The sequence below is a fragment of the Pantoea sp. PNA 03-3 genome, assembly GCF_003201175.1.
GTDB classification, from domain to species: Bacteria; Pseudomonadota; Gammaproteobacteria; order Enterobacterales; family Enterobacteriaceae; genus Pantoea; species Pantoea stewartii.
On record NZ_QICO01000012.1, the window covers coordinates 1 to 57,671 of the forward strand.

Here is a 57,671-nt window from a genome sequence, read left to right on the forward strand (position 1 = left end):
ATCCCTGAATAACCTGACACCGGAAGAGTACCGGCTGATGACTGAAACCCCGGAACTCTCAAAAAGTGCGTGGAACTAAAACGGGTGTGCTTACATACATATCACTTAAAACCATTCACCACCTAAGCGGATTAATTTATTGAACAAAAATTAAAAGTGAACAATGTGAACACTTTTTCCTAAAATCATCTGTTTTTGGATTTTAGGCTGGCTGTTAGTCATCCTAGCAAACCCGTTTCGGGGTATGAGATCCAATAATTGGTACACGTTTAGGTACACCGAACAAAGTTGAATTAGATAAAAACACCTAAATACATTAGCTTGCGAGATTTATTCAGATTCCGCCAGCGCCTGCGGGCTTTTTTGTCCCCTCCTGTGCCTTTGAAACCCGCATTCAAAACTTACCGGTTCCAGAGAAGCATGGTCATTTATTGCAGGTATCCGATATTGACTGACTTAATGGTCCATGCGTCATGGTAGACCTCAATGCATTACGGGAAAACCATTTCCCATTTTTATAACACTATTATGCTAAGCCAGCTTATTTCACAAAACAGAATCAAATATTTCACATAATCAAACTTATTATTGATCCAAGTCATTTTTCGCAACCTCTTAACAATTATATAAATTAACAAGAACATCTTTTACCTTTCGTAAATATCATCCAAAACGTAAAAAAAGATAATATTAAAAAGAAACTTACAGGCAGGGAATTATTCAGAAATCCAATCAGCAAAAGAAGAAATTCTTCGTCTTAAATCTTTATATATCAAAGGCCTGTCTCACATAAAAAGCAACTACCCTTTCCCGCTTCCAGATCATTCCCGCCGATCCTGAACCATTAAAATTCCCACGCAATTACCCTGCGCATTTATTTCACCGCCAACTGATAATGATTATTGATTTGATTCCCATTTATATATCACCTTATGCTGTTTATCAGCCCGTAAATATCTTCAGGACAAACAACCGTTAAAGGATTAACCGTTATGACGTCGTTAACCCCTCTCGCCCGTCGTATCAAAACCAGTCTGTTCATTCCCGTTTTTGGCATAGCTTCACCTGCGTTTGCTGAGCCGGAGATCATTGATCCCGATGAAGAGGTGATGGTGGTGACGGCTTCAGCTGTCGAACAGCGTCTGAAAGATGCCCCGGCATCAATCTCGGTGATTACCGCCGAACAGTTAGCAAAGGACGTTGGTAAATCGGCTACCGATCTTGCGGATGTGCTGGAACGTGTCGCGGGCGTATCCAAAGCCATCGGAACAGATGTGGGCTCAGGTATTCAACTGCGCGGTATGCCAGCGGCGTATACGCTGTTGCTGGTTGATGGCAAACGCATGAGCTCCAGCAACGGCATCAAAAGCACGCAGCAAAACTATTTCGACGATATCAACTGGATCCCCGTTGATGCCATTGAACGTATCGAAGTGGTGCGGGGACCGATGTCCGCGCTCTATGGCTCGGATGCGATGGGCGGCGTGGTGAATATCATCACGAAGAAAAACAGTGATGTCTGGCACGGTACCTTAACCGCAGGCACGCGCCAGCCGCAGGACGATAAGCGGGGAAGTACCCAGACCTGGACAGGTAGCGTTGGCGGCCCACTGGGGAAAGGGTTTGACCTGCGTCTGAATGGTTCGTGGAATAAGCGCCAGGCGGATAAAAGCGACACCGGCGCACTGCGCTGGGGAAGCGGTCAGGAGGGACGCAAGAATGAAAATTACGGTGCCGAACTGGGCTGGGATATTACCCGCCAGCATCGGCTGACGATCTCTACGCAGCAGGGAACCGAAGAAGGTCTTCCCGGCGTCGCCAGTAACGGCAGTGAAATTAATCTGCGCGGGGCCAGTAAGCTTGAGCGTGAAAACTATGCGCTGGATTACCGCGGCATTTTTGCATTTGGCACGGCGAAGCTAAGCGCTTATCAAAATAAATTTAAAAACTGGGTGTCGGACGTACCGGTTATCGCCAACGGCGCGGTGACGGGCAGCGAGGACAGCACGTTGTGGAATAAAGAATCCATTATTGAAGGCGATTTCAACCTGCCCTTCGAACTCGGTTTGCCCCAAAACCTGACCGTGGGCGCGCAATGGAAAAAAGAAGAGCTGCATAACCCGCGCTCGCTGGGCGTGACAGCCGACGCGGCCGATACCTTTGGTAAACATACTGGCGAAGCGAAAAGCACCGGCATCTTCATCGAAAACCAGATTGACCTGCGGGACGATCTCGCCCTGACGCTGGGCCTGCGCCGGGATAATACCGATTACGGCAACCGGACCACGCCACGCGCCTATCTTGTCTGGCAAGCCACGGACGCTCTGACGTTGAAAGGCGGCTATTCCGAAGGCTTTAAGGCGCCCAGTGTACGTCAGGCCAGCAAAGGCTTTATCGAAACCTCCCGCGGTGCCGGCTGTAATGGCTATGCCGATTACCAGGGCGGGAGCTGTTATACCCTGGGGAATGACGCGCTGAAGCCTGAATTGTCGCAGAACTGGGAAGTGGGCGCCCTGTACGATTATGCGGGATGGGGCGTGGGCTTAACCTTCTTTGACAGCCGCTTTCAGGACAAAATTGCTTCCGCACCGGTGGGCTATATTCCGGGCGATGCGTCCGGTAGCTACTGGCTGAAGCGCGTCAATCTGGATACCGCCCGCACGCAGGGCGTGGAAGGCAGCCTGACGGTGCCTCTGATTACGGAAGAGAAAGGCCCCTGGCTGAAAAGCCTGACCCTGAATAACACTTTCACGCGCATGATCAAAGCGGAAGACACACTGGGCGTCATGTTGGTGACCACACCAAAACTCGCCACCTGGTCCTCGCTGGACTGGTAGGTCAATGAGGCGATCAGTCTGTCGATGACCGCCAAATACTACGGAAAAATGCTGGGGTTGAATAACCGCGCGGATCAGGCCGCACGCGGCAATACCGCAACTGCACGTATCCGCCAGGCCTATATGATTTATGGCCTGTCCGGGCAGTACCGGGCGACCAGGCATCTGAAATTCAACATGGGCGTCGATAACCTTTTCGATAAAAATCCGGTGTCCGCGCAACCCTCAGCCGGTACCACCAGCGGCAATAATTATTACGTTCCCGGACGAACGCTGTACGCCTCCGTGACGGCTTCGTTCTGATAACACTGAGGGTCCGCTCGCCCTGCTGAACATACCACGTACCCAGGGCGGAAAGCGGATGGTCAGCCCGACAACCGGGCACACTTTTACGGACAATGACAACGTACAAGGAGAAGGTATGCGTTTTTCCCGTCTGGCAGGTTTACTGGCTCTCGCCTGCTTACTGAGCGCGCCGTTGGCGTCGGCCAGCGACGCCCCCAGCGTCCAGCTGTCGCATTTTCAGGGCACAACAGCCATTCCTCTGCATCCCCAACGTGTGGTGATCTTAAACCCGGTAACGCTGGACAGTGCCGATGCGTTAGGAATTCATCCGCTGGGCGTGCCCCGGACCGCGATAAGCTATCCGGCCCATCTGGCGCGCTACAACAGTGATGAGTACCTCAATGCGGGCACGTTATTTGAGCCTGACTATGAGGCCCTGAGCCACGCCAGGCCGGATCTGATTCTGGCCGGCGGCAGAGCCCTGGCGGCCTATAACAAACTCAGCGACATTGCGCCGACCGTATCGCTGGATATCGATCCCAATGATGTTTTAAACAGCCTGCGTCAGCGAACCACGCAACTGGGCGAAATCATGGGTAAACAGGCGCAGGCGAGCACCGTTCTGGCCAGATTTGATGCGCAGGTTGCTGACCTTCGCCGCCAGGCGGCTCAGGCAGGCACGGCCATGATGCTGATGGTCAACGGCGGTAAACTCAGTGCTTACACACCGCATTCCCGCTTTGGTTTTATTTTTGATGTCCTGCAGTTCAGACCGGCCATCGCCCTGCCGACCGCCAGTAAACACGGAAACGCCATTTCGCCCGAACTCATCATGCAGGCCAATCCGGACTGGCTGTTCGTTCTGGATCGCGACAGCGCCATCGGCAGCAAGGCGGGCGTTTCTGCCCGGCAGGTACTGGATAATCCGCTGGTGCGCCGCACCACGGCATGGAAAAAACAGCAGATAATCTGGCTGGATTCGGCCTCGTTGTACCTCGCTGGCGGGATCCAGAGTTACAGCCTGATGATGGAGCAGATCAGGCAGGCACTCAGCACAGCCGGCGTCCGCCCAGAATGAAGTCCGTGGCCTTTAGCTTTAGCCTGATCCTGCTGGGGGCGCTGATGATGCTCAGTGTGATGACGGGCGTCACGCAGCTGTCACTGATGGGCGTGTGGCGCGATGCCGACATGCGGGAGATTATGTGGGTGAGTCGCGTGCCGCGCACGGTCGCGCTGGTGCTGGCTGGCAGCGCCATGAGCGTTGCAGGGCAAATCATGCAAATGCTGACGCAAAACCGTTTTGTCGAGCCCTCTGTCGTGGGCACGACACAGTCCGCCGGTCTGGGCTTACTGCTGGTCATGCTGTTTTATCCCGCCGCGCCCGTCATAGTCAAAATGGGCATTGCCGCCCTGTTCGCCCTGGCCGGTACCCTGCTGTTTATGCTGTTAATCGCCCCTGTTCGTCAGAAAAGCGCCCTTATTGTGCCGCTGACCGGCATCATGTTGGGGGCCGTTTTCAGTTCGGTCACCACCTTTCTGGCGATGCAGTTTGACCTGCTGCAGGCGCTGGGCAGTTGGGAATCGGGGGATTTTTCCAGCGTGATGCAGGGGCGCTATGAACTGCTGTGGCTAGTAGGGATGATCGCCCTGCTCGCTGGCCTGCTTGCCGACCGCTTCACGGTCGCCGGTTTAGGGCATGACTTTTCCGTAAACGTCGGACTGAACTACCGTCGTGTTCAGCTCACGGGCATGGCGATGATTGCGCTCATCAGCGGCGTGGTTATCGTGGTCGTCGGGGTCCTGCCGTTCCTGGGGTTAATCGTGCCGAATATTGTCAGCCTGCTGTCTGGCGATAACCTGCGACGCACCGTGCACTGGGTCGCGCTGACGGGGGCTATGCTGGTAGTAAGCTGCGATATCCTGGGGCGGCTTATCGTGCAGCCGTTCGAGATCCCGGTCAGTACGTTGCTCGGCGTACTGGGCGCGGCGGTGTTTCTGCTGCTGATTATGAAGGGGAAACGCCATGGCCGTTGAGTGTTCGCTGCCGTCTCGCGTGCTGAACAGGATGCGCTCCCCTGCCGGACGGCTGTGTTTGCTGACCGTCATCGCGATTGCGCTCTGCACGCTGTTTCTGACCCTTAACCTGCAGGGCAATATCGGCTATCTCCTGAAACACCGCGGGCAGATTTTACTGACTATGGTGCTGGTTGCGTTTGCCTCGGGTATCAGCACGCTGCTTTTCCAGACCATCACGCAAAACCGCATTCTTACGCCGTCGATCATGGGGCTGGAGTCGCTGTTTATTTTACTTCAGACGCTGATGGTCTTTTTTATTCACCTGTCGCCGTTGAGCCAGACCGGCCCTGTGGTGCAGTTTCTGGGTGAAACGGCGCTTCTGATGCTGTTTGCCACGCTGCTTTACCGCTGGTTATTTAACCGCAGCGGGCTGGAACTCCAGCGCGTCTTACTGGCAGGCCTGGTGCTCGGCACGCTGTTCCGCAGTCTGTCCGGACTGATGCAACGCCTGCTATCACCGGGAGAATTTGCCGTTTTACAGAGCCGGATGTTTGCCACCTTTACCCGCGCCGACAGCGACGTCCTGCTGTTGTCAGGCAGCGTCATTGCTGTTGTGACGGTAATCATCTGGCGCATGCGCCATCGCCTTGACGTGCTGGCGCTGGGCAGCGATACCGCTACCGCACTCGGCGTGCCCGTTCAGCGCTACGTGACCGGTCTGTTGCTGCTCATCTCCCTGCTGGTAGCGATCTCAACCGCGCTGGTGGGGCCAATGACGTTTCTGGGCTTGTTGATCGTGAATCTGGCCTGGCCCGCCATGGGCTCATGGCGTCATCGCGAGATGCTGCCTGCTGTGATACTCATCGGCATGATTACGCTGACCGGCGGACAGCTCATTCTGGAGCGACTGCTGGACAGGGCAGGCACGCTGTCCGTCATCATTGAATGTGTTGGCGGTGGACTCTTTCTTTATCTGGTGCTTAAAAAGGTGGCAACGTGATTGAAGTGGTGAATGTGAATAAGCGCTACGGCACGCTTTCTGTTCTCAATAATATCAATGAAACCCTGCCCGCGTCGGGCATCACTGCCATCATTGGTCCTAACGGTGCCGGAAAATCCTCTCTGCTGTCGGTGATGAGCCGACTGCTGACGCCGGACAGCGGTGAAATCAGAATCGATTCGCTGGTGGTGAACGAGGCGCACACTGAACAGCTGGCGAAAGTGCTGTCGGTGCTACGGCAGGAGAATCATTTTACCCATCGGCTGACGGTGTACGATCTGGTCAGTTTTGGCCGCTATCCCTGGTCAAAAGGACGGATAACGGAAGCGGACAGACACCATATTGAGCAGGCGCTGTATTTTCTGGATTTGTTGCCGCTGGCACAGCGTTATCTGGATGAGTTGTCCGGCGGGCAGCGGCAGCGGGCCTTTATGGCGATGGTGCTGTGCCAGGATACGCAGTACGTTCTGTTAGATGAACCGCTAAATAATCTGGATATGAAACACAGCGTGACCATAATGCAGCAATTGCGACGAGCGGCGGATGAACTGCACAAATCCATCATTCTGGTCATTCATGATATCAATTTCGCCTCCGCCTATTCCGACTACATCATTGCCATGAAAAACGGCGCCGTTTTTATGCGCGGTACGCCAGCCGACATCATGCAGCCGGACGTGCTGACGCGGCTGTTTGAGATTCCGGTGGCGATTGAAACGGTGGCGGAACAGCGGATAGCGATCTATTACCGCTAACCTGACTCACGCTTTCGTGGTGCGGAAGCGGAGCCGTGGACGTCGCCGCGCGGTCCGCTTTATCACTGGCCGATTGCAGGCAAACGGAGAAACGCGGATGCGCCCGGCTCAGCAGTAGAATACATGCCGGAGTTCTGCCTGCTTACCGGGGCGGAGGACGGCAGCACATGCCTGCCCTGCTCAGCCGCCGAACGGTTCTTGACCCAACCGCGCGGCACTGCCCGCTATTTACCCCAGTAAACCCCATCGCAAAACGGCTTTCTGGCCCCTAACTGAGCCGACAATCTGGCGGCACTTTCCCGCATCAGGTCACCCAGCCCTGCCGCTTTGCGGTCCAGGGTTAAGCGTGATGACGGACCGGTCAGCGCCAGGGCGGCCGTTAATTTATCCCCTTCGCCAAACACCGGGATGGCAAAGGCGGCAGTGTGCGGATCGCGCGCGCCCGACGTATAGAGCGGTAAGTCCGGTGTCTCAGCAAACAGGGGTTCGCCCATTCCCCAGTAACGCAGCACCTGGCTAATCGCCGAGTTATCCAGAGGATAAAGCGAGCCCGGCAGTCGCGTATGGCGCAGGCCATCCGACGATTCCGCACGGAAGACGCAAAGACGCTGACCGTTATCAATCACATACCAGCTGGCGCTTTCATGGGTGGCCGAAGCCAGCGCCTGTAGCTCGGGCTGGACCACGCTGGCCAGATGAAACGACTGTTCGTAGAGCTTGCCCAGATACAGCAGTCTTGGTCCCAGGGTATAAATCCCGTTATCCCGTCTGACTACATAACTCATGCGTTCCAGCGAATTCATCAGGCGATAAACGGTGGTTTTGTGGTAGCCCGAGAGCTGCGACAGCGCCGTCAGGGACAGGCTTTCTTCGCCTGGCTTAAAACAATCCAGCAATGCCAGCGCCTTCTCTACCGCATTAACCCCTTCGTTTCCCATTTCGCTTCTCCTGATTTTTGCTGGCACTGAGTGTACCTGAAACTGTGAGTCACATCTTATTTACATCACAAACAAGCTCGCAACACTGGCGCGAGCGTCAGTGTCACCGATATAGTAATTTCATTATGTACAACACAGTTTTACTCAGTAAAACATCAAACCTGTGAGGTGACCCATGTCCGCGAACGAAAAACCGATGATCAACCGCGACGTTACGCGAGTCAGTCATGATTATGTCAGACGTGCCGCTGAATTTCAGGCCGCGATTCTTGCGGATGTCGCGGGCAGACGAGGCACGCTCCATGGCCGCGTTAAGCCACTGGGTGCGCATATGAAAGTGGCCGGACCGGCGGTGACGGTGGAAGTGCGTTCAGGTGATAACCTGGCGATCCATGCTGCGCTGGCGGTGGCCAAACCCGGCGATGTCATCGTAGTAGACGGTAAAGGCGATATCAGTTGTGCGCTGCTAGGCGAAATCATGGCGACCCAGGCAGAAGCGTCCGGCATTGCCGGCATTATCATCGATGGCGCGGTCAGGGATGCGGATGCACTGAGCAACCACACCTATCCGATTTTCGCCGCTGGCCTGAATCCATGTGGCCCGACCAAGCTGATTCCCGGTCGTGTGAATTACCCGGTTTCTGCGGCCGGTGCGACGATCAACGCGGGCGATCTGGTGGTCGGTGATATCGATGGTGTGGTGGTCGTCCCACGTGACGAGGTCGAATTGGTGCTGGAACTCGCGGCGAAAAAGCTGGATATGGAAACCCGCCGTATTGCGGCAATCAAAGCCGGAGACAAAAGACCGACCTGGCTGAACGGTGCCCTGCGTGCAGCAGGCATGTTAGCGGAAGGGGAGGAACTCTGATGCGCAAACAGAATACTGTCATTATTACCGGCGCTGACATCGCCCCCGCCGCGCTTGCGATGCTGAACGATTATGAAGTGGTGTTTGCGGGCACCAGGCCAACCGAAGACGATCTGGTCGCGCTGTGCCAGCAGTATAATCCCGTCGGAATCGTGGTGCGCTATGGAAAAATTAACGCCCGCATCATGGACGCCGCGCCTGCGCTGCGCGTGATCTCTAAACATGGCAGCGGCATTGACGTTATTGATCAAGCCGCGGCGGCCGAACGAAACATCAGCGTTCAGTCTGCGCCGGGTGCCAACGCGGCGGCGGTGGCTGAACATACCTGGGCAATGATTCTGGCCTGCACCAAATCCCTGATTCCGCTGAATCGCCGGATGCGTGAAGGACACTGGGACAAATCCAGCCACAAGTCCCTTGAACTGGAAGGCCGGACGCTCGGGCTCGTGGGCCTCGGCGCGATTGGCGGCCGGGTGGCCGATATTGGCCGCGTGTTTGGTATGCAGGTTATTGCTTACGATCCCTGGGCGAAAACGCTGCCCGCGGGCTGTGAGCAGGTGGACGACTTAGCCACGCTGTATGCGCGCGCGGATATTGTGTCGCTGCACTGTCCGCTGACCGCGCAAAACAGCCAGATGATTAATGACCAGGCGCTGGCACAGTTCAAACCCGGTGCCGTGCTGGTGAATACCGCACGCGGTGGACTGATTGATGACGATGCTCTGGTGCGTGCGCTCAGGAGCGGCAGGCTCAGTTGGGCGGCGCTGGACAGCTTTACTGTGGAGCCGCTGACCGCGCCCAACCTCTGGCAGACGGTAGAAAACGTCATTATTACCCCGCACATCGGCGGCGTGAGCGATAACTCTTACGTGAAAATGGGGACGGCTTCCGTGACCAATCTGCTGAAGATCTTAGCGCAGAAGGAAGCGACGGTATGATGTGCCTGACTACACCGGAGATCAGGCAGACCACGGTATTTACCCGGCTGCCCGATCGTTTCCGCCAACCTGACAGCCACAATGCCTGGGCGGCCGCTAATCGCGGCGGCCAGCTGACCGATTCGTTTCTGGAAGGGCCGGTCTGGCATCCCTCGGGTTGCCTGTACCTGACCGATATTCCGTATGGCCGCATATTCCGTGTCGATATGGCGGGCAACTGGGAGCTCGTGGTGCAGTACGACGGCGAACCCAACGGCATGAAACTGACCGATCCCGATACGCTTCTGATCACGGATTACCGTCACGGCCTGATGAAGCTGTGCCTCAAGGAGAACACGATCGCGCCGTGGCTCTCGCGCCGTAACAGCGAAAGTTTTCGCGGCGTGAACGATCTTACCCCTGACAGCCGGGGCAATCTTTATTTCACCGATCAGGGGCAAACGGGGCTGCACGATCCGTCCGGACGCGTTTACCGGCTCAGCCAGGACGGGCAACTGTCCGTTCTGCTGGATAACTGCCCGAGCCCAAACGGCCTGGTGCTGTCACCCGACGAGAAGGTGCTGTATGTCGCCATGACACGCGGCAATGCGATCTGGCGCGTACCGCTTCAGCGTGACGGATCGGTCAGCAAAGTCGGCCAGTTCTTTACCTCGCACGGGCCAAGCGGTCCTGATGGTATCGCCGTCAACGCGCAGGGCGAACTGCTGATTGCTAACCCGGGGCTGGGCCGCGTCTGGCTGTTAAACGATCTGGCAGAGCCGATTGAGATTCTGACCAGCCCGGTCGGACGATCCACCACCAACCTCTGTTTTGGCGGCGATCAGCGCCGGCAGTTATTTATCACCGAATCTGTCAGCGGCAGCATTCTTACCTGCTCAATGCAAACGCCAGGCCACCCGCTGCCCTTTCTTTCCACTGCTTTTCTCTGAGAATAACTCTGCGTTGACGCAACGCAGCGGAGACAACCATGAATCTGCACTCAACGCCTTCCCGCTCAATGACGGAGCAGGATGACGTGCCCGTGTCCCATGACGGCATGACTCAAACGGATTTTGAACAAAGTGAAGTCGCGGCAGGTAAAGCCTTTCGCCGGATCCTGCCTTTTATTTTTATCTGCTACGTGGTCAGTTATCTGGATCGCACGAATGTCAGCTTTGCCGCGCTGGGCATGAACGCGGATTTAGGGATTACAGCAGAGCAGTTTGGCTTTGGCGCGGGCATGTTCTTTATCGGGTATTTCCTTTTCGAAGTGCCCAGTAATCTGATCATGCAAAAAGTAGGTGCCCGCATCTGGATCGCCCGTATTATGATTTCGTGGGGGCTGATCTCCATGGCCACCGCCTTCGTCACCGGTCCCGTCAGCTTTGCCTTTGCCCGTTTCTGCCTGGGCGTGGCGGAAGCGGGCTTCACCCCGGGCATTTACCTGTTTTTTACCTACTGGTTCCCCGGCAGCTGGCGCGCCAAAATCACGGCCGCCTTTCTGGTCGGCATTCCCGTGGCGAATATTATCGGTGCGCCGTTATCCGGCATGTTGATGCAAATTACCGGACACGACACTATCCGCAACTGGCAGTGGCTGTTGCTGCTGGAAGGCTTTCCGGCGGTAATACTTGGTGTCATGTGCCTGTTCTTTTTACATGACCGTCCGACCAAAGCGGGCTGGCTAAGCGAGGCGGAAAAAGCGTTGCTGAGCAGGCGGCTGGCGAATGAACAGAAAAAGATCGAACAGGCACACGGTTCCAGCCTGCGGGATGCAATGCGTAATCCCCTGCTCTACCTTCTGGCTTTTATTAACTTTTGCGGCATTGTCGGCTCAATTGGCGTAGGTTTGTGGATGCCGCAGATTATCAAACAGCTTGGCGTCAGCCACACCGCGACGGGTTTTCTGACCGCGTTGCCCTATATCTGTGGCGCCTTCAGCATGCTGTTTTGGGCACAGCGCGCGAATGCTTCCCGCCACCGTATTCGCTGGATCAGCGCGGCGCTGGTGATCGCCGCCGTGGCGTTAGGCTGCAGCGCCCTCATTGATGAACCCGTCCTCAAAATGCTTGCGCTGTGTTTCACTGTGAGCGGCATCCTGGCATTTCAGGCATCATTCTGGGCGCTGCCTTCCGGTTTTTTGACAGGGAGCGCGGCGGCGGGTGGACTGGCGATGATTGTCTCGATTGGTAATCTGGGCGGCTTCGTGGGTCCTTCGCTTATTGGCTATGTGCGCCAGACCAGCGGTGGCTTTATGTGGGCGCTACTGGCGGTTTCGGCGGTGCTGCTGCTGGGAGCTTTCTGCGTAGCGTCCGTCAAGGATCCTTACCGTCACACCTGACCGGACAAAACGACCACGCCGCCGACATTCAGGGTGGCGTGATGTCGCCTCGGATTATGGCCTCAGTTAACTAATCCCGACGCACGATCTGAATGGACACAAAGCCACGCCAATATCAGAGGCGGCGTGGTTTTATCCCCCACGGCTTCATTTCTCCGTTATCCTCCTTCCTGCCGCCGTTCCTGCGCATGCAGACTGTTTTTCCACGCCGTTGTCTTTCCCACCGCAACAACGTTCGCGTTCGTCTGCTGATCGCGGCCCGGTGTTTCCGATAACCGATACCGGTTTCCGGGAAGTATCCCATCACGATGGCAGGCGAGCACATGGAGCAGAGCAGGCTGAAATGGTATACAGGCGTTCTTGCCGCATCAGAGCGCTCGGCCTGCCCGATAAGGATGGCAGAACCGAACCCGGCACCGCTCCTTCCCGGCATTCCTGCGGTTCGCCTCACCTTCACTTTTCTCCGGTATAAAAAAAAGCGCCCGGAGGCGCTTCAGTGATTTCAGCGATGCGACTTATTTGCTGACGGTCGACAGGCTGTGATCCGCTTCGATTCTGGTCGCGCTTTTGCGGCCCATGATCAGCACTGCGATACCGCCCGCCCCGCAGAGCACGGCCAGCGGAACCATGGCCAGCGCATGACTGCCCGTCTGCTCGTTGATGATCCCGTACACGTTAACCATCAGGCCGCCGCCAATCAGGTTCGCCATGGCACCGATAGCCGCCAGGCCCGCCGCTGCGGTGCTGGACGACAGCCAGCCGGAAGCCAGTGCCCAGAACGGCCCTTTCATGGAGTACGCGCCAATCAGCACCAGCGACAGAATGACCACGCTGCCCGCCAGCGACTGCGTCAGGAAAGCCGACAGTAGCCCACCCGCAATAAGGAACAGCGTCAGCGCCGTGTGCCAGCGACGTTCGCCCGTACGGTCGGAACTGCGGCCCCAGACGATCATCAACACGGACGCCAGGCCGTAAGGAATGGCGTTCACCAGACCGGTCGTAAAGTTGTCGAGTCCGAACGACTTGAGTAATTGTGGCGACCAGACGCTGAGCGTGGAACCTGCCGCCGAGGCACCGGCATAAATTAAGGCCATCACCCAGATGTGCTTGTGTCGCAGTAACTGCCACAGCGAGATATGACCGATCACCTTACGTTTCGCATTCTCGTCCGCCAACGTTGTGCTGAGCCAGTTGCGCTGTGCTTCCGTCAGCCAGGTCGCGTTTTCCGGGCGGTTGCTTAACAGGAAAAAGGCGGCTATTCCTAAAAGGATGGCCGGGAAGCCTTCTAAAATAAACAGCCAGTGCCAGCCACGTAAGCCAAACCAGCCATCCAGTGACAGGATGGCCCCGGAGATCGGTGAGCCGATAAAGTTTGCTGCCGGGATAGCCACCATAAAGGTCGCAATGACGCGGGCGCGGTATTTACCGGGGATCCAGTAGGTCAGGTAGAGGATCACGCCAGGGAAAAAGCCCGCCTCCGCCGCGCCCAGTAAAAAGCGCAGGAAATAAAGCATCCCGGCACTGGAGACAAAGGCCGTGCAGACCGACACGATGCCCCACGTCACCATAATGCGCGATATCCAGATCTTCGCCCCGATCTTTTGCATCGCCAGATTGCTGGGCACTTCAAACAGAAAATATCCCACAAAAAACAGGCTGCTCGCCAGACCGAACACCGCTTTGGTCAGCCCGAGATCTTCATTCATCTGCAGGGCCGCCATTCCGATATTGCCCCGGTCAATGATAGCGATCAGATAACAGACAATCAGAAACGGCAGAATGCGCCATATAACACGCTTTACCGTCTGCTGCTCTATATCGGAGGTTATGGCCACATTGGGTCTCTTTTCAGACATGGTGTTCCTCACAGAAGGTTCATGGTTTTACATCTGGGTAAACTTCATGTTTTACTCTGTAAAACTATGGTGTACAAAGTACACTCATTATCTGGCGAAACTTTTTCCTGTGCTGGCAAATGTTATGAGGTTGTGTGACTTGTCACAAAAAGGGATCAGTTTGCCGTGGGATATGTGACGCAGCCGGAGCTTTTCCCGCTTCCCCCGCGTCCCCGGGACATGGCGCATTGAGCAGAATCGCAGAAAGCCCGCAGGTACAAACGCCAGGAAAAGCGGAGCCGTGCGATAAAAGCAGCACGGTGCCCTGCGGTGCTGACAATACTGAAAAGCAGTATGCCGTTTACCGGACTGCATATGTGATGCGGCTTCGTTGTTCCCCTCTTCGACAAAATTAGCGTCGCCGCAGGTTATTTTGAAAAAGTCATTTAAAAGCCATAATACTGAAATATATTTTTAGCGGTAACAAACGCGTGCAAAATGATAATAGATATTGCAGACATAATGTCGTACTGATAATTAAAGGGCAAAAAGGATGGAGTTAATATGAAATATATTTTCTGTGCGGCTGCCGTTTTTGTCCTGACCAGTTTTACCTCACAGGCGGCGATGAACAAAGTCGTTGACGAGAAGCGCCCACCCAACACCGTTAAAACAGTAAAAATTGCTTTCACTGGCGCGATAACGCAGAACAAAATTATGGCCCTGTCCGCCGCCATTGACGAAATTGCGCAAAACTACAAAGCCGCTACGGAGATACAGCTTTATCTCACCAGCCCCGGCGGTGATGTTGATGCCGGGAAAATGGGCTATCAGATAGTGAAGGACTCACCCATTCCGGTGACCACCGTGAATATGTCCTCCGTCGAATCCTCAGCAACCTTAATTTATTGTGGCGCAAAGAAACGGCTAACCATGGACGATTCGATTTTTTTATTACATGCGCCCACGATTCATGATGCTCAGGACAGAAATTTTTCAGAAAATATGCTGGTTGAAAAAAATGAATTTAGCAGCCGATTCCGCAATATTATTAAAAATATTTATCACACCTGTACCAACCTGACGGATGATCAAATCGACAAAATTACCTACAGCGAAGACAACCATATGCTGCTGGATAATCAACACGCACTGGCTGTCGGCATTGCGACAGGCGGGCTCAGCCATTTTATGCCCGCTGACGCGGCCTATTATATTCACGACAATAATTAATCCTGCGCAGGCCGCGATGCCTGATGAAGGTTCTGGTTTCAGCCCTCATCAGGCACCGTTTCTACGGACACACCAGCCTTACTGCGCGTGACTCACCATTCCACACAGATCTTGCCGAAATGCGAACCGCTCTGCTGCCAGGCAAAGGCCTCGGCGAGGTCCTGATAACGGAAGAGGCGATCAACGACGGGCTTCTGATTCATCCCTTCCAGCGCGTTCACGTAATCGATCTGATCCTGTCGGCTGGCAACGATCACCCCTTTGATGGTGACCTGCTTCGCCAGGACAGACAAAATGGACAGCCGGGCTTCATCGCCGGAAATGATGCCGATTTGGGTAATGTGGCCGCCCACTTTGATCGCTTTCAGCGACTCACCCAGCGTGGCAGGTCCGCCCACTTCCACCACCTGATCCACGCCCACGCCGCCGGTCAGTTCCAGCACCTTCTTCCCCCACTCTGGCGTCGTGCGATAGTTAATGGTTTCGTCTGCGCCCAGCTGTCGGGCGCGCGCCAGTTTCTCATCCGAAGAGGAGGTGGCAATCACTTTCGCGCCCATGGCCTTAGCGATTTGTAAGGCAGCGATAGATACACCGCCGGTGCCCTGCACCAGCACAGTATCATTAGCCTGAAGATTGCCTTCGGTCACCAGTGCTCGCCAGGCGGTCAGGCCAGCTGTCGTAATGGTGGCTGACTCAGCGTGCGTCCAGCCTTTTGGCGCATGGGTAAAGGCGCTCTGCGCCCGCACAATGTATTCACTGGCCATGCCATCAATGCCGTCGCCCGGCGTGTGGGCAAAGCCGCCGACGTCCGCGGTGGGTTTGCCGGACAGCCAGACGGGGAAGAATGTCGACACGACGTGATCACCTGCGCGAAAATCGGTCACGCCCTCGCCCACGGCTTCCACCACGCCCGCGCCGTCGGACAGCAGTATGCGGCCATCTTCGGTGGGAAATTGTCCGGTCGCGACGACCAGGTCATGGAAATTCAGTGAGCTGGCCTTGATGGCGACCCGGATTTCGCCTTTTCCCGGCTGTCCCGGATCGGCTCGGTCTGACAGGTGGATGTTCTGCAGTCCGCCAGGGGCTTTCAGGGTCATTGCTTTCATTACGTTCTCCGTTGCCTGATGTGTTTTCTTAAGACATGTTGCTTAACATAGTCCACAGGGAGATTTTGTAAAATGTCGTCATCAGGAAGCGGATCGCGGCAAACAGAATACGCTCAGGCCTGCGCGATGGTACGGTGACCGGGCTAAAGGCGTGACCATCATCACCGTGGTTAACGTCGCAGCGCTGTCAACGCGCGCCTCCGTTTCCCGCTAAACGGCCGTAAAGGGCACGCTCGCGCCTTGCAAAACGGGCACTGCGAAGCAGAGCACCCCGCGCGTCGTTCATTGTACGGGTGAGCATGTTAAAGGGCGCTTGTTGGCGCCCCGCCTCGCGTTAAACCGTGCTGTCTACCACCGCATACATTTGCTCAAAGAGTTGTGCATAGTGGCTGGCGTCATCCTCAATGGCCTCCTCAACCCCTAACGTGTTGTAGAGGAAATGGACGTCCACATCGCGGATCGCCAGATAAGCCGAAACGCCCAAAAGATGATCGGTGATGTTTTTCTCCCAGCCATATTTAATAAATGACCGATGGGAGCCGCCCGCCAGCGCCAGCCAGCGCACCGTTTTTGCCGTTAACCGGTTTTGCTCACCATAGGCCAGGCCATAATTCCATACGCGCTCAAGATAGCCTTTCAACATGGCCGGAAAGCTGTACCACCACACCGGGAAGACAAAGAAGATAATGTCCTGATTGTCCAGTTCAGCAAACAGGCGGTGGACCTCTGGCGAATAGCGCTTATCCGGGTTGCCCCACTCCGGTTCATCCTCGACACGTAACACCGGATCAAAATCGCTGCGATACAAATCCAGTTCAGTAACATGGGCGCCGCGCGCCTCTGCGCGCTGGCGCAGGCTGTGGACCATCTGCGCGGTTAACGAATTCCTGCGCGGATGCGACCAGACGATATAGACATGTTGTTTCATCGTTCACCTCATTTTTGTGCTGACGAAAGCACCTTACGCTCGCGACATTGCTGTGGGAATCGTATGATTTGAGACGGGTTAATGAGGGATTTTCATCAATGAAACTGAACGTCTATGACTTCGCGACTTTTATTGCCGTTGCCCGGCACAACAGTTTTCGCGCCGCGGGAGATGAACTCGGACTGTCGCCATCGGCAGTCAGCCACGCGATTAAGCAACTGGAGCAGCGGCTGAAAATTCGCCTGTTTAACCGTACCACGCGCAGCGTGTCACTCACCGAAGCCGGCGCCCGTATGTTTGAACGTTTACGCCCCGCTTTCGATGAAATCAACATGGTGCTGGATGAAGCCAACTGCTATCGCCAGACGCCGATGGGCGTGCTGAAAATCAATGCCTCGCGCCTTGCCTCACGTCTGGTGCTGATTCCGCTGGTCACCGGGTTTAGCCAGCGCTATCCGGATATTCGTGTGGAAATCACGACAGAAGACAGGCTGGTCGATATTGTGAAAGAGGGTTTTGATGCGGGCATTCGCCTGAGCAGTACGCTGGAAAAAGACATGATTGCCCTGCCGGTAGGGCCAAAAGTCAAACTGGTGGTCGCGGCCAGTCCCGATTATTTTGCCCGTCATCCTCGTCCCACGCATCCACGCGAAATCGACGTGCACCCGTGCGTCATGTTTCGTCATCGCAGTGGCCGGATTTATCAGTGGGAATTCAACGGACCGGACGGCCAGTTTGCGCTTCTTCCCGGCGGAAATATTATCCTTGACGACATGGATTCACAGTTAGATGCCGTACTGCAGGGGGCGGGGCTCGGCTATCTCTATTACGAGCAGGTGAAAGATCATCTGGCAAACGGCAGTCTGATCTCGGTACTGGAGGACTGGTTACCGGAACGGCCCAGCCTGCAGTTTTATTACCCTAATCGCCAGTATATGTCTTCGGCATTGCGGACGTTTATTGACTATATCAAAGCGGCACCGTTGTCGACGTTCAGCCGCTGATCTCATACGCTTTTAGCTTACGCCACAAGGTGGTCGCACTGATCCCCAGCATTTCCGCCGCCTGGGTTTTATCACCCTGGCATTTTGCCATCACGTCAATAATTAGCCGGCGCTCCTGTTTTTTCAGAAGATCGGTTTCAGCGTCTATGCACGCAAAAGAGGATGATTCATACACCACGTTATTGAGTACCTGCTCATCCTCAAGCAAGGAGATCACGGTCGATTTATCGACCGTACCGCCCTGATGAAATACCGCCAGTCTGCACACGACCGATTGCAGTTCTCGTATATTCCCCGGCCAGTGATAACGGTTTAAATACGCCAGCGCATCCGGCGAAAAGACCCTGTCTTTTCCCTGCTGGTGAAGTAAATGCCGGATAAGAGGTTCAACGTCACCTTTACGTTCAGTCAGCGCGGGAAGCCGGAGTGTGAGGATATTGATACGGTAATAAAGATCCTGACGAAAAGCGCCCATGGTTATCTGCGCCTTCAAATCTTTATTACTTGCTGTTATGAGTCGAAAATCCGCCGCAATCAGCCCATCACCGCCCACGCGAACAAACTGTTTTTCCTGTAGCACACGCAGTAATTTGACCTGTACGTTGAGTGGGGCCTCGCTGATTTCATCAATAAATACGGTGCCCTTCATCGCCATCTCAAAGATACCGGGTTTGCCCCCTTTCCGGGCCTGGGTAAATGCCCCGTCAGCATAACCAAACAGTTCACTTTCAAGCAGACTTTCAGGAATCGCCGCGCAGTTAATCGCAATGAACGGGCTGTGGCTTCGGGTGCTGTGCTGGTGAATGCTTTGAGCAAACAATTCTTTACCCGTACCGGTATCACCTAAAATATGGACAGGTGCATCATGGCTGGCACAACGCTTTGCTTTTTCGATCGCTGACTTAATACTGGCTGACTCACCAACAATATCATCAAAGGTGTAACGGGTATAAAAAGCACGCTGTTTTCGCTTTTTACTGACCGTGTTTCGCCACGGGGCTTGCGATTGCAGACAGCCGGTCACGATTGAATAGCTCTCCTGCCGCTTACAGTAATGCTTTATCGCGACAGAAATGCGTTCCCCGTCAAGTTCAAGGGTCATATCGCTGACGTCAGACTCGTCAATAATGGCGTTGTATACGTCTTTGAATTCTTCTTTTTTGTATATTTTCTCCCCGACGCGGCACTGAAAAAGCGCTTTTCCTTTGCTGTTTATTGTGACGACAGTCCCCATCGGGTCGAGACACATAATGCCTTCCCGTGACTGATTTATCGCGGACTGACTTATCTCCAGCTTCAGATTTTCCTGGTTAATATATTTTAACAGGCTGAAGGCCTCGTTGATGGCCTGTTCAATAGAGATATTATCGGTATCCCCCATTACAACCTTCAGACCATATTTTTTGGCCATTTCAGCAACGGTCAGACCGCCAATCACGACCTGATAATTATTTTCCGCAAGGCTTTTGACGACATTATCGATATCGTAATGATTATAGACCTGACAGATCTTGAAATTATCATGAGTCATATGTTGATAATGCTTAAGCGCGTGGCAAAACTGGGGAAAGCCGACCGCAGCAATCTTCTGTGACTTGATTTTTGCTTCCTGAAGAATACGGTTCACGCCTTGAAAATCATGTGCAATTTCGACCACCGGGATGGCCAGGCTGCTGCGCAGTAAGGCAGCGGTACCGCCACGACTGATGATGATTCTGGTGCCGGCGCGAATCATTTCATTCGCTTTATCCAGCACATCTGAATAGCCTATTTCGTAGACGGGTAATTCTAGCTGTTTTTCAAACAGCACATTAGAGATACGCTGAGTAATGGTTTTTGAAACAGAGAAAATGACAATTTCATTGAACTTCATTAACAGTCCGATTATATCGATAACGCGCTGAACAAGTATAAAGATAACGTCTGCCCCTATATTGACAGACGTCATGTGCAGGCACGTAAAAGCTACCTGGCGTTAATATTCCAGGACTGAGCGAACGGATAAGGCGTGATTAAACATGCAGACGGCGATAGCAGATCTGCCCACGACTGATGGTTAAGCAGTTATCAATATAGCGATCGCCTTGTAACTGATTGCCCCTCGTGTCTTCGAAAATGGTTTTTGCCTGACGTATTTTAACCACGGCGATGTCGGCAAATGCCCCCGGTGTGAGCGTTCCGATCTGGCCCTGCATTTTCATTAGCCTGGCAGGGGTGCTGGTGACCGCTTTTACGATATCAAACAGTGACATACCCATATTCAGGTATTTTGACATGACATGAAGCAGACTGTAGACCTTATTCGTACGCAGGCTGTTACGCTGCGTTAAGTCCGTGCTGATAATATCGGGATAAAATCCCTGCGCCATCGCATGACGGGCAATATTAAAATCAAAATGCGCCACGCCATTTGAACAGTCAAAGATGACGCCTTTCCGCTGGGCTGCCTGAATCGACGGGTACACTTCGCCCTGCTCATTAAGGATGGTGTGACCCGTTCCGTGAAAGCAGTGCGCGTATATATCACCCGGGTTGAAATGCGGGATGAGTTCGTCCGCCTGGCGTTGGGAATCCGTGACGTGCACGCATAACGAGGTATTCAGCTCACGTGCCAGCGCAACGGTGGTCAGAAAAGGATCGCTGCTGTAGGGTTTGCCTTTCGCAATATCCTGACTGTAGCGCAGCTTCAGGCCCAGAATATTGTCTGCATTTTTGCTGACAACCTGCTTTATTTTTTCCCGATTAAAATTGGCCGGGTTCGTGTTTTCCAGATATCCCGTCGGCCCACCACCCAGCGTAGACAGGCCTACATTTACTACATTTAAGTAACTTTTTATCCTTACCGTAGCCGTGTTGATCACACTGTTACGGAACAATCCATAATTGACCCAACCGCTACTACCAGCGTCAACCACGCTGGTTACGCCATTGGGCAAACAAATGATGTCTGGATTCACGCTTATAGCCGTTCCGCCATGAAAAACATGAGTATGAAAGTCAATTAAACCGGGAAGGACAATACAGCCTGCGGCATCAATTTCAGTTTCAGCTTCAATGCCGTCAACCTGGGTAAGATCAACGATAACATCCCCCATAATGCCCACGTCCCGCTGAATATAATTCTGGCCGTGGCCGTCTATCGTCAGGCCATTTTTGATACGAAGATCCAGTTTCATGTTTATCCTCCGATCAGATACCGATGAATTTCCAGTAAGGAATGCCGAGCAGGAAATAAACAATGACGTTAAACAGCACAATCATTGTGCCCAACAGCCAGAAGGTTTTTTGCGGCACATAGCCACTGGAGAAGGTAAAAACCCCCGCTCCGTTACCGTAATGCGTGAGGAGAGCACCGTAGCCTGCTGAAAACGCCAACGACAATGCAACGTACATTGGATTGGCCTGCGTCGTCATGCCGAGGGTAAACAACACGGGATAAAAAGAGACGACAAACGCACTGTTTGAGACAAAGAAATAACGTACGGCAAGACTGATAAAAATCAGCACACCAATTGCGCTAAATTCATTGAGATGAGAAAGATCCAGGTAGTTTTTAATCACCCCCACCAGGAAAACGTAGAACCCGCCTTTTGACAGCGCGACAGCACATCCATAGAACGCGCCGTACCAGACAAACGTTTGCCAGGCCGCTTTTTCACTGACCACATGTTCCCAGCTCAGCACTTTAAATAACAACAAGCAGGCAAGGAATGCAAAGCCAACCGGAATAAAAGGAATACCCGTTACTGAGCCGGTCATCCATCCCAAAACGCCCAGAATAAAAAACACGATCAGTAGTTTCTCTTCGCGCTTCACCGGCCCGAGTTCACGCAGTCCCTGTTCAGCGATCTCATTGACGTTATCAATTTTTTTCAGTTCAGGCGCATAAACTTTATAAAGTATCCAGGGACACAGCAGCAGAACTAATCCGGCCGGAATAATGGCCGCCTTAAACCAGGTCATCCAGTCCAGATCGACCTTCATAATTTCGTTAGCCAGTGACACGGTGATAGCGTTGGTGGCCATACCGGTTAAAAACAAGCTGGATGTTCCCATTGATACGACATACATCAGAATCGTCAGGTAGGAACCAATCCGGCGGCTACCTTCGTCAGGTTTTGAGCCCAACGCTTCAGCAATGTTGCGGAAAATGGGATAGACGATACCGCCAGAGCGCGACATATTCGAGCCGGTGGCCGGAGCCAGCACGGTGTCCGTAACCATCATCAGATAACCCAGCGTCAGAGTATTTCTGCCGTAGCGTTTCAGTAAGATGTAGGCGATACGTTTACCCAGTCCGGTAATAACGAATGCCTTACAAATAATAAAGGCGCTGATAATAAACCAGACCATGGCCGTGCCATAACCTGCAAACAGAATATGAGGATCGATAAAAACAGATGCGATACCGAGGATAATGAGCATAATAATCGCATCCGTAAAAGGCCGAAATACCAGCCCGCATAACATCGCCAGATAAATACCGACCATATGCCAGGTCGTGGCGGAAATCTCGTCAGGGTTAGGCAAGATCCAGAATAAAACCGGGAAAAACACGATCAATAAGATTTTTAAAGAGAACATATATTTTTACCTTTGCTTATCACCACGAGAGCATGACTCCCGTGGTTTGAGCGAATGGATATTATATTGGTCGACTAACGAAATACGTCGTTAATAAATTCAACGCCCTTTTCTTCCAGTGATTTGGTGACCCATTCACGATTTGCCGTGCCGTTTTTTGCGGCTTCAACTTTGCTCGCATCGAATGCTGCATACGCTTTAGCTTTTTCGAGTAAGGGTTCTGCATCATGCAAAGGAACAACAATTACGCCATCCGCATCACCAATAATGAGATCGCCAGGGCACACGGCTACGCCACCCACCGCAACAGGTGTATTCACTTCGCCAGGACCTTCTTTAAACGGACCGGCCGGATTTGCCCCTGTGGCAAAAAGGGGAAAATCCAACTGTGACAAAGCATCAATATCGCGGATGGGACCATCCAGCACGATGCCAGCGATCTTCTTGCAGTGATGCGCGTAAGCCACCATGATTTCGCCCATCAGGGCTCGCGAACGGTCACCTTCATTAGATACGACAATAACGTCATTCTCCGTCGCCATATCCAGTGCGGCATGCAACATCAGGTTGTCGCCCGCGCGCGCTTTCACCGTAATGGCATAACCCGCCATAACCGGTTTTTGAGGGGAAGAAATCCGCCTGATACCGTTGCCCAACACCGCAATACGATTCATGGTATCGGCGATATTCGCAGCGGGAAGTTGCGCGTATTCCTTGAGTAAATCAGGCTTACCTGCAGGACGTTTTAAATAAATACGATTTCCAATAGTCATTTTATTATTCTCCAAAGCCAGGAACGGGCCAGGTTGGTTTTTTACCCGACAGCACCTCATCAATCCCTATGGCGGTATGAAGTGAGGCTCTGTCGGTGGCTTCTTTCGTTGCGGCGCCGATATGAGGGCCAATAACAACATTGCTGAGTGAAAAAATCGGATCGCTGGCGTCGAAGGGCTCTTTCTTCAAGACGTCCAGACCTGCGCCGGCAATAAGGTGGTGACTGAGGGCGTGATACAGCGCTTTTTCATCGACGAGTTTGCCGCGCGCAGTATTAATGAAGTAAGACGTCGGTTTCATCATGGCAAATTGCTTTTCTCCGACGAAATTCTGGGTCTCTGCCGTTGTCGGGCAATGCAAAGAGACAACGTCGCTTTCGCTGAAAATGCGGTCAATATCATCTGTACGTTCAACGCCGTCTGGCATTTGTTCCTGCGTCTTATAGGGATCGTATGCAATCACTTTCATATTAAAACCCCGTAAGGCTTTAACAGCGACGCGCGAGCCAATATTGCCTACACCAATTAATCCCAGCGTTTTGCCATCCAGTTCCACTTTGGGCGTGCGCAATTTTGCCCAGTAGTAATCCTCAAGCATTTTCTCTTCAACCAACCTGAAATTGCGGGAACAGTGCAGCATGTAAAAAATAGCCAGTTCGGCCACGGACATGCTGTTCGCCACCGGCGCATTCAGCACCACAACACCGTGACGTTTCGCGGCCTCAAGATCGACAGTATCGTAGCCCGCGCCGTGTCGTGCGACGACTTTGAGTTTTTTCGCGGCGTTGAATACACGTTCAGACATTTTTGAAAGCCGGACGATGATGCCATCACAGTCGGGAATATCACGAATAATGTCGTCCTCTTCCATGCCAGAGCCCGTAATTAATTCATAGCCCCGACTCTCCAGATACGCTCTCCCTTCCGCCATAATTTCCTGTGGGAGTAAAATTTTATAAGCCATGCCATTATCTCCAGTGTTATACGCGACAACGTTATTGTTTGCAGACGCCGTGCCAGACCCGATAAAAAAACAGAAGAAATAATGCAATCGCCTGAGAAGAAAGGATTTAATTTATTTTGCAGTAAAAGAAGGCAAAGGGATAAAAGTGAAATCCGTCACGAAATAAAAAAATGAGAATTTCAAAAAGAAAACCCATTTCGGATAGTGAGTTCATTTTGAAATGCGAGATGTGAATACGTTAACAGCGAATTAAACATCAACACCGCATCATCTATGAACACCTGATGCATCGACGCAGACTTCTTATTACTGCAATCCGTACAGGTATGATAAAAACGCGCTTTAATTACGCGTGCCTTTCTAAGGCGACACCTAAAAAAATGAATACGCTTAGCAACCTGCTCCATTTTTGTGCTGGCAGGCTAATACAGAAAACGATCAGGCCCGATGTTTTAACCGATGCTGCAGCAGCATCAGGAGGCTTGATGGGCATTTTTAAGGAATCTTTATTACAGCGTTAGTGTCATCTGCAAAATACCTCTCTCTTGACGCTATGCACGCTGCCTTTCACTCAAATTTTAATAATATAATTCGATACAGCTTTAACTATTACTTAAGATATGCCTCTGTAATTAACATGCTAGTTACGAATTCTGATCGATACAAAAAATGACATAAACCATCACAGCGACACCCATAAAAATTCAAACAAAAAGTAAAAATAAGAAGCAGTAACAACAAACACCGCCAAGGTAAAAATATATACAAAAACATTCAAAATAAATATCACAATAAAATCAAACAGCATAATAAAGTGATAACAAATAACCACTGATTACTGGATCGGGATCATATAAACAAAAACAAACAAGATCTTACGGAAACTTATTATTGAATTTACACTGCATTCTATTTTAAAAATAACGCGCCATTTAAGCGCACCATGCTTTTCAATTGCTCTGGTCGAGATAAAACATAATTAAAAGGATTTCTTTAATGAAACTTAACTTAGTTGCAGTGGCCGTTACCACCTTATTCGCCGCAGGCGTAACAAATGCTGCGGAAGTTTATAACAAAGACGGTAATAAAATTGATCTTTACGGTAAAATGCAGGGGCTGCACTATTTCACCAGTGATAACGACGGACGTGGGGATAACTCCTATGCCCGTCTCGGAGTAAAAGGTGAAACACAGATTACTAACCAACTGACTGGATTTGGTCAGTGGGAATACAATATGCAGGCGAACCGTGATGAAAGGTCTGAAAACCAGTCCTGGACACGTTTAGGCTTCGCCGGTCTCAAATTCGGTGAGTATGGTTCGGTCAACTATGGCCGCAACTACGGCGTCGTTTACGATGTCACCTCCTGGACCGACGTCCTGCCAGAGTTCGGCGGTGACAGCTACGGCTCGGATAACTTTATGCAGCAGCGTGCCAATGGCCTGGCAACCTATCGTAACACCGATTTCTTTGGCCTGGTCTCCGGCCTTAATTTTGCCTTGCAGTACCAGGGCAGAAATGGGGGCTCCAACGCTGAAGGCGGCAGTCTCACCAATAACAACCGAAATGCAGTGAAACAGAATGGCGATGGCTATGGCGCGGCTGTAACGTATGCTCTGCCAGAAGGTGTGAATTTCGGTGTCGCCTATTCGCATTCTAAGCGTACGCTGGACCAGAACGGCCTGGCATTGGGCGAAGGCGATCATGCTGAAACGTATTCAGGCGCCCTGAAATACGATGCCAATGCTATTTACCTGGCAGCACAATATACACAGACATACAATGCTACCCGCATTGGTAATGGTAATCCAGGCTACGCCAATAAAGCCCAGAACGTTGAACTCGTTGCACAATACCAGTTTGACTTCGGTCTGCGCCCCAGCATCGCGTATCTGCAGTCAAAAGGGAAAGATCTTGAAAGCTATGGCGATCGGGATTTAGTGAAATACATCGACGTAGGCGCGGCTTATTACTTCAATAAAAACATGTCAGCCATCATCGATTACAAGATCAACCTGCTTGATGAAACCGACTTTACTCAGGCAGCCGGTATTTCAACAGACAATATCCTGGCCGTGGGTCTGACTTACCAGTTCTGATTCCGGTGTACTTGTATCAAGCCAGCGCTTTCTGCGCTGGCTTTTTTTATGGTGCGGCTTTTATCGCTCTGCGGTTTCACAACTGGCGCTCACGGCACTGACCGGACAGCATCTTTGGTGGGGCGGCCCGTTCACAATCCAGATCCACGAACGAAACAGGCACGTCCGTTATTTACGCTCTGTCCGCCTCACGACGACAATGCAGAAGGCGTTGGTCTTCTCCACTGTGCTTTTCACGCTAAGAGGCGGCCTTTTGCCCACGCGGCCCTGCACACTGTTAAGACCGCTTACGCGTCAGTTTCTCCACGACCTTCATGACCGAGAAATAGAACAGCGGAACAAAGAAGATGGCCAGTAACGTGCCGCTGATCATGCCACCAAACACGCCCGTTCCAATCGCCTTTTGCGTTGTCGCGCTGGCCCCTGTGGCCAGCATCAGCGGTACAACACCCAAGGTAAACGCCAGCGATGTCATCAGAACAGGCCGCAAACGCATACGTGAAGCCGCTAAGGTGGCGTCGATCAGCCCCTTACCACCTTCGTGAATCTGTTTCGCAAACTCGACGATCAAAATGGCATTTTTTGCCGACAGCCCGATGAGAGTGATCATCCCGACTTTAAAAAAGACGTCGTTTTGCATATCCAGCATGCTGACCATCAGTACCGCTCCCAGCAGTCCCAGCGGGACGACCAGCATGACCGATATCGGAACTGACCAGCTTTCATACAGCGCCGCGAGCACCAGAAAGACCACCAGCATCGACAGCACCATGAGCGCGGGCGCTTCTGATGCAGATTGCTGCTCCTGTAACGATCCACCGCTCCACTCAAGGGCAAACCCTTCAGGCAACTGCTTTACCAGACGTTCCATCTCGTTAAGCGCATCGCCACTTGAATAGCCTGGTGCAGGGTTACCGGTGATTTTTATTGACGGGTAGCCCTGATAACGCACCCGTTGCAAGGGGGCAGTTTCCCACTGAGCCTGCACAAACTCAGCGAGCTGCACCATGCCGCCTGTCGCGTTGCGCACATATAACGCCAGGACGTCGTCCGGTTGCATGCGATATCTCGCATCCGCCTGAATGATGACCTGCTGCATACGATCGCGGTTCGGGAAGTCATTGACGTACAGCGAACCGATCGCTCCCGAGAGCGTCTGGCTGATCTCCTCAAAAGAGACGCCCAACGCGAAGGCTTTCTGGCGATCAATATTCAGTCGGATCATCTGTCCGTCAGGCAGGCCATCGACATAAACGTTGCGGACCACCGGGCTTTTTGCCGCCAGCGCGAGCAACTGCGCTTCAGCCTTCTTCAGTTCAGCAAGGCCTTTACCACCGCGATCCTGCAGACGCAGGGTAAAGCCCGAGGAGTTTCCCAGCTCATCAATGGCGGGCGGGATCAAACTGAAGGTTTCCGCTTCAGGATTCATCACCATCTGTTCCTGCGCATGCGCCGCTTCAGAAAAGGCGGTCGCGCCGTTTCGTTCGTCCCAGCCTTTTAAAGTCGTAAACGCCATCGCCGAGTTGGGCCCGGATCCGGCAAAGCTGAAACCGAGAATGGCGATGGTCGATTGCGTCGCGGGGCGTGAAAGCACCGCCTGTTCAAAAGCCTTAACCACGCTTAACGTGCGCGCTGCCGTAGCTTCCGAGGGTAGCTGAATGGACGTCATAAAGTAGCCCTGATCCTCTTCAGGCAAAAAGGACGAAGGCAGGTTTTTCATCGCCAGGAAAAGCAGCAGACACAGCGCCGCGTAAACCCCCAGCGCGCTGCCGACGCGTTTCAGTAAGCGACTGACGCCGCGACCATACAGCGCCGTAATGGCGGCAAACTGGCGGTTAAACCCGCCAAAAAATCCTGTTTTCTGCTGCGCGTGTTGGTTGACAGGCCTGAGCAATGTCGCACAAAGGGCGGGGGTCAGGCTCAGCGCCAGAAATGCCGAGATCAAGACAGAGACAGCCATTGTCAGCGTAAACTGGCGATAAATCGCGCCGACCGACCCGCTTGCCATCGCCATCGGGATAAACACGGCACTCAGCACTAACGTAATGCCGATGACCGCGCCGGTAATCTCTTTCATCGCTTTCCGGGTCGCTTCTTTCGGGCCCAGCCCCTCTTCCGCCATGATACGTTCGACGTTTTCCACCACGACGATGGCATCATCAACAATGATCCCTATGGCCAGTACCATACCGAACATCGTAAGTACGTTGACCGAGAAGCCAGACAGCAGCATAACGGTAAATGTGCCCAGCAGAGCAATCGGAGCCACAATAGCCGGGATAAAGGTATAACGAATGTTTTGCAAAAACAGGTACATGACGAGAAAGACCAGCACCATGGCTTCAATAAAGGTATGAACCACTTTCTCGATGGAGATTTTTACAAACGGCGTGGTATCAAACGGAATGCTGTAGGTCATGCCTTCGGGCATGGCGTTACTCAGTTCATTCAGGCGATGTCTGATCCTGTCTGCGGTTTTAACGGCGTTTGCTCCCGGCGTCAGCTGAATGGCCGCCGCCGTCGACACGTGACCGTTTTCACGCGTAGCAAAACCATAGGATTGGGAACCCAGTTCGACGCGGGCCACATCCGACAGAATGACGCGCGAACCATCGGGATTGGCACGTAAGGTAATATGACCAAACGTCTCAGGTGAGCCGAGCTGCCCGGTGACCAGCAGCGGATAGCTGACCTGCTGACCGGGGATAGCGGGTGAATCACCGGTCCGGCCGGGCGCAATCTGTGCGTTTTCGATGCTGACCGCCCGGTTAATATCGCTGACGGACAGACGATACTGACTCAGCCTGACGGGATCGATCCAAATCCGCATCGCTTTCTCGGCACCAAACAGCTGAACGCGGCCCACGCCTTCCACCCGGCGCAGTTCTTCGGAGAGGTTACGGGAAAAATAATCGCTCAGATCGGCGTCAGTCAGCTTACCGTCTTTCGAAGTCAGCCCGACAATCATCAAAAAATTTGCGCCTGAGGCTTCAACGCTCAGGCCATTCTGTCTCACAACCTGCGGCAGGCGAGGCTCCACCACTTTTATACGGTTTTGCACGTCAACCTGCGCCAGCTCGGGATCGGTTCCCGGCGCGAAGGTCACGGTAATGGAAGCCATGCCGCTGGTATCGCTGGATGATTCGTAATACAGCACGTGCTTCGCCGAAGAAAGCTCACGCTCAATCAGGGCAATTACGCTGTTGTTCATCGTTTCCGGCGTTGAGCCCGGATAAGAGGCATTAATGGTAATGGTAGGCGGCGCGACAGACGGATACAGGGCCACCGGTAATTTTGGAATCGCGAGCAGGCCAGACACGATAATAAAGATGGCAATTACCCAGGCAAAAACGGGGCGGTTAATAAAAAACTGAGGCATGTTCTACCCTGAGAAAATAAGTAAGGTGTGTTCCTGCTGCATTTGATCAGGTGTTATTCAGCGCATGACGCCCTTTTGTGCGCATCTGTGGGATGCATTTCACCCGACGCGCTCCACCGTCAGTTTTCAGTCAGCCGATGGACAACGGACTTATATAACAGCCGGGTAACCCGACCACCGCGCCAGGCTGTGGCGTTTGTCGCGACGGCCTGCCAAAAATGCCGGTTCCACGCGTGAACGGTGAGCGTTTTTTTTGGATAATAAAGCGCAATAACCGTCGGCTTTGCGTGGGGAACACGATAAATTTTTTGAGACAGGCCTGATGCGGGACTTATTCCTGTCGCGAGTAATGACCAAAATAAACAGCAATAACTTAACCTGATTAAAATACCTGGCCTCATCACGAACGGTCTCATAATAATGCGCATAGTTACAGCTTAACGCGCGAACAATGAGCCATGATGTCATTTTTATGGAGGGAATATGGAGAAGAAAATCATTAAATAAAAACGGGGGGAATGGCTTATATACGATGGACAACATCAAACCATCAACAGTAATATAGCGCCAGTTTTCACACAGTGCAGCCTTTTAAAAATGCTTCATCTGTCCTTATTATCGCTTCTATTTCCTCACGTAAAGGTGCGTTATGCAAATAGCAGAATCAGAACGATTAATCCTGCGGCGTTTTATGCCGGACGACGCCGAAGCGCTGTTTGCTTATTTGTCTGATCCCCAGCCCGCATGCTTTTACGATGAAAAACTGGAAGACATGGCCGCCGCCAGAGAGGAAGCCGCAAAAAGGCGCGATGATGACACGCAATATGCCATCTGTTTAAAAGAAACGGGTGCCGTGATCGGCCATCTGTTTGCTTCTGGTGAGGCCGAGCCTGATGACAATACGTTAAGCGTTGGCTGGTATGTCAATCCACACTATCAGGGACAGGGTTTTGCACTGGAAGCCACGACCTGTCTGTTTACTTATCTCTTTAACGTCAGGGACGTCCGCCGCCTCTATGCGTATGTTGCAAGCGATAATGCAGGCTCACAAGCGCTATGCCGCCGTCTGGGGATGCGCCTGGAAGGCTGCTTCAAAGAGTACGTCTGTTTTACGCAGGAAGACGGTGCGCCTGTGTATGAGGACACATTGGTTTTTGCCCTGCTGCAAAAAGAGTGGTGAGTGAACTGTTGCGAGCCTCCTGCGGTCTCATCATGCTGTATGCGTTCAGGGCCTGATGACTGTTATGTCGCACTGTGCTTTGCTGGTCTGCCGCGACTGACATACTGTGCCGATTGCGAGGCGACGCATTCTGGTGTGGATGTAACATTGACCGACAACCGTTTCTGACTTTGATGTTGAGGGCGTCATGAATAACGACAAATTAATCCTGGTGGCGGAGGATGATGTTGAAATCTCCGATATCCTGATGAGTTATATCAAGCGAGCCGGGATGAGAACCGTCCATGCGGCCGACGGTGAGCAAGCCCTCACATTGATCACCCGCCTGCAGCCTGATTTAGTGCTGCTTGATATCCAGTTGCCCCGCGTTGATGGCTGGAATGTCCTTTCAACATTGCGTAAAGAGAGCAATACGCCGGTCATCATGGTCACAGCGCTGGATCAGGATATCGATAAACTCATGGGGCTTCGGCTGGGTGCGGACGATTATATCGTTAAACCGTTTAATCCTTCTGAGGTCGTGGCCCGTATCGAGGCGGTGTTGCGCCGCGCCAACCCTCAGGCGGCACCGCATAACCTGATTAAAACCCGTTTCATGACGCTTTATCCCGATGAGTTTTATGTGGAGATCCACAGCAACGGTCAGACACTGACGCCTGTCCTGACCACGACAGAATTTAAACTGCTGACGCACATGGCAAAATACCCACGTAGAGTTTTTAGTCGGGAAGAGTTGCTGAACGCCTGCTTACCTGAAAGCGATACGCTGGACAGAACGGTCGACAGCCACATGAGTAAATTACGCAAAAAATTCGAAAACTGTGGCATATCAGGCGTACCGGAAAGTATTCGCGGCATGGGCTATCGGCTGGGTGAACAGAAGTGAATAAAGACAAAGCGCTCAGTCGGCAAATTCTTTTGTTTATGCTGACTCTGGCCTTAGCCATTATTTTTGTTGCGGTGGTGGGCTCTTATCTGTTCTACAGCTTTGTCATTGATCATATCCCTGGTGGCTTATCCGCCAGCAACAGCGAAAATATGACGGTCTTCGACTGGGTCTGGATCGCCATCAGTTCCTCTCTCTGCATCCTGATTGCCTTGCTGTTTGCGTTTAAACTCACCGCGAAAATCCTTCACCCTTTAAGTTCCGTCGCCGCCAGCCTGCGACGTATTTCTCAGGGTGATTTAAGCGCGCGCGCCGCCAGCAGCCAGAGCCGCCTGGGCGAGGTCAATCTGTTAGTCCGGGACTTTAACGACATGGCGGAAAAACTGCAGACCCTGGACAACGAAAGGAAGTCCTGGAACGCGGCCATTGCCCACGAACTTCGCACACCGGTGACTATTCTGCGCGGCAGGTTGCAGGGGCTGGTCGACGGCGTTTTTGAGCCTGACCCCCCCTTATTTATCAGCCTCTTGCGGCAGACTGAGGGATTATCTCGTCTGATCGACGACCTTCGCGTTGTCGGCGCGGCGGAAGGGGGTTCGTTTACGCTGGATATCCAGTCTGTCCCGTTTAGCGATATCCTGGAGAACGTCAGTACTGCGTTTTGCCATCCGTTCCGTGAACGTGGATTCACTCTGGTCATGGAGAAAACGCAGGCGATAACGCAATGTGATCCCCTCAGAATTATTCAATGCCTGACGATTTTATTTGATAATGCACGCAATTACGCCACGCCAGGCCCGATCGCTGTGCGAAGCGGTGTCCGGGACAGCGCCTACTTTATTGAGGTGGAAGATGCGGGGCCGGGCGTAGCCGAAGAGTTCCAGCGTCATATGTTCGAGCCGTTTCAACGTGGTATCGCAGGCCGTACGGCCAATCCGACAGGCTGCGGGCTGGGCCTGTCGGTCGCCAAAGCAATTATGCAGGCTCACGGTGGCGATATCGGCTATAAAACGTCTTCTCAGGGCGGTTCGCTGTTTTTATTGCGCTGGCCCGTTGCGCGCCAGGGCAGATCGGCAGGATAAGGTGGGTTGATACGGCTTCTGTTGCCACATCGCGCCGAGTTTAGCGTCCCATTCCAGAGGCATTATTTTGAGCTTGCCGCGCTGAGGCGTTAAGGTGATTTCACTAAAATACAGGCTGTCATCCTTCAGCATTAAATCGACCCGACAGTAGTCGATATCTTTTGCCAGCGCCTGCGCCGCACAGAGTGCGCGATAAAACAACGCGGGCTCGGCTATCGGCGCGGGATGATGAGGATAGGCAATCTGGAAAGGCTGCAGTTCCCACTTTCTGTTGTAGACATTGACATATTCCCTGCCCTGCTCATCCGTAAAATCCGCTTCAATAATGCTGGCATTACCGTTGAAACAATGGATACGCAACATCTCAGGCGTTGTACTTCTTTCACGGCCTGCAAACAATTCAATATATTCTTCACAGAGAATCATCGGCGAGATGTTTTTATATTGCCATTCCCGAGTGGTGTAATACATATTCTTTTTCATCGCTAAATCCAGCTTCAGTAAAGCGGCTTTGATATTGAACGTCGTTTTGTCTTTACAGATTATCGTGCTGCCGCTGTCGTGATTGCATTTCAAAACGAAAGTCGCGGGTAAACGTTTTAACGTAATCTCTTTGGTGCTTTTATACGTGTTAATGAGTGGCACAATCATCACATCATCGGTCCGGCTGGCCACGTAATCGCGCACCGCTAATTTATCCACCAACTGCGTATAATGCGGATTCCTGTCATATATCAACCGATGACACATTTTTTCATTCAGGGTGACCGGATGAATCAGGTCAGGCTCTCTGCCCAGTAAAATACGCAATCGCTGCGTATGAAAACGTGCATCATTAATAATAAAACACCTTGCAACCTTGAGGCCGTATTCACAGTATTTAGCAATAAACGTAAGGGTATTCATGACATCCTCCACAATGGTGGCAGGATGATAAGCACCCCAGGTTGCCTGAGTTTGTCTGAACTGTGGAGCGCAAATGGAGGCTATCTGTTTCACTCTGCTGTCTCACCCAGGCCCGTTTTAATCGTGCGTTCGGTCAAAGTGCAAAGCGGTTTTTGGGTTTATTCTCTGATATCGATGCCGCTCAATGGTTCGTGATCTTTTTATCACGTGGAAAACGATTAACCCGTTCTTATGCAAGAGCGGCGTCAGTGCCGCCTCAGCAAGGGCTTATCACGCTGTTTTGACTCGGCGTGATTTATCTTTATTGCTGCGCTGATATTTCTTTCCCGGCTAATAACTGAAGTAAATTTTATGCGTTTTTGTTAAATATCAACTCATATAATAATGATTTCTATTTACATTTTTTGTCTGATAAAATTCGCCGCGCCAGAATCGTTACGGCATGCCGTCTCATTTAATGATGGAAAACACCAATGAAAAAAATGCTTAGCCTGTTAAGTTTTATTTTCCTCACGACGAGTTCCGCCTGGGCCACCACCTATCCGCTGACCATCGAAAACTGTGGTCAGAAGGAAACCTTTACCAAAGCGCCAGCGCGCGTCGTAGCGCTTGGGCAAAATACGGCGGAAATCATGCTGCTGCTGGGGCTGCAGGATAAAATGGTGGCGAGCGCATTCTGGCCGACCAAAGTGTTACCTGAGCTTGCTGAAAAGAATGCGAAAGTGCCGGTACTGACGGTGGAAATCCCTACGCTGGAATCCATCCTGGCGAAAAACCCCGATTTTGTGGCTGCCCAGATTCAGCTACTGATGGGGCCGAGCAGTAAAGTTGCCAAACGCGAAGACTTTGAGTCCGTTGGCATAAACACCTACCTGTCACCAGGCATGTGTGCCACGAAGCAGAATACCGGCGATATTTATGGCAGCCGTTCGACGCTGTGGAATATGGCCTATGTTTACGAAGAAATCGCCGATTTTGCCAAAATCTTTAACGTTGAAGATCGCGGACAGCAGGTGATCAACGACTTTAAAAAGCGTGAAAGCGCCCTGAGAAAAGCCTTTCCTAAAGGCAAGAAAGACCTGTCTTTCGTGTTTTGGTTCTCCAGCTCCTCCCCCACCGCGGATGCCTACGTGGGCGGTAAAAATGGTGCCTCCGGCTTTATCGCCGATCTGCTGGGCGGCCATAATGCCATTACCACCGAAACCGAGTGGCCCACTGTCAGTTGGGAAAGTATCATTGCCGCCAATCCGGATGTCATCGTGGTCACCAGCCTTGATCGTAATCGCTGGAAGCTGGATAGCGCCGAAGAAAAGATTAAGTTCCTGAAAAGCGATCCGGCCGTGAGCCAGCTCGATGCCGTGAAAAAAGGCCATATTGTCGTGATGGACGGTCAGGCGATGAACCCGACGATTCGTACGATTTATGGTGCAGAACAGGTTGCAGAGCAGTTACGTAAGATGGGCCTGAATTAATGAGTGAAGGGGTTGTTCAGGCACGACGAGTGGGGTTTATCGCCATTGCGATCCTCGCCCTCGTCGTGCTGGTTGTGGTGATTGCACTGGGCGTCAGCGTAGGCGAGTTATCAATACCGCTAAAATCCGTCTTTTATACCGTCACCAATAAACTGGGAATGACGGCGGTGCCCGTTAACCGTATCCATGAAAGCGTGATCTGGGATTTCCGTTTAAGCCGGGCGCTGGTTGCCGCATTCAGTGGGGCAGGTCTGGCGATTTGCGGGGCGGTGTTACAGAGCCTGCTGAAGAATGCCCTGGCCGAACCCTACGTGTTAGGGGTTTCGGCTGGCGCATCAACCGGGGCGGTGTTAATTGTGGTCTCGGGCGTCGGCGCGGGTGCTATCTCCCTTTCGCTGGGTGCCTTTACCGGTGCCTTTGCGGCCTTTGCGTTTGTTGCCCTGCTGACCAATGGCGCACGTGGCGGGACGGAGCGCACGATTCTGGCGGGCGTTGCGGCATCGCAACTCTTTAATGCGATAACCGCTTACACCATCAGTACCTCGGCGAATGCGCAGCAGGCACGCGACGTCATGTTCTGGCTGCTGGGCAGCTTTAGCGGCGTACGCTGGCCGGAGTTTCAGTTAGTGGTCGTGGTCGTGCTGGTCGGTTTAGCGGTCTGTCTCTATTATGCGCGCGCGCTGGATGCCTTCACCTTTGGCGACGATGCCGCGGCTTCGTTAGGTATTCCGGTTGGCGTGGTTCGTCTGGTGCTGTTCACGGCAACCGCCCTGATGACCGCCACGATTGTCAGCATGGCCGGCTCTATTGGCTTTGTCGGGCTGGTGGTGCCGCATGTGATGCGCTTCTTTTTCGGTCCTCTGCACAGCCGCCTGCTGGTGGCCTGTGCTATCGCGGGTGCGATTTTGATGGTGCTGGCGGACATTGCCTCTCGCATGCTGATTGCCCCCCAAAGCCTGCCGGTGGGCGTGGTTACCGCGCTGGTGGGTGTGCCATTCTTTGCCGTTATTATTTATCGCTCCAGGAATCAATAATGAGCATTAGCGCCGAACACCTTACCTGGCAGGTGGGGAAAAAAATCATCGTTAATGACGTTTCCCTGGCGGTATCGCCGGGCGAAACGGTGGGATTACTGGGGCCAAATGGCTCAGGCAAATCCTCCCTGCTTCGTCTTCTGGCTGGCCTGCGTAAGCAACAAAAGGGCAAAGTGCTGCTGGATGGCAAGGACCTGTCGTCCATTGCCCGCAAACAGCTTGCCCGTCGTGTCGCCTTCGTTGAACAACATGCGTTAACCAGTGCCAATATGCGCGTGCGCGATATCGTCAAACTGGGACGCATTCCGCATCACTCGCCGTTTTCCAGCTGGACCCATCAGGACGACGACATCGTCGATGCCGCACTGAAACGTGTGGATATGGCCTCACGTTGCGATCAGGGCTGGCAGAGCCTGTCTGGCGGAGAACGGCAACGTGTGCATATCGCCCGGGCCCTTGCCCAGTCACCGAATGAAATACTGCTTGATGAGCCCACCAACCATCTGGATATTCACCACCAGATTCAGCTGATGAAGCTGATCAGCGAGCTACCGGTCACCAGCATTGTGGCAATTCACGATCTGAACCATGCCGCGCTGTTTTGCGATCGTCTTATCATTATGCTGCACGGGGGCGTGGTGGCGCAGGGCACGCCGGATGAGATTCTCACGGAGTCACTGCTGTGGGACGTGTTCAGGGTCAAAACACAGATCGAGACGTCCCCGGTACATGGTAAAAAACATATTCATTTCTATGTGTGAATCCCCGCGGCGCGCCGTCAGGACGGCCGGTTACCGGCCATCAGTCTGACGCGCGCGCGGGCGCGTCCGTTGCCGCGTTATGACGGGCTTCTTTCCCTGCGGCACATCCCGCCTGTGCAGTCACGCACGGTTGCCGGTGAGCGTCAGGTCATCGGGAGCACGCACGGGAAACACTAAAGAATAAACCATTTACAGGATTTGGTTCCGGCCTCTCTTTTTAGCAGTCCACTGTTTTCCAGTTTTAACAGCCAGTTTCTTGCAGCGTAAATAGACATATCGCACTCATCGGCGACGTCCCGGGTTAATATGCCTTCCGACTGTTTTTTAATAAGACACATAATGACGTCTTTCATCTGTGGTTTTTTCTCAGTGTCCTGAAGCTGATTCCATTTCGCGTCACATTGAATTTTATAAGCAAGCTCTTTCATGGCCGTTTCCCCGTAAAGTGTTAACACCTCAAAAATTAAATTTTCCGGCTATGTCTGTTATTTCGTTACAGCGCCAGGCTGTAACGAACCCGGGCATGCTGCCGATATGAGGATTTAACAATTACGGGGCTAAAATAGCTACAAACACCTTAGAATGGTTAATTTTAGAAAGGAAAAACTTTTTTTATAAATTTATATAAAATTAAATTCCACGCAAGAGACGCTCGCTGTGCAGGGTAGCCACCAGAAGGAGGCGTAAACCCGCACACATTCCGCAGGGCAAGGACGTGCGAAACGGCGCTACCCGCGTCTGCGGACAACGCCATTAGCGGGTATGACAAACGATAAGAGGTAATACCCGACTGCCTACCAATATCGCATCGTCCATTCCTTTAATTTTCGAAATATAGAGATAGGCAAAGTGGCTGTTTAATATATTTTCCGGTACGTTGTCGCGCAGACCGCGACTCACACTATAGTGGTCGAGCTTATAAAGTGACTGAATATAGGGTGAATACTGAAATTCGACATTACGTCTTAAGATATACGTATTTCCCGCTTGATAGACCGTTCCATCAACGGACACCATGCCTTCTCCGGAATGACGCAGCGTCAGCACAAAGCTGGCATCCAGATGATAATTCCGGGTGAGATCGCGCTGTTGAAAATTCGCTGCGCAGGTAAATTCGAACATGGCGCGTTGCGATTTTACAGAGTACAGGCCTCCCGCAATAACCAGGATGGCACAGAGCAAAACCAGACTGAGCGACACGACGTTCTTCTTATTCATTCTCTGCCCGCCATCCGAGTTCAGAATAGTTTGAGCAGTAGGCCTGGCCGCCCGTTACGTGGCGGCAGTAAGCGACGTAGACATTGCCCCAGTGGCCGGCCGTCACGTTTCTGTCCGCGTAAAACAGATATTTGCCGCCCTTCTGACAGGGCATGCCGCTGCTGGCGATGATTTTGCGCCACACGGGTTCCGGCGGGAAAGCCGATTCCCCCGGATGCACCGGCAGATAGAGTACCTCGCAGCCGTTGACGTCTGCCACGCTGACAGGCGCGATCGATTTTTCAGGCCGGAGGGAAGACAGCACCAGCACAGTCATGCCTGCCAGCAGGAGCACCGCAATACCTGCAGCGTAATAACGACGGTCGCGTCGCGGCAGAGCCGCCGTCGGAGAGACGGGCTCCGCAGTGGGAGCCGCCAGTTCCGGCTCAAGGTGCGTCGTTTGAATCGCCAGCGTGGGATTGAAAACAAAGCCCACTTTATAAACGGTGGTGATAACGTCCTGGCTGATGCCCAGCAAGGCAAAACCGCGTCGAATAGACGATACATAGGCATTCAGGCTGTTGAACGAAGGCGTTGCGCCCGTTTCCTGCCAGAAATTATCAAGAATATGTTCCCGGGCCAGCACCACGCCGGGGCTTTTCAGAAACATTTCCAGTAAATGATTGCAGGCAGGCGATAAGGGCACGCTGGTTTCACTGGACTCGACCAGGCACAGTCGTCCCTGAGCGGGTGAAAACCGAACCAGACCTTCAATTACATATTCTGTCTGCTGCATTTCAGGCTCCGGCAACACACAGGCAAGGCAGTAAACAACAACGCATGCGGGATAACGATCCTCAATCATCGGGCAAAAAAGTCCGCGCATCATCAGCGCCGGTCGGGTGTGGTATGCATGGCCACTGAGCAAAATCTTCTGACGTGGCGGGCAGTGTGCATTACCGGCCGGGGAAACGGGCGGCGTTCAGATACGTGTCCGTTCGCTGAGCTAACACGCATGATGACGGCAGATCCCTCCAACCCGGAATATTGTCAGGTCAGGTTAAATAATTTCGCTGTAATTGTATCAGAGAACGCCACGGCGGTAGCGGGAATGGCAGAAAGGTTCGTCTACGTTATCGACATCACGTTTTTTGCAATGATATAGCACAAGTTCACGAAGACGGGCCGTGCAGATGCGCACAGAGGGAAAACCGGTCAATGCCACCCTCACCTTGTGGCATTGACCGGCGATGTTTTTACGGCTGAAGCATTTAATACCAGCGGCCAAAGCGTTTGATGTACGCCATCTTCATTCCCTGCGCCACCAGACAGTAGCTAAACAGGGTGAGCACCAGCCAGGGGAAATAGTGCCAGGGCAGCGGAACTAATCCCACCAGCGTACCCAGCGAAGAGAACGGCAGCAGGATACCCGCCGCACAGATACCCATCGTGGTCAGCAGCACCGGCAGCCGGGCGCAGCTTTGAATAAAGGGAATTTTCTGCGTCCGCAACATATGCACCACCAGCGTTTGAGACAATAACCCTTCCACAAACCAGCCAGACTGGAAAAGCGACTGGGCGCTTTCATGATTTGCCCCGAAGACGTACCACATCAGCGCAAAGGTCGTGACATCGAAAATAGACGATGTTGGCCCCATCCACAGCATAAAGCGCTTGATGTTACCAGCATCCCACTTACGCGGTTTACGTAAAAACTCGCGATCCATCTTGTCCCAGGGCAGAGCCAGTTGAGAGATGTCATACATCAGGTTCTGAATCAGCAACTGGATAGACAGCATGGGCAGAAAAGGAATAAATGCGCTGGCAATCAGTACGGAGAACACGTTGCCGAAATTCGAGCTGGCCGTCATGTTCAGATACTTGATGATATTGCCGAAGGTTTCGCGCCCTTTGAGGACACCTTCGCCCAGCACAGCCAAATCTTTTTCCAGCAAGATAATGTCCGATGACTCTTTGGCAATGTCCGTCGCCGTATCGACAGAGATCCCCACATCAGCCTCGCGCAGCGCAGGCGCATCGTTGATGCCATCGCCGAGGAAACCGACGGTATGGCCATTCTGCTGCAGCAGTTTAAGCACGCGTGACTTTTGCTGCGGCGTCAGCCGGGTGAAAATCATGCAGCGCTCCACTTCAGTGCGCAGCACCGCGTCGCTCATGTCATCAATCTCATTGCCGGTCAGCATGGCTTCAGAAGCCAGCCCCACTTCCTGACAGACGCGCAACGTCACCAGCGGATTGTCGCCTGTCAGCACTTTGACCTTCACGCCACTGTCTTTCAGCGCCTGAATCGCTTTGCCCGCGCTCTCCTTAGGCGGATCCAGAAAGGTCAGCATCCCTTCAATGGTCAGCTCGCACTCATCATTGCTGCTGAGTGGCAGCGCTATGCCGTGCTCACGGGTTGCCACCAGGAGGACGCGAAAGCCTTGCTGATTATAATGCTGCGTCAGGTTCAACAGTTCGACGCGTTTCTGTTCGCACAGCGGAATGACCGACTCGCCCTGACGTAGTGTGGTCGCAGCAGCCAGCATTTCCTCGACCGCCCCTTTGCAGATTAACAGTGGACGGTGCGTTTGCAGATCTTCCACTACCACAGAGACACGACGGCGGACGAAGTCAAAAGGCAGCTCATCCACCTTCTGAAACTGGCTGCACTGGGCCGCAGACAGGGTTTGCTCTCCAAATTTCAGTACCGCGCGGTCCATCAAATTTTTTGCCCCGCTCTGGCTGCTGCTGTTGAGCCAGGCCAGCAGCAATACGCGCGCATCCTCTACGCCTTCCCCGTTCAGGTGTGCCGACAAAAAAATGTTGTCCTGCGTCAGCGTGCCGGTTTTATCGGTACACAGCACATCCATTGCACCGAGGTTTTGAATCGCGTTCAGCCGTTTAACGATGACTTTGCGCCGTGACATCGCAATCGCGCCTTTGGCCAGATTGGCACTGACGATCATCGGCAGCATTTCGGGGGTCAGACCGACGGCAACCGCCAACGCGAACAAGGTGGCGTCCATCCAGTCGCCTTTAGTAAAGCCGTTGATCAGTAAGACAACCGGCACCATCACCAGCATGAAGCGGATCAGCAGTCTGGACACGCTGTTTACGCCACGGTCAAACGCGGTCTGCGGACGACGACCTGAGAGCGAGGCCGCCAGCGAACCAAACCAGGTTTCACTGCCGGTGGCGACGACCAGTGCGCGAGCCGTGCCGCTGGCGACATTGGTCCCCATCAGACAGCTGTTTCTGAGCTCCAGTACGCTGCGACCGGGCTGCTCTGCGATCTCTTCACCTGCGCTGAGATCGTTTTTCTCAACGGGCAGCGATTCACCGGTCAGGATCGCCTGGCTGATAAACAGATCGCGCGAGGCCAGCAAGCGCACGTCGGCCGGCACCAGATCGCCCGCACTCAATAAAATCACATCGCCGGGCACCAGTTCACGCATATCGATATCGTGACGGCGGCCAGTCGTGCTGCCTTCTTCACGACGCAGTACGGTAACCTGCGTGCGAACCAGCGACTTTAAAGCCTGCGCGGCGCGGTTGGTACGGAACTCCTGCCAGAAACGCAGCAGTCCACTGAGCGTTACCATGGTAAGTATGATGATCACGCCAGACAGATCGGTGTCCTGACCGGCCCGCAGCGGTAGCCAGTAATCGGTTACCCAGCTGACCAGTGCCAGCACCATCAGCACATAGATGAACGGATTGTTAAAGGCCAGGATCAGCTGGACAAACGCGGAAGGCGCTTTTTCATGCACCACCTCATTGCGACCATAATCACCTAATCGCGCCCGGGCTTCCGTGTGCGTCAGGCCCTCATAGCTGCTGTGGAGGTTGCTCAGCGTGACATCGGTGCGATTGCGTGCTTCGCGTTCAATGGCAAAGGGCGTTTTGGTTTTTTTAAGTGCACGCTGGCGGTTGTGAATCATCGCGGCGTGTTCGAGTTTCATGTCGCTCATGTCGACATCTCCCTGATTTAAAGCAACAGATATCCTGCATGCGAAATAAAGCATGCCTGTATTTCCGGTTATTTCCGGTAAAGAGGTTCAGTCAGTTTTTAATAAATAAGCGCGCACGTCCGCCGCGCAGAAAAATAAAAATACCGCGCAATACCGGACCTGGCGAAATAAACGCACAAAAAATGACTGTATGAGAAAGGGTGCGCAGCCCGCGGCTACGCCTGTCGAGGCGGAGGAAAAAGGGCCTGAATATACATAAACATAATGCGCTCTCGCAGTGACTACAGCGTGTATTTCAGGGAGAGCAATCGGATCGTACAGAGAAGATTGCTGCCCGCCAGGTGGCAAGCAGCGAAATGCAGTTAGCTTGCCGGAGTAATAACGTATTTAGGGTGACTGTCCAAAGTATGACTCCTGCGACTATTTTCACTTAGTATAATCTCAGCCCCGTTCGGGTAAAGAAAAATAACGGTTCAATCCCGGTTTCGTTTATTAACCGTTGTGACTTCAGCATGACCGCCTGATCAGCCTTATAACTGTGCTGCATTTGTTATAACTTTTTTGCATATCATTAGCCCATAATCGACTATTCTTTGCATGAGCCCTTTCGTACACTCGCGTTACTTTCTCAGGCAAGGATTTTCCATGAAAAAAATAGTTCCATCATTACTGGCCTTGTCACTGGCCACCGCATTCAGCGTTAACGCCGCCACACCAAAAGATACCCTGGTCGTCGTACAGTCAACAGACGATGCAGACAGCTTTGATCCGGCGAAAGGGTTTGAACTGACCAGCGTGCAAGCGTTTACCAACATTTATCAGCGCCTGGTGCAGTCGGATCCACAAAACCCCACAGATTTAAAACCGACCCTGGCGACATCCTGGCAGCCAGGTAGCGATAACCGCAGCCTGACGTTTGCATTGCGTAAAGACGCCAAATTTGCCAGCGGCAATCCCCTGCGCCCGGAAGATGTGATCTTCTCGCTGGGGCGCGTGGTGAAACTGAATCTGGATCCTTCCTTTATTCTGACCCAGCTCGGCTGGAACAAAGATAATGTGGATGGCTTCCTGAAAAAGGTTGATGACAACCATGTGCAGATTAGCTGGACGGCGAACGTCAGCCCGGCTTACGTTCTTAGCCTGCTGTCCGCACCAGTTTCCTCCATCGTCGATGAAAAAACTGTCAGCGCGCACGCCGAAAAAGGCGATTTCGGTAACGGCTGGCTGGCCACCAACTCTGCCGGTAGCGGCCCTTACCAGATTCGTAAAGTGGTGATGCATCAGGCCGTCATCCTGACCGCCAACCCGACGTCACCGGCCGGCGCGCCGAAGATTAAAAATATTCTGATCAAAAATGTGCCGGAACCGGCGGCCCGCCGGTTGCTGCTTGAGCAAGGCGACGCCGACATCGCCCGTAACCTGGGGGCAGACCAGATTGCCTCGCTGCAGGGCAAAAGCGGTGTGAAAACCGACGCGATTCCGATGGCCTCGCTGTATTACATCCAGTTCAACATCGGCAACAAAAACAACCCGGCGTTAAAAAACCCGGCCTTCTGGGAAGCGGCACGCTACCTGTTCGACTATAAAGGCATTGCCGGACAGCTGCTGAAAGGGCAGTTCGATGTGCACCAGACGTTTCTGCCGAAAGGTTTTCTGGGTGCCTTAAACGACAACCCGTACAGTTACGATCCGGAAAAAGCGAAAGCGATCCTGAAAAAAGCCGGCCTGACGAATGTCAGCTTTACCCTGTCCACCAGCAATCAGCCCCCGTATCTGGATATTGCCCAGGCACTGCAGGGCAGCTTTGCTAAAGGCGGCGTAAAAGTGGAAGTGTTGCCGGGACTGAGCTCTGAAGTTTCTACCCGCGTCAAAGCGCATAACTACGAAGGCACGATCAACGCCTGGGGCGCAGACTACTTTGATCCGAATACCAACGCCTCGTCGTTCGCCTACAACCCGGAAGATGGCAGCAAGACGATTGCTTACCGTTCTGACTGGCATATTCCAGAGCTGAATAAGCAGGTGCTGGCTGCAACCGCGGAAAGCGATCCGAAAAAACGCGTTGAACTTTACCAGGCGATGCAACGTGAAGTGCTGAAAAGCTCGCCTTATGTTATTGGACTGCAGGCGAAAAACCTTATCGCCCTGCGCGATAACCTTAAAGGCTACGTTCAGGGCATTAACCCGGACATGGTTTACTATTCGCAGGTTACTAAGTAATGGCACACTCTGCCTCTTCTGCCGGGTCCGCCCGGCATTTTTGGCGGCGCGCTGGCCGCCTTTCATCAGGCTTACTGTCACTGGTAATCACCCTGTCAGGATTGCTGGCGTTTACCTTTATGCTGTCGCATCTCTCGCCGATCGATCCGGTACAGCAAATCGCGGGCGATCATGCCAGTGAAGCGACCTATGCGCAGGTTCGTCACGATCTCGGGCTGGATCAGCCGGTACTGATGCAGTTCTGGCACTACATTGCGCATCTGATGCGCGGCGATCTCGGCGTTTCCCGTCTGACGAATCAGCCCGTCAGCAGTGACCTGTTGCAGACGTTTCCGGCCACCATTGAGCTGGCCACCTGCGCAATGATTTTTGCCGTGATTTTTGGCGTTTCTCTGGCGTTGCTGGCCGCCTGGAAACCCGGCAGCGTGATCGATAACGTGGCACGCTTTATCTCCCTGTTGGGTTACTCTGTGCCGGTCTTCTGGCTGGGCCTGCTGGGCTTATTGCTGTTTTATGCGGTGCTGCACTGGTCTGCCGGACCGGGACGGCTGGATGATATCTGGGCCTATACGCTGGAGCCGAAAACCGGCTTTGTGCTGGTTGACAGCTGGCTGTCGGGCGACCGGGAAATTTTCTGGAACGCGGTGGCCCATCTCTGGTTGCCGGTGGTGATTTTGGGCCTGCTGGCGATGGCGGGCATTACCCGTTTGCTGCGCGCGGCGCTGCTGGAAGAGAGCAGTAAAGAGTACGTGGTGCTGGCGCGGGCAAAAGGCGCGGGCCGGGTGCGGATTCTGCTGCGCCATATCTTCCCGAACGTGCTGGGTACGCTCATTACCGTGATTGCGCTGTCCTACGCCACGCTGCTGGAAGGCTCGGTGCTGACAGAAACCGTGTTTGCCTGGCCTGGCGTAGGGCGCTATATGACCAATGCGCTCTTCTCTGGCGATGTGCCAGCCATTCTGGGGGCCACTCTGTTGATTGGAAGCTGTTTTATTCTGATCAATGCGCTGGCGGACGCCCTCACCTGGTTAACCGATCCGAGAACACGATGACGCAACAACTTACTGAACTTGAAACGGTGCGACCACGACGCAGCCGCCGACGCATCACCTCGTTAACCATCGGGTTAACGCTGGTGGCGATTGTCATTCTGATGGCAGTGCTGGCACCGCTCATCGCGCCTTACGATCCCAATCTGCAAACCATCTCCAGCCGCCTGCTGCCGCCTTCGGCTGCACACTGGTTTGGCACCGATGGCTTTGGCCGCGACCTGCTCTCACGGGTGATCTATGGCGCACGTCCGACGCTGCTGCTGGTATCACTGATTCTGATCCTCACTATCCCGGTGGGCCTGCTGGTGGGCATTACCGCCGGCTATACGGGCGGCTGGACCGAGCGCGTCTTAATGCGCATCACTGATATTTTTCTTTCACTGCCAAACCTGGTGATTGCCCTGGCGCTGGTTTCCATTATGGGACCGGGCCTGATGAACGGTGCGCTGGCGCTGGCGCTGACCAGTTGGCCGCCGTTTGCCCGTCAGGCGCGCGCCGAAACCCTGGCGCTGCGGCGCAGTGACTATCTGGCCGCCGCCCGTATGCAAGGCATTACCGGCTTTCGCCTGATGTTCGGCCATATTCTGCCGCTGTGCCTGCCCACCGCCGTGGTGCGCGCGGCGCTGAGCCTGGGCGGGATTATCCTGGCCGCTGCCGGACTGGGCTTTCTGGGCATGGGCGTGCAACCGCCTACCGCCGAGTGGGGTTCAATGGTTGCGGAAGGCAGTAAGGTGATCTTTGACCAGTGGTGGGTGGCGGCGGCTCCCGGCGCGGCCATTCTGTTTGCCAGCCTGGCGTTTAACCTGACAGGCGATGGCCTGCGTGACCGACTGGATACCCGACATGCAAAATAACATTCTTGTGGAGTCACTCAGCATCCGCAGCGAGGCGGCGACGCTGGTCGACAATATCAGTTTCTCCATCGGGCGGGAGCGCGTGGCGCTGGTTGGTGAATCCGGTTCGGGTAAATCGCTGACCGCCCGGACGTTAATGGGCTTACTGTCCCCTGCCCTGCATCTGCAGGCCAGCCAGCTTCAGGTCGCGGGTGAAAATGCCCTGGCCCTGAACGAGCGCGGCTGGAGTAAGCTGCGGGGCGAGCGCGTGGCCATGGTCATGCAGGACCCCAAATATGCGCTGAATCCATCACGGACGATCGGCTGGCAGGTGGAAGAGCCGCTGATTCTGCACCGTCGCCTGAGCCGCGCAGCGCGCAAAGAAAAGGTGTGCGACATGCTGGATGCCGTCGGCCTGCCTAATCCGCGCCAGTTGATGCAGGTTTATCCGCATCAGCTGTCCGGCGGGATGGGACAACGCGTGATGCTGGCCATCGCCCTGATTACCGATCCGGCCTTTTTGATTGCCGACGAGCCGACATCCGCACTGGATCACGCCATGCGCGATCAGGTGCTGTCGCTGATTCGTGAGCTGGTGGAGTCCCGCAACATGGGCCTGCTGCTAATTAGCCATGATCTGCAACAGGTCTCAGAGCACTGCGAGCGCGTGATGGTAATGTACAAAGGTCGCGTGCTGGATACGCTGCCTGCGGCGGATTTGCCGCGCGCAACCCATCCCTACACTCGCACGCTGTGGTCCTGCCGCCCCAGTAAAGCCACGCACGGACAACCACTACCGGTGCTGGACCGCGCAGCGCTGGAGGCTCACCATGATTAATCTGCAACACCTGAGCGTGTCACACAAACAGGGTTACGATCTGCGTACCGTCGTACACGACGTTAACCTGCAGGTTAACGCGGGCGAGTGTTTTGGTCTGGTCGGCCCGTCTGGCTGCGGCAAGTCATCGCTGCTGTGGGTGATGGCCGGACTGAATCCGCACTGGCAGGGGGACATGCAACTGGCAGGGCACAAAGTTCTGCCGGGCAAAAGCTTTACCGGCGCGCTGCGTCAGGAGGTGCAGATGGTGTTTCAGGATCCCTATGCCTCCCTGCATCCCCGCCATCGCCTGCGCCGTACGCTGTCCGAGCCGCTCAAACTGCTGAAACGGGACAACATCGACGATCGTATTCATGAGGGATTGCGCCATGTGGGGCTGGATCCGTCGCTGGCCGATCGCTATCCTCATCAGTTGTCCGGCGGTCAGCGCCAGCGTGTGGCTATCGTGCGCGCCCTGTTGCTTCAGCCCAAAATACTGCTGCTGGATGAGCCAACATCGGCACTGGATATGTCAATCCAGGCTGAGATTCTCAATCTGCTTAACGATCTTAAGCGTCAGGATGGTCTGACGATGGTGCTGGTCAGCCACGATCCCGATGTGATTGATCACATGTGTGACCGTGCCGTCCGGATGGCGCAGGGACGGATCGTTGAGCAGATTGCCGACTCAGCCTGATGCAAGGAAAAACCATGAGCATCCGACTTCGCCCACTGGAACGAGAAGATCTTCACTTTGTGCATCAGCTGGATAACAACGCCAGCGTCATGCGCTACTGGTTCGAAGAGCCGTATGAAGCCTTCGTGGAATTGTCCGATCTGTACGATAAGCACATTCACGATCAGACCGAACGGCGCTTCGTGGTTGAGCATGAGGGGCAAAAAGCGGGGCTGGTGGAGTTAGTGGAGATTAACCATGTTCACCGCCGCGCTGAATTTCAGATCATCATTGATCCGGCGCATCAGGGCAAAGGCCTGGCCACCCAGGCGGCGAAGCTGGCGATGGATTACGGTTTTTCCGTGCTGAATCTGTATAAGCTCTACCTGATCGTCGATCAGGAAAATGAGAAAGCCATCCACATCTACAGCAAACTGGGCTTTGAGATTGAAGGCGTGCTTAAACACGAATTCTTTATCAATGGCGAATACCGCAACACCATTCGTATGTGCATTTTCCAGCATCAGTATCTGGAACGCCATAAAGCACCGGGCGGTATGGTAAAACCTACCGCCCAGTAATCAGCCGCGTGCGCCGACCGGGTTCATGTAAGGCTTTGGATGCTCGGGTTCCAGGTTATACATGCCCCCGTAGAACGGATCGACCAGCAGCCAGCCGGGGAAGCCCAGCAGTGGAATATTCCCCAGCAGGTACCACAGGTTGGCACGGGCTTCGATCGGCACCGTGACGGGCACGTAGCCCGGACTTTCCAGCATCAGCAAATAGTGCTTTTTACCAAAATAGCGATGGGTGGATTTTTCCAGGATGACGGTTTTTGGCGTATAGCCTTCCGCAACCGGACGACCAGTTTCATCCTGTACGGTAAAACGCGCGCCGGGCGGCTGCGAATCGATCAGAACCGATTGGGTTTCGTTGCCAACAATGGTGGCGCAACCGCTCAGTAGCATCGCGGCAGCGAGAGCCAGAATGTGCTGTTTCATGGCAGGATCCGATAAAAGTCAGGAAGCACAGTGTAAACCGCCCTTCCCACCTTTTCATCCTTCTCAATCGGGCTATCATCGCCCGATTCTGCTGCTTTATTGCGGTTGACAATGGCGGGCAATCGCCGCGATGTCACGGGGTGAGGTGCGGCAGCAGCCGCCAATCAGTCGGGCGCCGGCCTGCTGCCATTCGGCAAATTTGTCATGCAGCGTGCAACCTGAGGGCGCGGAGTGCCAGCTTTTGCTGTTGGCATCGTACTGCTCACCCGAATTGGGATACACCACCAGGGGCTTCTCTGTCAGGCGCTGAAGCTGCTGCAGAGCGGGTGTGACACTGTCCAGCGCGATGCAGTTGATCCCCACGGCAATAACCTGCGGCTGCGCATTCAGGTAGGCCGCAACGTCACGCAGCGACGTGCCATCGCTGAGGTGTTCCGCATCACGCAGCGTAAAGGAGAACCAGGCACAGCTGTCAGGGAATTCGCGCAGCAGGTTGACCAGCGTCTGCGCTTCGGCAAACGAAGGCAGGGTTTCACAGGCCAGCACATCCACGCCCGCTGCCAGCAAGGCAGCTATCCGGGGGCGATGAAACGCCATCATCTCGGCTTCGGGCAACGTATAGTCGCCGCGATATTCCGACCCGTCCGCCAGAAACGCGCCATAAGGGCCCACCGAGCCTGCTACCAGCAATATCCTGTCGTCTGTCTGCGTCGCCAGGTAATCTGCGCGGGCACGTTGAGCCAGTTCGACGCTTTGTGCGATCAGCGCCAGCGACTGCTGTTCGTTCAAACCGCGTGCCGCAAAGCCTTGTGGCGTCGCCTGATAGCTGGCAGTAATCGCGCAGCGCGCGCCAGCAGCAAAATAGTCATAGTGCACCTGGTAAATCAGCTCAGGATTTTCCATCAGCACTTTCGCGGACCACAACGCATCCGTCAGATCGCAGCCCCGGGCTTCCAGCTCAGTCGCCAGCGCCCCATCCAGAATCAACGGAGCAGTCTGCTGCAGTGCGTGTGATACAGGATTACGCGACATCTCTGGCCTCCTTAGCCTGTGATTTTTTGTGGGTCACATGGTAAGCGCCATAGCAAAACAGCACAAACGGAATTCCGCACCACAGGGCAATGCGCTGTGAGGGATCAAACGCCAGCCCGGCACAGGCCAGCAGGCAGAGTAAAAAGCCCAGAATCGGCGTAAACGGATAGAGTGGCGCGCGGTAAATCAGGTCCGCTGGCGCTTTGCCCTGCTGCACATGGCGGCGACGGAAAACATAGTGCGATGCACAGATGCTGAGCCACACCGCCACGACGGCAAAGCCAGAGATAGCAGACAGCGCCACAAATACGGTGTCCGGCGCGACCACACTGGAAAACAGCGCCAGCAGCCCGCCAATCATGCTGACGGTGATAGCCAGCAGCGGTACGCCACGTTTATTTACCCGGGCGAAGGCGCGCGGCAAGGTGTTTTCATTGGCCAGCGACCACAGCATCCGGCCCGAGGCATACAGGCCCGAGTTCGCGGCTGACAGGATGGCCGTGAGAATAACAAAGTTGATGATATCCGCCGCCCATGGAATACCGATTTTCTCAAACACCAGCACAAACGGGCTTTTGACGATACCGGCCTGATCCATCGGGATCAGCGCCGCCAGCACGAAGACGGTGCCGACAAAGAACAGGATGAGACGAGCAACGGTGGTACGAATAGCCAGCGGCACGACTTTTTGCGGGTTTTCGGTTTCACCGGCGGCAATACCGATTAACTCAGTGCCGGAAAAGGCAAAGTTCACCGCCACCATGGTCATGATGATCGGCAACACACCGTTGGGCAACCAGCCGTGCGCGGTAAGATTGCTCAGTCCGGGTGCTGGCGTACCGTCCTTCATGGGAATAAACCCGAACATGGCTGCGCCGCCCAGGACGATAAAGGCGACAATGGTGATGACCTTGATGATGGAAAACCAGAATTCCCCTTCCGCAAAGAAGCGGGTAGAAATCACGTTCAGCAGATAGATGGCAATACAGAAAACCAGGCACCAGATCCAGACCGGCACATGCGGAAACCAGTACTGCATACAGAACCCTGCCGCCGTCAGGCTGGACCCCAGCGCGACGGTCCAGGTCAGCCAGTAGAGCCAGGCCACGGTATAGCCGGTTGCCGGACTCAGATAGCGGGCCGCATAGACGTGGAATGCGCCGGTTTCGGGCATCGCCACGGACAACTCACCCAGGCAGGCCATGACCAGCCAGACCACCAGCGCGCCAATCAGATAAGCCAGCAGCGTACCGGCGGCCCCTGTCGTGGAAATGATGTAGCCGGTGTTAAAAAACAGGCCCGTACCGATCACGCCGCCCAGCGATAACATCACCAGGTGGCGTACTTTCATGGTTCGCTTGAACTGACCCTGCGAAGACGTATTCTGCTCGCTCATAAACCTCATCCGTATGGACGTCTAAACATCTATATGCAGCAGATTTATACGCGTCGTCGCGCCGAAATGCAACGGGCGAAGCGGTAAGGTGCCAGAAAGGCCGGGATCGGTGCCCCGTGATAACGGGGCGGAATGCGTTAGCCAAACACGCTTTGCAGGTAGCGTTCCAGCGCCATTCGCGAACTGAAACCGTGCGGAATACCGTAGTGTTCCTGCGTATCACCGGCCAGGTAGAGAGGGAACTGTGTGTAGTGATCACAGGTTTTCATTTCTGAGGCCGGTTCGGCGAAAGGCTGACTTTTTTCTTTTAACGTCGGGTGGATGACCAGCGCCGTGCGCCCCATGCGCGCTTCGCGATTGACGTAAACATAGTTGTCGCCACGACGATAGCCGTACGCACGGGGGGTAATTTCATCGACTTCAAAGCCCACTTTTTCCAGGACGCGCGCTACCTCATCTGGTCGTAAATACATGCTTGATCCTCTCCTCTTCAAAAGCCACGCAACCTTACATCAGCGTGGCTGTACGGGCATTCGGAATTTTCCCTAAAGGGTCGTCCCGCGCCTCGTTAAGCAAAACGTGGTCTACACTGAGTATTACGTGTTAATGACAAGGGAGCCAAAAATGTTTAATCGAACGCAAAAAAACGATGACATTGATATCAATCAGGATGTTAATGAGTTGGCAGATTCACTTGAAGCCCTGCTGAAGTCTTACGGCAGCGAGGCCAAAGACGAAGTCAATTCTGCGCGCAGTCAGGCTGAAGCCCTGCTTAAGCAAACCCGGGCAAAACTGAACGGCGGCGGTAACCGTGTCACGCAGGTGGCCCGCGATGCCGGCTATCAGGTTGACGCGTATGTCCATGACAAACCCTGGTACGGTGTCGGTATCGGCGCGGCCGTCGGCATTGTGTTAGGCGCACTACTGGTTTCACGCCGCTAACGCTGTTCCACCCCGTTATCATCCGCCTCGCTCACTGAGCGGGGCTTTTTTATGCCTGTTTTTTAATCAATCAGCTTTACAAATTTATTTTTCGGGTGGCAGAGCGCGCCAGGCCTGACTTGCCGCGATAATCGCGATTAACCCTACATATGGTGCTATTGACCGCCATAAATACTACATCTAGTATTCATTTCATTGTCAGCCCACAAGATGTTTGCACGAACGAAGCCTGATTCAGGGATATACACGTCGTTATTCGCAGCAGGACCGCAATGAAAGAGGAATACGAATCATGCGCATTATTATTTACACTAAAAACCACTGTGTCCAGTGTAATGCCACGAAGAATGCACTGGATCGCCACGGCATCGATTACCAACTGATCAATCTGGATACCCAGCCGGACGCAATCGACAGCCTGAAAGCGCTGGGCTATCGCCAGGTGCCCGTGGTGATGACCCATGACGATCACTGGAGTGGCTTTCGTCCTGACAAGATAGCCCGTTTAACCCAAACCACGACCATCGGCGGGTAGTCACATGTTCCCACTGGTCTATTTTTCCAGCCAGTCGGAAAACACCCATCGGTTTATTACCCGTCTGGGCCTGCCCGCGCACCGCATACCGATTGAGAGCAAGCAACCGCTGCATATTCACCAGCCTTATATTCTGGTGGTGCCGAGCTATGGCGGTGGCAGTCATCGCGGCGCCGTGCCCAGACAGGTGATTCAGTTTCTTAATGATGAAGTCAATCGTCGCGGTCTGCGCGGCGTGATCGCGGCCGGTAACCGTAACTTCGGTGAAGGCTACTGCCTGGCGGGCGACATCATTGCTAAGAAATGCCAGGTTCCCTACCTGTATCGGTTTGAACTGATGGGAACGCCGGACGATATCGCCAATGTAAAAGCGGGAGTAACCCAATTTTGGCAACAACAGACACTCTGAACAACGTTGCGCTGGACTACCATGCGCTGAACGCCATGCTGAATCTGTACGACGCCGATGGCCGTATTCAGTTTGAAAAGGATCAGCAGGCGGCGCGACAGTTCCTTATTCAGCACGTGCAACCCAATACGCTGCACTTTGCCAGCGTAGCCGAGCGCCTGCGCTATCTGGTTGCAGAAGGCTACTATGAAGCGGACGTGCTGAATCAGTACGATTTTGACTTCCTGTGTGCCCTGCACGATGAAGCCGACGCATGGGGTTTTGAGTTCAAAACCTTTTTAGGCGCGTGGAAGTACTACACCAGCTACACGCTGAAGACATTTGACGGCAAGCGTTACCTGGAAACCTTTGCGCAGCGTGCCTGTATGGTGGCACTGACGCTGGCACGGGGCGACGAAAGCCTGGCACGCGCAGTACTGGCGGAAATCCTCAGTGGCCGTTTTCAGCCTGCCACGCCGACGTTCCTTAACTGCGGCAAGCAACAGCGCGGCGAGCTGGTTTCCTGCTTCCTGTTGCGTATTGAAGACAATATGGAATCGATTGGCCGGGCGGTGAATTCCGCCCTGCAGCTGTCCAAACGCGGCGGCGGCGTGGCGTTCCTGTTGTCGAACCTGCGGGAGGCCGGTGCGCCGATTAAGCGCATTGAAAACCAGTCTTCCGGCGTCATTCCGGTCATGAAAATGCTGGAAGATGCGTTCTCCTATGCTAACCAGTTGGGCGCACGTCAGGGAGCGGGCGCAGTCTGGCTCAGTGCTCACCATCCTGACATTTTACGTTTTCTGGATACCAAGCGCGAAAACGCCGACGAGAAAATCCGCATTAAAACCCTGTCGCTGGGCGTGGTGATCCCGGACATCACCTTCCAGCTTGCCAAAGAGAATCAGCCGATGGCGCTGTTCTCGCCCTACGATGTGGAGCGGATCTACGGTCAGGCGTTTGGTGATATCAGCGTCAGTGAGAAATATCACGAGATGCTGGCGGATGACCGCATTCGTAAAACCTATATTCAGCCGCGCGATTTCTTCCAGACGCTGGCGGAAATTCAGTTTGAATCGGGTTATCCCTACATCATGTATGAGGACAGCGTCAACCGCGATAACCCTGTTGCCGGTCGCATTAATATGAGCAACCTCTGTTCAGAGATTTTGCAGGTGAACAGCGCCAGCGAGTTTAATGAAGACCTGAGCTACCGCCGCGTGGGAAAAGACATTTCCTGTAATCTGGGTTCCCTGAATATCGCGCATGCGATGGACTCGGGCAATCTCGCACAGACGGTGGATACGGCAATCCGCGCCCTGACGGCGGTATCAGAGATGAGTGATATTGCGTCCGTGCCTTCCGTTGCAGAAGGTAACCGGCGTTCCCATGCGATCGGCCTGGGCCAGATGAACCTGCATGGCTATCTGGCGCGGGAAGGCATCGTCTATGGTTCCCCGGAAGCACTGGATTTCACTAATCTCTATTTTTACTGTGTGACCTATTATGCGCTGCGCGCCTCGAATCAGCTGGCAAAAGCACGCCAGCAAACCTTCGAGGGTTTTGAGTCCTCGACCTATGCCACCGGCGCTTACTTTGACAAGTATCTGAACGCTGACTGGCAGCCGCGCACCGCCCGCATTGCCGCCCTGTTTGCCAAAGCGGGCATTACGCTGCCCGGCCGTGAAGACTGGCTGGCGCTGCGTGAAGCGGTGATGACCTCGGGTTTATACAATCAGAATCTGCAGGCTATCCCGCCCACGGGGTCGATCTCCTACATCAATCACGCCACCTCCAGTATTCATCCGATTGTGTCGCGTATTGAGATCCGCAAAGAGGGTAAAACCGGTCGCGTATACTATCCCGCCCCCTTCATGACCAATGACAATCTGGCGTTCTATGAAGATGCCTACCAGATTGGGCCGGAGGCCATTATTGATACCTACGCTGAGGCAACCCGACATGTGGATCAGGGCCTGTCACTGACCCTGTTCTTCCGGGACGACGTGACCACGCGCGACATCAATAAAGCGCAGATATACGCCTGGAAGAAAGGCATCAAAACGCTCTATTACATTCGACTGCGCCAAATGGCCCTGCAAGGCACCGAAGTGCAGGGCTGCGTCTCCTGTGCACTGTGAGAAACCTGTTATGCAACTTCGACATATTCACGCGATTAACTGGAACCGGATTCAGGATGAGAAAGATCTTGAGGTCTGGAACCGTCTGACAAGCAACTTCTGGTTGCCGGAAAAAATCCCGCTGTCCAATGATTTGCCGGCCTGGCAGACGCTGGACAAGTCACAACAGCAGCTCACCATTCGCGTCTTTACCGGCCTGACGCTGCTGGACACCATTCAGAATGTGCTGGGCGCACCGGGGTTAATGCCTGACGCGCTGACGCCGCATGAGGAGGCGGTGCTGTCGAATATCAGCTTTATGGAGGCGGTGCATGCCCGCTCCTACAGCTCGATTTTTTCGACCTTATGCAATACCAGCGATGTGGATGCGGCGTACCAGTGGAGTGAAGAGAACCAGGCCCTGCAAAATAAAGCCGGGATTATCCTGACCCATTACCGCGCTGACGATCCGTTAAAGAAAAAAATCGCCAGCGTCTTTCTGGAGTCGTTTCTGTTTTATTCGGGCTTCTGGCTGCCGATGTACTGGTCCAGCCGCGGCAAGCTGACCAATACGGCGGATCTGATTCGTTTAATCATCCGCGATGAGGCGGTACACGGCTACTATATCGGCTATAAATACCAGAAAGCGCTTGAGCAGGTCGATGAGGGCCGCCGCGAAGCCTTACAGCAGTTCGCCATCGATCTGCTGCTGGCGCTGTATGAAAATGAAGTGGCCTATACGGAAGCGCTGTACGGCGAAACAGGCTGGGCAGACGAGGTGAAAACCTTCCTGCATTACAACGCCAATAAGGCGTTGATGAATCTGGGCTACGAGGCTCTGTTCCCGGCGGAGCTGACGCAGGTCAATCCGGCCATTCTGGCGGCACTGTCACCCAATGCGGATGAGAACCATGATTTCTTCTCGGGCTCAGGATCGTCTTACGTGATGGGGAAAGCGGTCGAAACCGAAGACGAAGACTGGAATTTTTAAGACGTTGTGTGCCGTGCTGTCAACGGCACGTTTCCCCTTAGCGAAGGGACAGGCGCGCGGCATTTTCACAGCGCGCTGAACCTTCCCTCTCCGTCCGCGGAACGGGTGCCGATCGCGCCACAATAAATGACGGTAACGATTTGGCCGCCGTTGCCAGGGTTAACCAGACTGAGATCACTGCTCACGCACTGACCGCTCTCAGCATCGCGCTGCCTTTGGCATGGCGTTGAGAAACCCGTTTATTCCGACGCCAAAACGGGGCGCCGTACCCGGATCCAATCTGACAGAGGGATAAGTCTGTGCCTGCCACGACCCGAGAAATCGCGACCAACAAACCCGACGTAAACGGCTGTCGATCTTTACTGTTACCCGACTATCACATAAACATAGCTATCAAATTATTTTTTAGGTTATTATTAACGCCACATTATTATTCATCTTTGCTACTGACGACCTATGACAACGTCTCACCCTGGTTTATCTTCCGCGCTGGTGGGACTGATGTCCGTTGCCACGGGACTGTGCGTCGCCAGTAATTATTATATTCAGCCTCTGCTGCATACTATCGCCCTTCACTTTCACTTATCCGTCGCATTCGCCGGGTTTATCGTGACAAGCGCGCAACTCGGCTATGCCTGCGGTCTGCTGTTGCTGGTCCCACTTGGCGATATGCTGGAACGGCGTGGACTGATTGTTGCCATGATGGTGCTGGCGGCGCTTGGTATGGTGATCATTGCCCTTTCCTCCTCTTTTCCTGTGTTGTTACTGGGAACGGTACTTACCGGGCTCTTTTCTGTCGCGGCGCAAATTCTGGTACCGCTGGCGGCCACCCTGGCCCGCCCGGAAACACGGGGCAAAGTGACCGGCACCGTCATGAGTGGCTTGCTGTTGGGTATTTTGCTGGCGCGCACCGTGGCGGGCGGCCTGGCTCAGTTGGGCGGCTGGCAAACCGTCTACTGGGTCGCCAGCGTCTTAATGCTGTTGATGGCGCTGGCGCTGTGGCGCGCGCTGCCGCGTATTACCCCCTCGGTCTCGTTAAATTATCCGCAGCTGCTGGTTTCCATTTTCAGGCTGTATGCGGCCGACGCTGTTCTGCGCACCCGGGCCTTTACCGGTTGCCTGACGTTTGCCAATTTCAGCATCCTGTGGACCTCAATGGCCTTTCTGCTCTCTTCCGCGCCCTACGGTTATTCGGAAGGGAAGATCGGCTTACTGGGGCTGGTGGGTGCCGCTGGCGCGCTGGCGGCCAGAAAAGCCGGGGCGCTGGCGGACAAAGGTAAAGCGAAACTGACCACCAGCATGGGCTTGCTGATTAT

The 57,671-nt window shown here is 53.7% G+C and carries 50 protein-coding genes and 1 pseudogene (1 of these 51 running past the window's edge); 32 read left to right on the forward strand and 19 right to left on the reverse strand.

Annotated features, from left to right (window positions below):
* The 7 genes and pseudogenes from C7433_RS21530 to C7433_RS21555 all read left to right on the forward strand — a co-directional run.
* Positions 1 to 79: pseudogene (locus C7433_RS21530) on the forward strand (integrase); the annotation flags it as partial.
* A gap of 913 nt (positions 80 to 992) precedes the next feature.
* The gene (locus tag C7433_RS21535) at positions 993 to 2,837 is read left to right on the forward strand and encodes a TonB-dependent receptor domain-containing protein (RefSeq protein ID WP_233255813.1); all 1,845 of its coding nucleotides are present in this window, start codon (positions 993 to 995) and stop codon (positions 2,835 to 2,837) included.
* 24 nt (positions 2,838 to 2,861) lie between these two features.
* The gene (locus tag C7433_RS24165) at positions 2,862 to 3,140 is read left to right on the forward strand and encodes a TonB-dependent receptor (protein WP_233255814.1); all 279 of its coding nucleotides are present in this window, start codon (positions 2,862 to 2,864) and stop codon (positions 3,138 to 3,140) included.
* Positions 3,141 to 3,258: 118 nt separating this feature from the next.
* A complete protein-coding gene (locus tag C7433_RS21540) occupies positions 3,259 to 4,200 on the forward strand; it encodes a siderophore ABC transporter substrate-binding protein (protein ID WP_110268870.1) in 942 nt (313 codons plus the stop codon).
* On the forward strand, positions 4,197 to 5,156 hold the full coding sequence (locus C7433_RS21545) for an ABC transporter permease (protein WP_110268871.1): 960 nt from the start codon (positions 4,197 to 4,199) through the stop codon (positions 5,154 to 5,156). Before C7433_RS21540 ends, C7433_RS21545 begins: the two co-directional genes overlap by 4 nt.
* Positions 5,146 to 6,138, forward strand: coding sequence for an iron chelate uptake ABC transporter family permease subunit (locus tag C7433_RS21550; RefSeq protein ID WP_110268872.1), 993 nt, complete (start codon positions 5,146 to 5,148; stop codon positions 6,136 to 6,138). The genes C7433_RS21545 and C7433_RS21550 overlap by 11 nt, the downstream gene beginning before the upstream one ends.
* Positions 6,135 to 6,893, forward strand: coding sequence for an ABC transporter ATP-binding protein (locus C7433_RS21555; protein WP_110268873.1), 759 nt, complete (start codon positions 6,135 to 6,137; stop codon positions 6,891 to 6,893). The genes C7433_RS21550 and C7433_RS21555 overlap by 4 nt, the downstream gene beginning before the upstream one ends.
* A gap of 224 nt (positions 6,894 to 7,117) precedes the next feature.
* On the opposite strand, the gene C7433_RS21560 is transcribed toward C7433_RS21555, so the two are convergent.
* Positions 7,118 to 7,831, reverse strand: coding sequence for an IclR family transcriptional regulator (locus C7433_RS21560; RefSeq protein ID WP_033739386.1), 714 nt, complete (start codon positions 7,829 to 7,831; stop codon positions 7,118 to 7,120).
* A gap of 175 nt (positions 7,832 to 8,006) precedes the next feature.
* Here C7433_RS21560 and C7433_RS21565 point away from each other — a divergent pair, with 175 nt between their 5' ends.
* Genes C7433_RS21565 through C7433_RS21580 form a run of 4 tightly spaced genes read left to right on the forward strand, consistent with a single transcriptional unit; the run spans position 8,007 to position 11,957 of the window.
* Positions 8,007 to 8,699, forward strand: a complete 693-nt coding sequence (locus C7433_RS21565; protein WP_110268874.1) for an RraA family protein — start codon at positions 8,007 to 8,009, stop codon at positions 8,697 to 8,699.
* Complete coding sequence (locus C7433_RS21570) at positions 8,699 to 9,637, forward strand: hydroxyacid dehydrogenase (protein ID WP_110268875.1); 939 nt, start codon at positions 8,699 to 8,701, stop codon at positions 9,635 to 9,637. Before C7433_RS21565 ends, C7433_RS21570 begins: the two co-directional genes overlap by 1 nt.
* Complete coding sequence (locus C7433_RS21575) at positions 9,634 to 10,566, forward strand: SMP-30/gluconolactonase/LRE family protein (protein ID WP_058702312.1); 933 nt, start codon at positions 9,634 to 9,636, stop codon at positions 10,564 to 10,566. Before C7433_RS21570 ends, C7433_RS21575 begins: the two co-directional genes overlap by 4 nt.
* A gap of 38 nt (positions 10,567 to 10,604) precedes the next feature.
* Positions 10,605 to 11,957, forward strand: a complete 1,353-nt coding sequence (locus C7433_RS21580; protein WP_110268876.1) for an MFS transporter — start codon at positions 10,605 to 10,607, stop codon at positions 11,955 to 11,957.
* Positions 11,958 to 12,472: 515 nt separating this feature from the next.
* Here the strand turns inward: C7433_RS21580 and C7433_RS21585 are convergent.
* On the reverse strand, positions 12,473 to 13,813 hold the full coding sequence (locus C7433_RS21585) for an MFS transporter (RefSeq protein WP_033739396.1): 1,341 nt from the start codon (positions 13,811 to 13,813) through the stop codon (positions 12,473 to 12,475).
* A 543-nt stretch (positions 13,814 to 14,356) separates the two neighbouring features.
* Here C7433_RS21585 and C7433_RS21590 point away from each other — a divergent pair.
* Positions 14,357 to 15,025, forward strand: a complete 669-nt coding sequence (locus C7433_RS21590; protein WP_054687222.1) for an ATP-dependent Clp protease proteolytic subunit — start codon at positions 14,357 to 14,359, stop codon at positions 15,023 to 15,025.
* Between the two features lie 92 nt (positions 15,026 to 15,117).
* Here the strand turns inward: C7433_RS21590 and C7433_RS21595 are convergent, their stop codons facing one another.
* The gene (locus tag C7433_RS21595; protein ID WP_110268877.1) at positions 15,118 to 16,131 is read right to left on the reverse strand and encodes an NAD(P)-dependent alcohol dehydrogenase; all 1,014 of its coding nucleotides are present in this window, start codon (positions 16,129 to 16,131) and stop codon (positions 15,118 to 15,120) included.
* 334 nt (positions 16,132 to 16,465) lie between these two features.
* Positions 16,466 to 17,059, reverse strand: coding sequence for an NAD(P)H oxidoreductase (locus C7433_RS21600; RefSeq protein ID WP_110268878.1), 594 nt, complete (start codon positions 17,057 to 17,059; stop codon positions 16,466 to 16,468).
* Positions 17,060 to 17,157: 98 nt separating this feature from the next.
* On the opposite strand from C7433_RS21600, the gene C7433_RS21605 reads away from it, so the two are divergent.
* A complete protein-coding gene (locus C7433_RS21605) occupies positions 17,158 to 18,063 on the forward strand; it encodes a LysR family transcriptional regulator (protein WP_033739403.1) in 906 nt (301 codons plus the stop codon).
* On the opposite strand, the gene C7433_RS21610 is transcribed toward C7433_RS21605, so the two are convergent.
* The 5 genes from C7433_RS21610 to C7433_RS21630 form a co-directional block, all read right to left on the reverse strand.
* Positions 18,053 to 19,936: a sigma 54-interacting transcriptional regulator gene (locus tag C7433_RS21610; RefSeq protein WP_110268894.1), complete on the reverse strand. Its 1,884-nt coding sequence runs from the start codon at positions 19,934 to 19,936 to the stop codon at positions 18,053 to 18,055. The two genes, C7433_RS21605 and C7433_RS21610, sit on opposite strands and share 11 nt — an antisense overlap.
* 139 nt (positions 19,937 to 20,075) lie before the next feature.
* Positions 20,076 to 21,239, reverse strand: a complete 1,164-nt coding sequence (locus C7433_RS21615) for a metallo-dependent hydrolase (protein ID WP_033739405.1) — start codon at positions 21,237 to 21,239, stop codon at positions 20,076 to 20,078.
* 13 nt (positions 21,240 to 21,252) lie between these two features.
* A complete protein-coding gene (locus C7433_RS21620; RefSeq protein WP_110268879.1) occupies positions 21,253 to 22,647 on the reverse strand; it encodes a DASS family sodium-coupled anion symporter in 1,395 nt (464 codons plus the stop codon).
* 74 nt (positions 22,648 to 22,721) lie between these two features.
* Entirely contained in the window at positions 22,722 to 23,420 is a 699-nt protein-coding gene (locus C7433_RS21625; protein ID WP_033739409.1) for an RraA family protein, read from the reverse strand.
* Positions 23,421 to 23,424: 4 nt separating this feature from the next.
* Positions 23,425 to 24,384: a hydroxyacid dehydrogenase gene (locus C7433_RS21630; RefSeq protein ID WP_058702307.1), complete on the reverse strand. Its 960-nt coding sequence runs from the start codon at positions 24,382 to 24,384 to the stop codon at positions 23,425 to 23,427.
* A 996-nt stretch (positions 24,385 to 25,380) separates the two neighbouring features.
* Between C7433_RS21630 and ompC the strand changes: the two genes are divergently transcribed.
* The gene (gene ompC / locus C7433_RS21635) at positions 25,381 to 26,484 is read left to right on the forward strand and encodes a porin OmpC (protein WP_110268880.1); all 1,104 of its coding nucleotides are present in this window, start codon (positions 25,381 to 25,383) and stop codon (positions 26,482 to 26,484) included.
* Between the two features lie 277 nt (positions 26,485 to 26,761).
* Here ompC and C7433_RS21640 read toward each other — a convergent pair whose 3' ends face one another.
* Positions 26,762 to 29,863: a multidrug efflux RND transporter permease subunit gene (locus tag C7433_RS21640; protein ID WP_110268881.1), complete on the reverse strand. Its 3,102-nt coding sequence runs from the start codon at positions 29,861 to 29,863 to the stop codon at positions 26,762 to 26,764.
* A gap of 649 nt (positions 29,864 to 30,512) precedes the next feature.
* Here C7433_RS21640 and C7433_RS21645 point away from each other — a divergent pair.
* The 3 genes from C7433_RS21645 to C7433_RS21655 all read left to right on the forward strand — a co-directional run bounded on the left by C7433_RS21645 (position 30,513) and on the right by C7433_RS21655 (position 33,011).
* On the forward strand, positions 30,513 to 31,043 hold the full coding sequence (locus tag C7433_RS21645) for a GNAT family N-acetyltransferase (RefSeq protein ID WP_110268882.1): 531 nt from the start codon (positions 30,513 to 30,515) through the stop codon (positions 31,041 to 31,043).
* A gap of 187 nt (positions 31,044 to 31,230) precedes the next feature.
* Entirely contained in the window at positions 31,231 to 31,929 is a 699-nt protein-coding gene (locus C7433_RS21650) for a response regulator (RefSeq protein ID WP_033739419.1), read from the forward strand.
* Positions 31,926 to 33,011, forward strand: a complete 1,086-nt coding sequence (locus C7433_RS21655) for an ATP-binding protein (RefSeq protein ID WP_110268883.1) — start codon at positions 31,926 to 31,928, stop codon at positions 33,009 to 33,011. Before C7433_RS21650 ends, C7433_RS21655 begins: the two co-directional genes overlap by 4 nt.
* Here the strand turns inward: C7433_RS21655 and C7433_RS21660 are convergent.
* A complete protein-coding gene (locus C7433_RS21660; protein WP_110268884.1) occupies positions 32,967 to 33,917 on the reverse strand; it encodes an ATP-grasp fold amidoligase family protein in 951 nt (316 codons plus the stop codon). The two genes, C7433_RS21655 and C7433_RS21660, sit on opposite strands and share 45 nt — an antisense overlap.
* A 473-nt stretch (positions 33,918 to 34,390) precedes the next feature.
* On the opposite strand from C7433_RS21660, the gene C7433_RS21665 reads away from it, so the two are divergent.
* From C7433_RS21665 to C7433_RS21675, 3 genes are read left to right on the forward strand one after another with little or no spacing between them, the layout of a single operon-like run.
* The gene (locus C7433_RS21665; protein ID WP_006120487.1) at positions 34,391 to 35,389 is read left to right on the forward strand and encodes an ABC transporter substrate-binding protein; all 999 of its coding nucleotides are present in this window, start codon (positions 34,391 to 34,393) and stop codon (positions 35,387 to 35,389) included.
* On the forward strand, positions 35,389 to 36,423 hold the full coding sequence (locus C7433_RS21670) for an iron ABC transporter permease (RefSeq protein ID WP_033739425.1): 1,035 nt from the start codon (positions 35,389 to 35,391) through the stop codon (positions 36,421 to 36,423). The genes C7433_RS21665 and C7433_RS21670 overlap by 1 nt, the downstream gene beginning before the upstream one ends.
* Positions 36,423 to 37,184 carry an ABC transporter ATP-binding protein gene (locus C7433_RS21675; RefSeq protein WP_006120484.1) on the forward strand — a complete coding sequence of 254 codons (762 nt, stop codon included), beginning with the start codon at positions 36,423 to 36,425 and terminating at the stop codon, positions 37,182 to 37,184. Before C7433_RS21670 ends, C7433_RS21675 begins: the two co-directional genes overlap by 1 nt.
* A gap of 173 nt (positions 37,185 to 37,357) precedes the next feature.
* Here C7433_RS21675 and C7433_RS21680 read toward each other — a convergent pair whose 3' ends face one another.
* The 4 genes from C7433_RS21680 to mgtA all read right to left on the reverse strand — a co-directional run bounded on the left by C7433_RS21680 (position 37,358) and on the right by mgtA (position 42,355).
* Complete coding sequence (locus tag C7433_RS21680) at positions 37,358 to 37,612, reverse strand: FaeA/PapI family transcriptional regulator (protein ID WP_006120482.1); 255 nt, start codon at positions 37,610 to 37,612, stop codon at positions 37,358 to 37,360.
* A 325-nt stretch (positions 37,613 to 37,937) separates the two neighbouring features.
* Positions 37,938 to 38,402 (reverse strand): hypothetical protein, encoded by a 465-nt coding sequence (locus C7433_RS21685; RefSeq protein WP_039340100.1) that lies wholly within the window; start codon positions 38,400 to 38,402, stop codon positions 37,938 to 37,940.
* Positions 38,395 to 39,177, reverse strand: coding sequence for a winged helix-turn-helix domain-containing protein (locus C7433_RS21690; protein WP_110268885.1), 783 nt, complete (start codon positions 39,175 to 39,177; stop codon positions 38,395 to 38,397). Before C7433_RS21690 ends, C7433_RS21685 begins: the two co-directional genes overlap by 8 nt.
* Before the next feature lie 475 nt (positions 39,178 to 39,652).
* Positions 39,653 to 42,355: a magnesium-translocating P-type ATPase gene (gene mgtA / locus C7433_RS21695; protein ID WP_058702300.1), complete on the reverse strand. Its 2,703-nt coding sequence runs from the start codon at positions 42,353 to 42,355 to the stop codon at positions 39,653 to 39,655.
* A gap of 645 nt (positions 42,356 to 43,000) precedes the next feature.
* Between mgtA and C7433_RS21700 the strand changes: the two genes are divergently transcribed.
* The 6 genes from C7433_RS21700 to speG are packed head-to-tail and all read left to right on the forward strand — an operon-like array spanning position 43,001 to position 48,534.
* Positions 43,001 to 44,575, forward strand: coding sequence for an ABC transporter substrate-binding protein (locus C7433_RS21700; RefSeq protein ID WP_110268886.1), 1,575 nt, complete (start codon positions 43,001 to 43,003; stop codon positions 44,573 to 44,575).
* A complete protein-coding gene (locus tag C7433_RS21705) occupies positions 44,575 to 45,627 on the forward strand; it encodes an ABC transporter permease (protein WP_110268887.1) in 1,053 nt (350 codons plus the stop codon). Before C7433_RS21700 ends, C7433_RS21705 begins: the two co-directional genes overlap by 1 nt.
* A complete protein-coding gene (locus tag C7433_RS21710) occupies positions 45,624 to 46,481 on the forward strand; it encodes an ABC transporter permease (protein ID WP_054633264.1) in 858 nt (285 codons plus the stop codon). Before C7433_RS21705 ends, C7433_RS21710 begins: the two co-directional genes overlap by 4 nt.
* Positions 46,471 to 47,298 carry an ABC transporter ATP-binding protein gene (locus C7433_RS21715; protein ID WP_033739435.1) on the forward strand — a complete coding sequence of 276 codons (828 nt, stop codon included), beginning with the start codon at positions 46,471 to 46,473 and terminating at the stop codon, positions 47,296 to 47,298. Before C7433_RS21710 ends, C7433_RS21715 begins: the two co-directional genes overlap by 11 nt.
* Entirely contained in the window at positions 47,291 to 47,974 is a 684-nt protein-coding gene (locus C7433_RS21720; protein ID WP_110268888.1) for an ABC transporter ATP-binding protein, read from the forward strand. Before C7433_RS21715 ends, C7433_RS21720 begins: the two co-directional genes overlap by 8 nt.
* 14 nt (positions 47,975 to 47,988) lie before the next feature.
* On the forward strand, positions 47,989 to 48,534 hold the full coding sequence (speG, locus tag C7433_RS21725; protein ID WP_006120674.1) for a spermidine N1-acetyltransferase: 546 nt from the start codon (positions 47,989 to 47,991) through the stop codon (positions 48,532 to 48,534).
* On the opposite strand, the gene C7433_RS21730 is transcribed toward speG, so the two are convergent.
* From C7433_RS21730 to C7433_RS21745, 4 genes are all read right to left on the reverse strand, one after another.
* The gene (locus C7433_RS21730; RefSeq protein ID WP_006120675.1) at positions 48,535 to 48,954 is read right to left on the reverse strand and encodes a hypothetical protein; all 420 of its coding nucleotides are present in this window, start codon (positions 48,952 to 48,954) and stop codon (positions 48,535 to 48,537) included.
* Positions 48,955 to 49,050: 96 nt separating this feature from the next.
* Entirely contained in the window at positions 49,051 to 49,986 is a 936-nt protein-coding gene (mmuM, locus tag C7433_RS21735; RefSeq protein ID WP_033739440.1) for a homocysteine S-methyltransferase, read from the reverse strand.
* Positions 49,976 to 51,382 carry an S-methylmethionine permease gene (gene mmuP / locus C7433_RS21740; RefSeq protein ID WP_006120677.1) on the reverse strand — a complete coding sequence of 469 codons (1,407 nt, stop codon included), beginning with the start codon at positions 51,380 to 51,382 and terminating at the stop codon, positions 49,976 to 49,978. Before mmuP ends, mmuM begins: the two co-directional genes overlap by 11 nt.
* 137 nt (positions 51,383 to 51,519) lie before the next feature.
* On the reverse strand, positions 51,520 to 51,855 hold the full coding sequence (locus tag C7433_RS21745) for a DUF2002 family protein (RefSeq protein ID WP_006120678.1): 336 nt from the start codon (positions 51,853 to 51,855) through the stop codon (positions 51,520 to 51,522).
* Between the two features lie 151 nt (positions 51,856 to 52,006).
* Here C7433_RS21745 and C7433_RS21750 point away from each other — a divergent pair, with 151 nt between their 5' ends.
* The 6 genes from C7433_RS21750 to C7433_RS21775 form a co-directional block, all read left to right on the forward strand.
* The gene (locus C7433_RS21750) at positions 52,007 to 52,324 is read left to right on the forward strand and encodes a DUF883 family protein (protein ID WP_033739441.1); all 318 of its coding nucleotides are present in this window, start codon (positions 52,007 to 52,009) and stop codon (positions 52,322 to 52,324) included.
* Between the two features lie 292 nt (positions 52,325 to 52,616).
* The gene (locus C7433_RS21755; RefSeq protein ID WP_006120680.1) at positions 52,617 to 52,859 is read left to right on the forward strand and encodes a redoxin NrdH; all 243 of its coding nucleotides are present in this window, start codon (positions 52,617 to 52,619) and stop codon (positions 52,857 to 52,859) included.
* A 4-nt stretch (positions 52,860 to 52,863) separates the two neighbouring features.
* A complete protein-coding gene (gene nrdI / locus C7433_RS21760) occupies positions 52,864 to 53,268 on the forward strand; it encodes a class Ib ribonucleoside-diphosphate reductase assembly flavoprotein NrdI (RefSeq protein WP_110268889.1) in 405 nt (134 codons plus the stop codon).
* On the forward strand, positions 53,247 to 55,385 hold the full coding sequence (nrdE, locus tag C7433_RS21765) for a class 1b ribonucleoside-diphosphate reductase subunit alpha (RefSeq protein ID WP_072021703.1): 2,139 nt from the start codon (positions 53,247 to 53,249) through the stop codon (positions 55,383 to 55,385). Before nrdI ends, nrdE begins: the two co-directional genes overlap by 22 nt.
* A gap of 10 nt (positions 55,386 to 55,395) precedes the next feature.
* Positions 55,396 to 56,355: a class 1b ribonucleoside-diphosphate reductase subunit beta gene (gene nrdF / locus C7433_RS21770; protein WP_006120682.1), complete on the forward strand. Its 960-nt coding sequence runs from the start codon at positions 55,396 to 55,398 to the stop codon at positions 56,353 to 56,355.
* Positions 56,356 to 56,811: 456 nt separating this feature from the next.
* Positions 56,812 to 57,671 carry the 5' portion of an MFS transporter gene (locus tag C7433_RS21775; protein WP_033739445.1) on the forward strand. Its footprint extends 340 nt past the window's final position, so 860 of the gene's 1,200 nt are visible here — the first part of the coding sequence; the start codon lies at positions 56,812 to 56,814; its stop codon lies off the right edge, out of view.

What these genes read in the sequence shown, in the direction of transcription:
- C7433_RS21715 (WP_033739435.1), top strand. Translation starts at nt 46,471, where the DNA reads ATGCAAAATAACATTCTTGTGGAGTCACTCAGCATCCGCAGCGAGGCG.
- C7433_RS21650 (WP_033739419.1), top strand. Translation starts at nt 31,231, where the DNA reads ATGAATAACGACAAATTAATCCTGGTGGCGGAGGATGATGTTGAAATC.
- C7433_RS21550 (WP_110268872.1), top strand. Translation starts at nt 5,146, where the DNA reads ATGGCCGTTGAGTGTTCGCTGCCGTCTCGCGTGCTGAACAGGATGCGC.
- C7433_RS21570 (WP_110268875.1), top strand. Translation starts at nt 8,699, where the DNA reads ATGCGCAAACAGAATACTGTCATTATTACCGGCGCTGACATCGCCCCC.
- C7433_RS21580 (WP_110268876.1), top strand. Translation starts at nt 10,605, where the DNA reads ATGAATCTGCACTCAACGCCTTCCCGCTCAATGACGGAGCAGGATGAC.
- C7433_RS21750 (WP_033739441.1), top strand. Translation starts at nt 52,007, where the DNA reads ATGTTTAATCGAACGCAAAAAAACGATGACATTGATATCAATCAGGAT.
- C7433_RS21620 (WP_110268879.1), bottom strand. Translation starts at nt 22,647, where the DNA reads ATGTTCTCTTTAAAAATCTTATTGATCGTGTTTTTCCCGGTTTTATTC.
- C7433_RS21565 (WP_110268874.1), top strand. Translation starts at nt 8,007, where the DNA reads ATGTCCGCGAACGAAAAACCGATGATCAACCGCGACGTTACGCGAGTC.
- C7433_RS21660 (WP_110268884.1), bottom strand. Translation starts at nt 33,917, where the DNA reads ATGAATACCCTTACGTTTATTGCTAAATACTGTGAATACGGCCTCAAG.
- C7433_RS21630 (WP_058702307.1), bottom strand. Translation starts at nt 24,384, where the DNA reads ATGGCTTATAAAATTTTACTCCCACAGGAAATTATGGCGGAAGGGAGA.
- C7433_RS21720 (WP_110268888.1), top strand. Translation starts at nt 47,291, where the DNA reads ATGATTAATCTGCAACACCTGAGCGTGTCACACAAACAGGGTTACGAT.
- C7433_RS21755 (WP_006120680.1), top strand. Translation starts at nt 52,617, where the DNA reads ATGCGCATTATTATTTACACTAAAAACCACTGTGTCCAGTGTAATGCC.
- C7433_RS21600 (WP_110268878.1), bottom strand. Translation starts at nt 17,059, where the DNA reads ATGAAACAACATGTCTATATCGTCTGGTCGCATCCGCGCAGGAATTCG.
- C7433_RS21710 (WP_054633264.1), top strand. Translation starts at nt 45,624, where the DNA reads ATGACGCAACAACTTACTGAACTTGAAACGGTGCGACCACGACGCAGC.
- mmuP (WP_006120677.1), bottom strand. Translation starts at nt 51,382, where the DNA reads ATGAGCGAGCAGAATACGTCTTCGCAGGGTCAGTTCAAGCGAACCATG.
- C7433_RS21615 (WP_033739405.1), bottom strand. Translation starts at nt 21,239, where the DNA reads ATGAAACTGGATCTTCGTATCAAAAATGGCCTGACGATAGACGGCCAC.
- C7433_RS21645 (WP_110268882.1), top strand. Translation starts at nt 30,513, where the DNA reads ATGCAAATAGCAGAATCAGAACGATTAATCCTGCGGCGTTTTATGCCG.
- C7433_RS21575 (WP_058702312.1), top strand. Translation starts at nt 9,634, where the DNA reads ATGATGTGCCTGACTACACCGGAGATCAGGCAGACCACGGTATTTACC.
- C7433_RS21625 (WP_033739409.1), bottom strand. Translation starts at nt 23,420, where the DNA reads ATGACTATTGGAAATCGTATTTATTTAAAACGTCCTGCAGGTAAGCCT.
- C7433_RS21745 (WP_006120678.1), bottom strand. Translation starts at nt 51,855, where the DNA reads ATGTATTTACGACCAGATGAGGTAGCGCGCGTCCTGGAAAAAGTGGGC.
- mmuM (WP_033739440.1), bottom strand. Translation starts at nt 49,986, where the DNA reads ATGTCGCGTAATCCTGTATCACACGCACTGCAGCAGACTGCTCCGTTG.
- C7433_RS21545 (WP_110268871.1), top strand. Translation starts at nt 4,197, where the DNA reads ATGAAGTCCGTGGCCTTTAGCTTTAGCCTGATCCTGCTGGGGGCGCTG.
- ompC (WP_110268880.1), top strand. Translation starts at nt 25,381, where the DNA reads ATGAAACTTAACTTAGTTGCAGTGGCCGTTACCACCTTATTCGCCGCA.
- C7433_RS21590 (WP_054687222.1), top strand. Translation starts at nt 14,357, where the DNA reads ATGAAATATATTTTCTGTGCGGCTGCCGTTTTTGTCCTGACCAGTTTT.
- C7433_RS21700 (WP_110268886.1), top strand. Translation starts at nt 43,001, where the DNA reads ATGAAAAAAATAGTTCCATCATTACTGGCCTTGTCACTGGCCACCGCA.
- C7433_RS21585 (WP_033739396.1), bottom strand. Translation starts at nt 13,813, where the DNA reads ATGTCTGAAAAGAGACCCAATGTGGCCATAACCTCCGATATAGAGCAG.
- C7433_RS21675 (WP_006120484.1), top strand. Translation starts at nt 36,423, where the DNA reads ATGAGCATTAGCGCCGAACACCTTACCTGGCAGGTGGGGAAAAAAATC.
- C7433_RS21610 (WP_110268894.1), bottom strand. Translation starts at nt 19,936, where the DNA reads ATGAAGTTCAATGAAATTGTCATTTTCTCTGTTTCAAAAACCATTACT.
- C7433_RS24165 (WP_233255814.1), top strand. Translation starts at nt 2,862, where the DNA reads ATGACCGCCAAATACTACGGAAAAATGCTGGGGTTGAATAACCGCGCG.
- speG (WP_006120674.1), top strand. Translation starts at nt 47,989, where the DNA reads ATGAGCATCCGACTTCGCCCACTGGAACGAGAAGATCTTCACTTTGTG.
- C7433_RS21680 (WP_006120482.1), bottom strand. Translation starts at nt 37,612, where the DNA reads ATGAAAGAGCTTGCTTATAAAATTCAATGTGACGCGAAATGGAATCAG.
- C7433_RS21560 (WP_033739386.1), bottom strand. Translation starts at nt 7,831, where the DNA reads ATGGGAAACGAAGGGGTTAATGCGGTAGAGAAGGCGCTGGCATTGCTG.
- C7433_RS21690 (WP_110268885.1), bottom strand. Translation starts at nt 39,177, where the DNA reads ATGCAGCAGACAGAATATGTAATTGAAGGTCTGGTTCGGTTTTCACCC.
- C7433_RS21605 (WP_033739403.1), top strand. Translation starts at nt 17,158, where the DNA reads ATGAAACTGAACGTCTATGACTTCGCGACTTTTATTGCCGTTGCCCGG.
- C7433_RS21540 (WP_110268870.1), top strand. Translation starts at nt 3,259, where the DNA reads ATGCGTTTTTCCCGTCTGGCAGGTTTACTGGCTCTCGCCTGCTTACTG.
- C7433_RS21535 (WP_233255813.1), top strand. Translation starts at nt 993, where the DNA reads ATGACGTCGTTAACCCCTCTCGCCCGTCGTATCAAAACCAGTCTGTTC.
- nrdI (WP_110268889.1), top strand. Translation starts at nt 52,864, where the DNA reads ATGTTCCCACTGGTCTATTTTTCCAGCCAGTCGGAAAACACCCATCGG.
- C7433_RS21730 (WP_006120675.1), bottom strand. Translation starts at nt 48,954, where the DNA reads ATGAAACAGCACATTCTGGCTCTCGCTGCCGCGATGCTACTGAGCGGT.
- mgtA (WP_058702300.1), bottom strand. Translation starts at nt 42,355, where the DNA reads ATGAGCGACATGAAACTCGAACACGCCGCGATGATTCACAACCGCCAG.
- C7433_RS21640 (WP_110268881.1), bottom strand. Translation starts at nt 29,863, where the DNA reads ATGCCTCAGTTTTTTATTAACCGCCCCGTTTTTGCCTGGGTAATTGCC.
- C7433_RS21705 (WP_110268887.1), top strand. Translation starts at nt 44,575, where the DNA reads ATGGCACACTCTGCCTCTTCTGCCGGGTCCGCCCGGCATTTTTGGCGG.
- nrdF (WP_006120682.1), top strand. Translation starts at nt 55,396, where the DNA reads ATGCAACTTCGACATATTCACGCGATTAACTGGAACCGGATTCAGGAT.
- C7433_RS21595 (WP_110268877.1), bottom strand. Translation starts at nt 16,131, where the DNA reads ATGAAAGCAATGACCCTGAAAGCCCCTGGCGGACTGCAGAACATCCAC.
- C7433_RS21665 (WP_006120487.1), top strand. Translation starts at nt 34,391, where the DNA reads ATGAAAAAAATGCTTAGCCTGTTAAGTTTTATTTTCCTCACGACGAGT.
- C7433_RS21685 (WP_039340100.1), bottom strand. Translation starts at nt 38,402, where the DNA reads ATGAATAAGAAGAACGTCGTGTCGCTCAGTCTGGTTTTGCTCTGTGCC.
- C7433_RS21670 (WP_033739425.1), top strand. Translation starts at nt 35,389, where the DNA reads ATGAGTGAAGGGGTTGTTCAGGCACGACGAGTGGGGTTTATCGCCATT.